At 43.8% G+C, this 57,671-nt stretch carries 52 protein-coding genes, 1 tRNA gene and 1 other RNA gene (1 of these 54 running past the window's edge); 16 read left to right on the top strand and 38 right to left on the bottom strand.

Annotated elements, in window-relative coordinates; genetic code table 11:
* Positions 1-107: 107 nt before the first annotated feature.
* The 11 genes from AAC854_RS00420 to xerD form a co-directional block, all read right to left on the bottom strand.
* Positions 108-263, bottom strand: coding sequence for a hypothetical protein (locus AAC854_RS00420; protein WP_340615399.1), 156 nt, complete (start codon positions 261-263; stop codon positions 108-110).
* A gap of 78 nt (positions 264-341) precedes the next feature.
* Positions 342-557 carry an AlpA family phage regulatory protein gene (locus AAC854_RS00425; protein ID WP_340615400.1) on the bottom strand — a complete coding sequence of 72 codons (216 nt, stop codon included), beginning with the start codon at positions 555-557 and terminating at the stop codon, positions 342-344.
* Positions 557-772 carry a helix-turn-helix transcriptional regulator gene (locus AAC854_RS00430; protein ID WP_340615401.1) on the bottom strand — a complete coding sequence of 72 codons (216 nt, stop codon included), beginning with the start codon at positions 770-772 and terminating at the stop codon, positions 557-559. The genes AAC854_RS00425 and AAC854_RS00430 overlap by 1 nt, the downstream gene beginning before the upstream one ends.
* A gap of 131 nt (positions 773-903) precedes the next feature.
* Positions 904-1,902 carry a DUF6387 family protein gene (locus AAC854_RS00435; protein WP_340615402.1) on the bottom strand — a complete coding sequence of 333 codons (999 nt, stop codon included), beginning with the start codon at positions 1,900-1,902 and terminating at the stop codon, positions 904-906.
* Positions 1,903-2,046: 144 nt separating this feature from the next.
* Complete coding sequence (locus AAC854_RS00440; RefSeq protein WP_340615403.1) at positions 2,047-3,261, bottom strand: tyrosine-type recombinase/integrase; 1,215 nt, start codon at positions 3,259-3,261, stop codon at positions 2,047-2,049.
* Between the two features lie 165 nt (positions 3,262-3,426).
* Positions 3,427-3,500: transfer RNA gene (locus tag AAC854_RS00445), tRNA-Gly, on the bottom strand.
* A 170-nt stretch (positions 3,501-3,670) separates the two neighbouring features.
* Positions 3,671-5,185, bottom strand: coding sequence for a lysine--tRNA ligase (gene lysS / locus AAC854_RS00450; RefSeq protein ID WP_340615404.1), 1,515 nt, complete (start codon positions 5,183-5,185; stop codon positions 3,671-3,673).
* Positions 5,186-5,194: 9 nt separating this feature from the next.
* Positions 5,195-6,293, bottom strand: a protein-coding gene (prfB, locus tag AAC854_RS00455; RefSeq protein ID WP_152671536.1) for a peptide chain release factor 2 whose coding sequence is annotated in 2 segments (ribosomal slippage) — positions 5,195-6,217 and positions 6,219-6,293 — 1,098 coding nt in all. Because the reading frame shifts where the segments join, the coding sequence is not laid out codon by codon here.
* A 135-nt stretch (positions 6,294-6,428) separates the two neighbouring features.
* Positions 6,429-8,162: a single-stranded-DNA-specific exonuclease RecJ gene (gene recJ, locus AAC854_RS00460; RefSeq protein ID WP_340615405.1), complete on the bottom strand. Its 1,734-nt coding sequence runs from the start codon at positions 8,160-8,162 to the stop codon at positions 6,429-6,431.
* A 6-nt stretch (positions 8,163-8,168) separates the two neighbouring features.
* Positions 8,169-8,885, bottom strand: a complete 717-nt coding sequence (gene dsbC / locus AAC854_RS00465; RefSeq protein ID WP_340615406.1) for a bifunctional protein-disulfide isomerase/oxidoreductase DsbC — start codon at positions 8,883-8,885, stop codon at positions 8,169-8,171.
* Positions 8,886-8,917: 32 nt separating this feature from the next.
* A complete protein-coding gene (gene xerD / locus AAC854_RS00470) occupies positions 8,918-9,796 on the bottom strand; it encodes a site-specific tyrosine recombinase XerD (protein ID WP_047963643.1) in 879 nt (292 codons plus the stop codon).
* Between the two features lie 214 nt (positions 9,797-10,010).
* On the opposite strand from xerD, the gene fldB reads away from it, so the two are divergent.
* Positions 10,011-10,529 carry a flavodoxin FldB gene (gene fldB, locus AAC854_RS00475; protein ID WP_047963642.1) on the top strand — a complete coding sequence of 173 codons (519 nt, stop codon included), beginning with the start codon at positions 10,011-10,013 and terminating at the stop codon, positions 10,527-10,529.
* Positions 10,530-10,540: 11 nt separating this feature from the next.
* Here fldB and AAC854_RS00480 read toward each other — a convergent pair whose 3' ends face one another.
* Positions 10,541-10,969 (bottom strand): protein YgfX, encoded by a 429-nt coding sequence (locus AAC854_RS00480; protein ID WP_340615407.1) that lies wholly within the window; start codon positions 10,967-10,969, stop codon positions 10,541-10,543.
* Positions 10,950-11,216 (bottom strand): FAD assembly factor SdhE, encoded by a 267-nt coding sequence (gene sdhE / locus AAC854_RS00485; protein ID WP_273548195.1) that lies wholly within the window; start codon positions 11,214-11,216, stop codon positions 10,950-10,952. Before sdhE ends, AAC854_RS00480 begins: the two co-directional genes overlap by 20 nt.
* Positions 11,217-11,451: 235 nt before the next feature.
* Between sdhE and ygfZ the strand changes: the two genes are divergently transcribed.
* Both ygfZ and AAC854_RS00495 read left to right on the top strand, forming a co-directional pair.
* Positions 11,452-12,453: a tRNA-modifying protein YgfZ gene (ygfZ, locus tag AAC854_RS00490; RefSeq protein ID WP_340615408.1), complete on the top strand. Its 1,002-nt coding sequence runs from the start codon at positions 11,452-11,454 to the stop codon at positions 12,451-12,453.
* A gap of 16 nt (positions 12,454-12,469) precedes the next feature.
* Positions 12,470-13,075, top strand: a complete 606-nt coding sequence (locus AAC854_RS00495; protein ID WP_340615409.1) for an HD domain-containing protein — start codon at positions 12,470-12,472, stop codon at positions 13,073-13,075.
* Positions 13,076-13,311: 236 nt separating this feature from the next.
* On the opposite strand, the gene gcvP is transcribed toward AAC854_RS00495, so the two are convergent.
* The 7 genes from gcvP to AAC854_RS00530 all read right to left on the bottom strand — a co-directional run bounded on the left by gcvP (position 13,312) and on the right by AAC854_RS00530 (position 22,728).
* Positions 13,312-16,188: an aminomethyl-transferring glycine dehydrogenase gene (gcvP, locus tag AAC854_RS00500; RefSeq protein WP_340615410.1), complete on the bottom strand. Its 2,877-nt coding sequence runs from the start codon at positions 16,186-16,188 to the stop codon at positions 13,312-13,314.
* Between the two features lie 85 nt (positions 16,189-16,273).
* Positions 16,274-16,666 (bottom strand): glycine cleavage system protein GcvH, encoded by a 393-nt coding sequence (gene gcvH, locus AAC854_RS00505; protein ID WP_340615411.1) that lies wholly within the window; start codon positions 16,664-16,666, stop codon positions 16,274-16,276.
* Positions 16,667-16,734: 68 nt separating this feature from the next.
* Positions 16,735-17,832, bottom strand: a complete 1,098-nt coding sequence (gene gcvT / locus AAC854_RS00510) for a glycine cleavage system aminomethyltransferase GcvT (RefSeq protein ID WP_340615412.1) — start codon at positions 17,830-17,832, stop codon at positions 16,735-16,737.
* A gap of 372 nt (positions 17,833-18,204) precedes the next feature.
* Complete coding sequence (gene ubiI / locus AAC854_RS00515; RefSeq protein ID WP_340615413.1) at positions 18,205-19,437, bottom strand: FAD-dependent 2-octaprenylphenol hydroxylase; 1,233 nt, start codon at positions 19,435-19,437, stop codon at positions 18,205-18,207.
* Between the two features lie 23 nt (positions 19,438-19,460).
* Entirely contained in the window at positions 19,461-20,642 is a 1,182-nt protein-coding gene (ubiH, locus tag AAC854_RS00520) for a 2-octaprenyl-6-methoxyphenyl hydroxylase (RefSeq protein WP_340615414.1), read from the bottom strand.
* A 24-nt stretch (positions 20,643-20,666) separates the two neighbouring features.
* Positions 20,667-21,983 carry a Xaa-Pro aminopeptidase gene (gene pepP, locus AAC854_RS00525; RefSeq protein WP_340615415.1) on the bottom strand — a complete coding sequence of 439 codons (1,317 nt, stop codon included), beginning with the start codon at positions 21,981-21,983 and terminating at the stop codon, positions 20,667-20,669.
* A gap of 169 nt (positions 21,984-22,152) precedes the next feature.
* The gene (locus AAC854_RS00530) at positions 22,153-22,728 is read right to left on the bottom strand and encodes a YecA/YgfB family protein (RefSeq protein ID WP_340615416.1); all 576 of its coding nucleotides are present in this window, start codon (positions 22,726-22,728) and stop codon (positions 22,153-22,155) included.
* 266 nt (positions 22,729-22,994) lie between these two features.
* Here AAC854_RS00530 and zapA point away from each other — a divergent pair, with 266 nt between their 5' ends.
* From zapA to AAC854_RS00545, 3 genes are all read left to right on the top strand, one after another.
* Entirely contained in the window at positions 22,995-23,300 is a 306-nt protein-coding gene (gene zapA, locus AAC854_RS00535; protein WP_047963623.1) for a cell division protein ZapA, read from the top strand.
* A gap of 150 nt (positions 23,301-23,450) precedes the next feature.
* Positions 23,451-23,635, top strand: a non-coding RNA gene (gene ssrS, locus AAC854_RS00540) — 6S RNA.
* Between the two features lie 49 nt (positions 23,636-23,684).
* Entirely contained in the window at positions 23,685-24,275 is a 591-nt protein-coding gene (locus AAC854_RS00545) for a 5-formyltetrahydrofolate cyclo-ligase (protein WP_340615417.1), read from the top strand.
* Positions 24,276-24,343: 68 nt separating this feature from the next.
* On the opposite strand, the gene serA is transcribed toward AAC854_RS00545, so the two are convergent.
* Positions 24,344-25,585: a phosphoglycerate dehydrogenase gene (gene serA / locus AAC854_RS00550; protein WP_340615418.1), complete on the bottom strand. Its 1,242-nt coding sequence runs from the start codon at positions 25,583-25,585 to the stop codon at positions 24,344-24,346.
* A gap of 268 nt (positions 25,586-25,853) precedes the next feature.
* Complete coding sequence (gene rpiA / locus AAC854_RS00555; RefSeq protein WP_340615419.1) at positions 25,854-26,513, bottom strand: ribose-5-phosphate isomerase RpiA; 660 nt, start codon at positions 26,511-26,513, stop codon at positions 25,854-25,856.
* Positions 26,514-26,688: 175 nt separating this feature from the next.
* On the opposite strand from rpiA, the gene AAC854_RS00560 reads away from it, so the two are divergent.
* Positions 26,689-27,594 carry a LysR family transcriptional regulator ArgP gene (locus AAC854_RS00560; RefSeq protein WP_340615420.1) on the top strand — a complete coding sequence of 302 codons (906 nt, stop codon included), beginning with the start codon at positions 26,689-26,691 and terminating at the stop codon, positions 27,592-27,594.
* On the opposite strand, the gene AAC854_RS00565 is transcribed toward AAC854_RS00560, so the two are convergent.
* The 5 genes from AAC854_RS00565 to acnB all read right to left on the bottom strand — a co-directional run bounded on the left by AAC854_RS00565 (position 27,591) and on the right by acnB (position 33,418).
* Positions 27,591-28,325: an oxidative stress defense protein gene (locus AAC854_RS00565; protein ID WP_340615421.1), complete on the bottom strand. Its 735-nt coding sequence runs from the start codon at positions 28,323-28,325 to the stop codon at positions 27,591-27,593. The two genes, AAC854_RS00560 and AAC854_RS00565, sit on opposite strands and share 4 nt — an antisense overlap.
* A gap of 101 nt (positions 28,326-28,426) precedes the next feature.
* A complete protein-coding gene (argO, locus tag AAC854_RS00570; RefSeq protein WP_340615422.1) occupies positions 28,427-29,050 on the bottom strand; it encodes an arginine exporter ArgO in 624 nt (207 codons plus the stop codon).
* A 167-nt stretch (positions 29,051-29,217) separates the two neighbouring features.
* Positions 29,218-30,090, bottom strand: coding sequence for a small-conductance mechanosensitive channel MscS (mscS, locus tag AAC854_RS00575; RefSeq protein WP_340615423.1), 873 nt, complete (start codon positions 30,088-30,090; stop codon positions 29,218-29,220).
* Between the two features lie 190 nt (positions 30,091-30,280).
* Complete coding sequence (locus AAC854_RS00580; RefSeq protein ID WP_340615424.1) at positions 30,281-30,652, bottom strand: YacL family protein; 372 nt, start codon at positions 30,650-30,652, stop codon at positions 30,281-30,283.
* Between the two features lie 168 nt (positions 30,653-30,820).
* Entirely contained in the window at positions 30,821-33,418 is a 2,598-nt protein-coding gene (gene acnB / locus AAC854_RS00585) for a bifunctional aconitate hydratase 2/2-methylisocitrate dehydratase (RefSeq protein ID WP_340615425.1), read from the bottom strand.
* 485 nt (positions 33,419-33,903) lie between these two features.
* Here acnB and AAC854_RS00590 point away from each other — a divergent pair, with 485 nt between their 5' ends.
* The gene (locus tag AAC854_RS00590) at positions 33,904-34,593 is read left to right on the top strand and encodes a GNAT family N-acetyltransferase (protein ID WP_340615426.1); all 690 of its coding nucleotides are present in this window, start codon (positions 33,904-33,906) and stop codon (positions 34,591-34,593) included.
* Between the two features lie 104 nt (positions 34,594-34,697).
* Here AAC854_RS00590 and lpdA read toward each other — a convergent pair whose 3' ends face one another.
* The 6 genes from lpdA to ampD all read right to left on the bottom strand — a co-directional run bounded on the left by lpdA (position 34,698) and on the right by ampD (position 44,071).
* Positions 34,698-36,125, bottom strand: a complete 1,428-nt coding sequence (gene lpdA / locus AAC854_RS00595) for a dihydrolipoyl dehydrogenase (protein ID WP_340615427.1) — start codon at positions 36,123-36,125, stop codon at positions 34,698-34,700.
* 203 nt (positions 36,126-36,328) lie between these two features.
* Positions 36,329-38,167 (bottom strand): pyruvate dehydrogenase complex dihydrolipoyllysine-residue acetyltransferase, encoded by a 1,839-nt coding sequence (gene aceF, locus AAC854_RS00600; protein ID WP_340615428.1) that lies wholly within the window; start codon positions 38,165-38,167, stop codon positions 36,329-36,331.
* A gap of 13 nt (positions 38,168-38,180) precedes the next feature.
* Complete coding sequence (gene aceE, locus AAC854_RS00605; RefSeq protein ID WP_340615429.1) at positions 38,181-40,844, bottom strand: pyruvate dehydrogenase (acetyl-transferring), homodimeric type; 2,664 nt, start codon at positions 40,842-40,844, stop codon at positions 38,181-38,183.
* Between the two features lie 240 nt (positions 40,845-41,084).
* The gene (gene pdhR, locus AAC854_RS00610; protein WP_340615479.1) at positions 41,085-41,849 is read right to left on the bottom strand and encodes a pyruvate dehydrogenase complex transcriptional repressor PdhR; all 765 of its coding nucleotides are present in this window, start codon (positions 41,847-41,849) and stop codon (positions 41,085-41,087) included.
* Positions 41,850-42,635: 786 nt separating this feature from the next.
* The gene (gene ampE, locus AAC854_RS00615) at positions 42,636-43,523 is read right to left on the bottom strand and encodes a beta-lactamase regulator AmpE (RefSeq protein ID WP_340615430.1); all 888 of its coding nucleotides are present in this window, start codon (positions 43,521-43,523) and stop codon (positions 42,636-42,638) included.
* A 5-nt stretch (positions 43,524-43,528) separates the two neighbouring features.
* On the bottom strand, positions 43,529-44,071 hold the full coding sequence (gene ampD, locus AAC854_RS00620; RefSeq protein WP_340615431.1) for a 1,6-anhydro-N-acetylmuramyl-L-alanine amidase AmpD: 543 nt from the start codon (positions 44,069-44,071) through the stop codon (positions 43,529-43,531).
* Between the two features lie 319 nt (positions 44,072-44,390).
* On the opposite strand from ampD, the gene ppdD reads away from it, so the two are divergent.
* From ppdD to yacG, 6 genes are all read left to right on the top strand, one after another.
* Positions 44,391-44,813 carry a prepilin peptidase-dependent pilin gene (gene ppdD / locus AAC854_RS00625; protein WP_340615432.1) on the top strand — a complete coding sequence of 141 codons (423 nt, stop codon included), beginning with the start codon at positions 44,391-44,393 and terminating at the stop codon, positions 44,811-44,813.
* A gap of 69 nt (positions 44,814-44,882) precedes the next feature.
* Positions 44,883-46,415 (top strand): type II secretion system protein GspE, encoded by a 1,533-nt coding sequence (gene gspE / locus AAC854_RS00630; RefSeq protein WP_340615433.1) that lies wholly within the window; start codon positions 44,883-44,885, stop codon positions 46,413-46,415.
* Positions 46,412-47,611 (top strand): protein transport protein HofC, encoded by a 1,200-nt coding sequence (hofC, locus tag AAC854_RS00635; RefSeq protein WP_340615434.1) that lies wholly within the window; start codon positions 46,412-46,414, stop codon positions 47,609-47,611. Before gspE ends, hofC begins: the two co-directional genes overlap by 4 nt.
* Positions 47,612-47,870: 259 nt before the next feature.
* Positions 47,871-48,494, top strand: coding sequence for a dephospho-CoA kinase (gene coaE, locus AAC854_RS00640; protein WP_340615435.1), 624 nt, complete (start codon positions 47,871-47,873; stop codon positions 48,492-48,494).
* Positions 48,487-49,245 carry a cell division protein ZapD gene (gene zapD, locus AAC854_RS00645; protein WP_340615436.1) on the top strand — a complete coding sequence of 253 codons (759 nt, stop codon included), beginning with the start codon at positions 48,487-48,489 and terminating at the stop codon, positions 49,243-49,245. The genes coaE and zapD overlap by 8 nt, the downstream gene beginning before the upstream one ends.
* A gap of 32 nt (positions 49,246-49,277) precedes the next feature.
* On the top strand, positions 49,278-49,481 hold the full coding sequence (gene yacG, locus AAC854_RS00650) for a DNA gyrase inhibitor YacG (protein WP_047963090.1): 204 nt from the start codon (positions 49,278-49,280) through the stop codon (positions 49,479-49,481).
* Between the two features lie 150 nt (positions 49,482-49,631).
* Here yacG and mutT read toward each other — a convergent pair whose 3' ends face one another.
* Positions 49,632-50,024 (bottom strand): 8-oxo-dGTP diphosphatase MutT, encoded by a 393-nt coding sequence (mutT, locus tag AAC854_RS00655; protein WP_340615437.1) that lies wholly within the window; start codon positions 50,022-50,024, stop codon positions 49,632-49,634.
* A gap of 240 nt (positions 50,025-50,264) precedes the next feature.
* On the opposite strand from mutT, the gene AAC854_RS00660 reads away from it, so the two are divergent.
* Complete coding sequence (locus AAC854_RS00660) at positions 50,265-51,872, top strand: ATP-binding cassette domain-containing protein (protein WP_340615438.1); 1,608 nt, start codon at positions 50,265-50,267, stop codon at positions 51,870-51,872.
* 92 nt (positions 51,873-51,964) lie between these two features.
* On the opposite strand, the gene secA is transcribed toward AAC854_RS00660, so the two are convergent.
* Together secA and secM are read right to left on the bottom strand one after the other, a co-directional pair.
* Complete coding sequence (gene secA / locus AAC854_RS00665) at positions 51,965-54,673, bottom strand: preprotein translocase subunit SecA (RefSeq protein ID WP_340615439.1); 2,709 nt, start codon at positions 54,671-54,673, stop codon at positions 51,965-51,967.
* An 89-nt stretch (positions 54,674-54,762) separates the two neighbouring features.
* Complete coding sequence (gene secM, locus AAC854_RS00670) at positions 54,763-55,317, bottom strand: secA translation cis-regulator SecM (protein WP_340615440.1); 555 nt, start codon at positions 55,315-55,317, stop codon at positions 54,763-54,765.
* 37 nt (positions 55,318-55,354) lie between these two features.
* Here secM and AAC854_RS00675 point away from each other — a divergent pair, with 37 nt between their 5' ends.
* On the top strand, positions 55,355-55,891 hold the full coding sequence (locus tag AAC854_RS00675; RefSeq protein WP_340615441.1) for a DUF721 domain-containing protein: 537 nt from the start codon (positions 55,355-55,357) through the stop codon (positions 55,889-55,891).
* Positions 55,892-55,995: 104 nt separating this feature from the next.
* On the opposite strand, the gene lpxC is transcribed toward AAC854_RS00675, so the two are convergent.
* Together lpxC and ftsZ are read right to left on the bottom strand one after the other, a co-directional pair.
* Positions 55,996-56,913 carry a UDP-3-O-acyl-N-acetylglucosamine deacetylase gene (lpxC, locus tag AAC854_RS00680; protein WP_340615442.1) on the bottom strand — a complete coding sequence of 306 codons (918 nt, stop codon included), beginning with the start codon at positions 56,911-56,913 and terminating at the stop codon, positions 55,996-55,998.
* 99 nt (positions 56,914-57,012) lie between these two features.
* Positions 57,013-57,671 carry the 3' portion of a cell division protein FtsZ gene (gene ftsZ / locus AAC854_RS00685; protein ID WP_340615443.1) on the bottom strand. 505 nt of this gene lie beyond the right edge of the window, so only the last 659 of its 1,164 coding nucleotides appear in the window; its start codon lies off the right edge, out of view; the stop codon is at positions 57,013-57,015.

Raw genomic sequence — 57,671 nt, forward strand, 5'->3', positions numbered from 1 at the left:
TTTTTACGGAGCTCCCCAAACGCCATCCCAACGATCCTCTGCACGATCTGCTCCCGTGGAACGTGAATATGGGCGACATCATGTAAATACACTGCTTAATTGGCCGCTTACTTTGATACTGAGGCAGCGAAACTTTGTTTAGTCCATATCTCTATCCATTGACTCACTAATTCAATTGGCAACCCATTGACTAATATCCCGCTAGTCTGATTTTGGGCGTGAGCGAGTCCCTGACCATTTAAGGCCGCCTTTTTAGATGTCATATTTTTACCCTGTCTTAATTAATTTGATTTTCGGCTATAGGAGTTATTTACGTTCTCTACTGTGGGCGGGTTGCGTACCTACCATAAAACATCACTTAATAGCCACGCACATGAATTACGCCCAAAATGACAACGGGGCGGAAATAAACCTAGTGTTTCTAATTTATGGCAATGGCTGCGAGAAATTCCAGATATTCTTTCGCGTTCTTTTTCTCTTATTCGTCTTTCAATTTCACCATAAACGGAAAGAATATATTTTCGCTGTTCATCGGTAGGTAATATGAATTTTGACATTACATCACCTCGCTGCGAGATTCAGCGATGCGTTGTGATATCCAGTCATCTATTTCTGACTCAATAAAAGCAACTGAGCGAGTGCCTATTTTGACTTGCTTAGGGAATTGGCCTGCTTGAATGAGTTTGTAGATCCACGCTTTACCATAGCCGGTTCTGCGTTGAACTTCGGGTAAGCGGATAAGGTTTACTTTCGATGCTGTGATTGTTGGCATGTAGCCCCCTGTTAACTTTCCCTTAATATTCCATAGCGGACTTTGTTAGATTACAGGGGTATTGTCATTTCATTATCTTGTTTTAGATAGACATAATCACAAAAATGTTTTATCTACCAAAACCATCGGACTTAAACTTCGGTGAGTTCCATGACATCTGAAAATCTCATATCTTTGAGGTACTCATTTTTCTTTACATAGAACGATAAATATCGTAAAAAATCACCGAAAACTATTCTTTCAACGAATGGTTTAACGGTGTCTTTAATTTGAACCCCTCCCATTATATTTCCTTCACTTAGAGGGAATAATAATCTGGCGTATAATTCATTGCTGATTTTCTTTTGGTTTATTTTCTCCCATAACATTAAATCAATGAAAGGAAATACTTTATAATTGAATATTTTCTTTAATGAAGATAATCCAATTCTATTATTGTTTTTTTCAGGTTCATCTATTCCTGCCCCAAGCCTCCATATCTTTAAAAGCCCTTTAAATTCTGTAAGTAGTTCATCATCAGAATAATTCTCTATATTAAATTTAACTACCAACTCATCATTAAACCAATCTCCTAAATAACCAACTTTGTTTATGCTCGAAAATATGTTTCCATCAATTACTTTGACAGGTTTATTAACCTCTTCTATTATTTCCCCCTGTCTTAACAAGGCCTTATAGTAGGATATTAAATCGCCAACATTAAACAAGTTGCAAGACTCTCCCTCAATAGAATACTCATCATATTCTTTATTAAAATAATCAACACATCTTATAGGGTGTCCATTTACAATGAATTCAATATCTTGATTTTTATCAAAGGATTCATCTGTTGTAACCGAAATATTTTCTTCATCAGAACCATTATGTAAATCAGAAATTATATCATGGGTAATTAAACTGCTGTAATTAACCAACCCTTTTTCCAAACCTCTAAATATTGACTTTCTTATTTCATCAATATTAAATGTTGGAGAATCATCATCTGCGTCGTCTTCATCTTCGTAATCATATAAAGAAAATACTCTATTCTTCAAATCATCAATAACCTCTAACACTGTTAAATCTAATAATTGCTCATATCTATTTATATCAAACCATGAAGTTATTTCTTTAGGTTTTGCTCTTGCCATTCCATCACCCCGCACCCTCTATTGGTAGGAGCTATGCCAGCCCGTAGAGGTGTACGGGTTTTCGGTGATCAGCCTAGGCATAGCTTTATTTTTTAACGTCTTGGATAGTCTACTAAAGACAATTACCACTGTCTATTCATCCAATTAAACACGTTTCCCAAATTTTCTAGGCTCCACATTTTCGCCCCGTTCGAGTGCATCCATGTAGTCGGCATACCATTGAAGCATCTCCCTACGACCATCCAGATATTGAGCATGATTGTATGTCCCCTTAATTCTGTTCTTATCAACATGAGCAAGCTGCGTTTCAATCCAATCAGTGTTATAACCTTTCTCATATAAAATCGTACTCATGGTATGACGAAAGCCATGTCCAGTTACACGCCCCGCATAACCAATGCGCCTAATTAATGCAGTTGATGCCATTTCACTCATTGGATTTGATTGATTTATTCTGCCGGGGAAAATATATTTCCCATGGCCTGTAATAGGTTTTATCTGTTCCAAAATATCAATGGCCTGATTTGATAACGGAATAATATGAGGACGTCTTTTCTTCATTTTTTCAGCAGGTATTTCCCACAGTTTTTTATTAACGTCAACTTCACTCCATTCTGCTTTACGTAATTCCCCAGGGCGAACTCCTGTTATCATTTGTAATCTTACCCCCATTTTTACTATAAAACTGCCCGTATAAGAGTTTAAAGCTTTATAAAACTCGGGTATTTCATCAAAAACCAAAAATGCATAATGTGTTTTTTTATGTGGAATAAATGCAGATGCTAAATCAGGAGCTGGATTATATTCCGCTCTACCTGTTACTACCGCATATCGCCATACCTCACCACAACGCTGACGGACTTTTCTTAATTTCTCTGTTGCACCACGATCATTTATCCGAGATAAAACAGCCATAAGTTCCATTGGCTTGATTTCGGCGATAGGTTTGTCCCCTATATACGGAAAAACATCTTTTTCAAACGTTTCTATCATTTCTTCGGCATAAGAAGCTGACCAACGGTCAACACGTTTTCCATACCACTCTAGGGCGATATTTTTAAAGGTATTGGCTCTGTCATTCTCTGCTGCTTTCTTCTGCTCTTTCCGTTTCTGATTAGGGTCTATCCCATCCACCAGCAAGCGCTTTGCCTCCTCTCGTTTTTTTCTGGCATCAGCTAGCGTTACCGTAGGATATACCCCAATGGCTAATAGCTTTTCTTTGCCGTCTGTACGGTATTTAAGTCGCCAGTATTTACTACCATTAGATTTAATCAACAGATACAACCCACCGCCATCCGACAACTTGTAGTCTTTCTCTTTGGGCTTACTGGCTTCGATTTGCTTGGCTGTTAGTTTCATATTGGGGGTACTCGAAATCAGGAGGTATAAAGTACCCCCATATGTACCACCAAAAGTGGGTGGATTTCAATAGACTCAAAGAGACTTAGAGAGATAAGGACTTAGAAGTAGTTGTTGATTTATCTGGGTTTAATGGACTTTTGTAGACGGTGGAAGAGGTTTATTTGGAGCGAGTGAAGGGAATCGAACCCTCGTATAGAGCTTGGGAAGCTCTCGTTCTACCATTGAACTACACTCGCATCAGTGAAGTAGCGCTGACAAATATATACCTGTTACCGGATCTCAGCAAGTGATTATCGTTAATATTTATCTATATTTCAGCCAGTTGTTTCATTCTTTCTTATATATAAAAAAAACGCCCGGCCAGAGTAACTGGCAGGGCGTTTAGCGGATTTTAATCAAAAAATGATTATTTATTCGGCCGCATTGCCGGGAACAGGATAACGTCACGGATAGTATGGCTGTTAGTGAACAACATCACCATACGGTCGATACCAATCCCCAAGCCCGCTGTTGGTGGCAGGCCATGTTCCAGTGCAGTGATGTAGTCTTCATCGTAGAACATCGCTTCGTCATCACCTTCGTCTTTCTGGCGAACTTGCTCTGCGAAACGCTCTGCCTGATCTTCCGCGTCATTCAGCTCCGAGAAGCCGTTACCGATTTCACGACCACCGATGAAGAACTCAAAACGGTCAGTAATGAATGGGTTTTCGTCGTTACGACGTGCCAACGGAGAAACTTCTGCCGGATACTCTGTAATGAAAGTCGGCTGAATCAAGTGGCTTTCTGCGGTTTCTTCAAAGATTTCACACTGAACTCGACCCAAGCCCCAACCTTTTTCAACGTCAATGCCCAAGGATTTCGCGATAACAACGGCTTTATCCATATCATCCAAGTCTGCCATATTGGTTTCTGGACGATATTTGCAGATCGCTTCTTTCATGGTCATTTTGATGAAAGGTTTGCCGAAATCGAATTCTTGCTCACCATATTGCACCAGCGTTGTCCCCAACACTTCTTGAGTCAGAGTACGGAACAGTTCTTCGGTCAGCACGATCAAATCTTGGTAATCCGCGTAAGCCATGTAGAGTTCCATCATGGTGAACTCAGGGTTGTGACGCGGAGAAACGCCTTCGTTACGGAAGTTACGGTTGATTTCGAAAACGCGCTCAAAACCACCGACAACCAGACGTTTCAGATACAGTTCTGGCGCAATACGCAGGTACATGTCAATATCCAGCGCATTGTGGTGCGTAATGAATGGACGCGCACTTGCACCACCCGGAATCGCCTGCATCATTGGCGTTTCAACTTCCATGAAGTCTTTCTGGGTCATGAAGTTACGCAATGCAGACATCACGCGAGAACGAATCTGGAATGCCTTACGGGATTCATCGTTCGCGATCAAATCCAAATAACGCTGGCGATAGCGGGTTTCCTGATCCGCCAAACCGTGGAATTTATCCGGCAGTGGACGCAATGCTTTAGTCAGCAGACGCAGTTCGGTACAGTGAATGGAAAGTTCACCCGTTTGAGTTTTGAACAACTTACCGCGTGCACCTAAAATGTCACCCAAATCCCATTTTTTGAACTGAGTATTGTAAATACCTTCCGGCAAGTCATCACGGGAAACGTAGATCTGAATGCGGCCGCCCTTGTCCTGCAAGGTTGCAAAAGATGCCTTGCCCATGATACGACGTGTCATCATGCGACCAGCAACGGTCACTTCGATATCCAGCTCTTCCAACTCTTCCTTCGTCTTGCCATCGTATTTTGCGTGCAGATCTTCGGAAATGTTTTCGCGACGAAAATCATTTGGGAAAGCAATGCCGTTGCTGCGCAGTACAGCCAGTTTCTCACGGCGTGTTTTCAGTTCATTATTTAAGTCAGGAGCTTGTTCAGCTCCCTGCTGTTGTTGTGACATTTTAGTTCCTCATAGGCCAGCTTTTAAGCTTGCTTCAATGAATTTGTCCAAATCACCATCCAGCACAGATTGCGTGTTACGGGTTTCTACACCGGTACGCAAGTCTTTAATGCGGGAATCATCCAAAACGTAAGAGCGGATCTGACTGCCCCAACCAATATCCGATTTGTTTTCTTCCATTGCTTGTTTATCAGCATTCTTCTTCTGCATTTCCAGTTCGTACAGTTTCGCTTTCAACTGTTTCATCGCCTGGTCTTTGTTTTTATGCTGAGAACGGTCTGTCTGACATTGAGTGACGGTGCCAGTCGGTACGTGGGTGATACGTACAGCCGATTCAGTTTTGTTGACGTGCTGACCACCAGCACCAGAGGCGCGGTATACATCAATACGTAAATCAGCCGGATTGATTTCAATATCAATATCATCATCTACTTCTGGATAGATGAAGGCAGAACTGAATGATGTATGACGGCGGCCACCTGAGTCAAACGGGCTCTTACGTACCAAGCGATGAACGCCCGTTTCTGTACGCAGCCAGCCATAAGCATATTCACCTACAATCTTGATAGTGGCGGATTTCAGACCTGCAACGTCACCATCAGATTCTTCAATGATTTCTGTCTTAAAGCCCTTCGATTCAGCCCAACGCAGATACATGCGCATCAACATGCTGGCCCAGTCCTGTGCTTCTGTACCGCCAGAACCTGCCTGAAGATCCAGATAACAGTTTGCGTTGTCATATTCGCCGGAGAACATACGACGGAATTCAAGCAGGCCCAGTTTTTCTTCTAACTGTTCCAATTCAGCGACTGCTTCATTGAAGGTCTCTTCGTCATCAGCCTCAACAGCCAATTCCAACAAACCATTCACATCTTCCAATCCCTGATCAAGTTGATCGATGGTTTCTACGATGCTTTCCAGTGATGAACGCTCTTTACCCAACGCCTGTGCCCGTTCCGGTTCATTCCAGACATCAGGCTGTTCCAGTTCAGCATTAACTTCTTCTAAGCGTTCTTTCTTGGCATCATAGTCAAAGATACCCCCTCAGAACTGCTGTCCGTTCAGACAGGTCCTGAATGTGGTTTTTTACCGGATTAATTTCAAACATATTTTGTGTCTTATACGTTGTGTATTATGAATAAATGATGGTCGCATGGATATTTTCGAACCGCGTATTCTAACGGATCTATCACTGGGTTTATAGCATTTCCGCAGATTTACCACATCATCAGATGATGGCAATTCAGTAAGGCCAAATATGCTGGATCAAAAGCTGTACATCCCGATTACCACGAAATTCGTTAATATCCAATTTATAAGCCAGTTCTACCGTTTTGACGCTGTTATCCGGCCAGCGATTAACATCAATATTAAATGCGATGCCATCCAGCATTGGTCCGCCATTTAATGGTTCAAGCATCACTTTCAGATGGTTTTCACCAACAATTCGCTGTTGTAGCAACTTGAATTTACCGTCAAATACTGGCTCTGCAAACGCCTGTCCCCACGGGCCACCGTCACGCAGGATTTCTGCAACTTCCAGCGACAACTCATCCAATGCCAGTTCCCCATCACTCCAGACCACACCTTCAAGTTGGGAGATGTCCAGTAAATCTGCCACTAATGCAGAAAAATGGCGCTGAAATAGGTCAAATTTGTCTTGTTCAATCGACAATCCCGCTGCCATCGCATGACCACCAAATTTCAACATTAATCCCGGATGCAGGGTATCAAGGCGTTCAAGCGCATCACGCATATGCAAGCCATGTACAGAGCGGCCCGATCCTTTTAGCGTACCATCCCCAGCAGGGGCAAAAGCGATAACCGGACGATGAAAGCGTTCTTTAATACGCGAGGCCAAAATACCCACTACGCCCTGATGCCATTCAGGATGGTAAATCGCCAGGCCATAGGGTAATTGGGTATGGGTGCGTTCGATTTTATCGCATATCTGCAAGGCTTCTTGCTGCATGCCTTGTTCAATTTCCCGACGAGTCTGGTTCAAGCCATCCAACTCACAAGCGATCTGACGCGCTTGCATCATGTCATCTGTAAGCAATAACGCCACCCCAACAGACATATCATCCAGACGACCAGCAGCATTTAATCGTGGCCCTAATGAAAAGCCCAAATCACTGGCAGCCAGTTTTGTGGATTCTCGTTTGGAAACTTCAAGCAATGCCCGTATTCCCGCACAGCATCGCCCTGCCCGAATGCGATTTAGTCCCTGATATACCAAAATACGATTATTGGTATCAAGGGGAACCACATCTGCCACCGTGCCTAATGCCACTAAATCCAGTAATTCCGCCAGATTAGGTAATGATATGCCTTGCTGCTCAAACCATGACAATTGGCGTAATTCCGCCCTGAGTGCGGACATCAGATAAAATGCGACGCCAACACCCGCCAATGCCTTGGAAGGAAAGGCACAATCCACCAAATTGGGATTGATAATGGCATTGGCGGCGGGCAATGTTTCACCCGGCAAATGGTGATCGGTGACAATAACTTTAATGCCGTGTTGATGTGCCGCAGTGACACCGTCATGGGATGAGATCCCATTATCCACTGTGATAATCAGCTCTGCGCCTTTTTTGACGACTTCATCAACAACCTGAACGCTCAGGCCATAACCGTCTTCAAAACGGTTGGGAACAAGATAATCAAGACGACGATATCCCATTGCACGCAATGCACGAATACACAATGCGGTACTGGTCGCCCCATCCGCATCGAAATCTCCGACGATCACAATACGCCAATGTTCATGCAATGCTGTGATAAGCAAAGCAATTGCCTGTTCAATGCCGTTAAGGGATTGGTAATTAAGCAATCCCTTTGCACCGCGCTCCAGTTCATCTGCCTGACGTATACCACGCATGGCGTATAAACGGCGCAATAACGGATGAATATTGTTGGGAAGCTGGCTGAAATCCGCCTCCGGTCGGCGGCGGAGTTGTGTTTCTTGATGCATTATCAGTTATTCACCACGTTGATCCAACATAGCTAATAAATCTTTCGGCGACAAATAACCACCAATCACACTACCATCTTCAAGAATAATCGCTGGTGTACCCTGAACGCCAAATTGCAAGCCTAGCTGATATTGTTTCTCGATATCAGTTTTACATTCTTTAATTGGAGAAACCTTGTCACCTTTGAAAACCGCATTGAGAGATTTGTTCGGTGTCGCGCTGCACCAAATAGACTGCATCTCTTTGGCTGATTCGTGTTGCAGGCCATGACGAGGAAATGCCAGATAACGAACAGTAATCCCCAGATCGTTATATTCTTGCATACTTTCATGCAGCTTGCGGCAATAACCACAAGTAATATCAGTAAAGACAGTAACAACGTGTTTTTCTTTCGGTGCTTTATAAATAATCATTTGATTTTTCAAAGCTTCCAGCTTTTTAACCAAAACCTGATTACTGACATTCTTGGGTATTTTGCCACTCATTTCATACAGTGGTCCCTGTAACAAATATTTACCATCATTAGACATATAAATAATGCCGTGATCAGTTAAAATTGCACTCACGCCAGAAATCTGTGATGGGGTAATATTTTCTGCCTTGATTCCCATTTTAGCCAGTGACTTATTGATAGGGCTTTCATCAGCGAAGGCATTATTGGCAAAAGCATTGTTGGCAAAAGCAGTCAGTATTAAAGAAAGGCAAAACGCAATTTTCTTCATTGTTTGTTCCTTATTTGCATCTTTCTCCGCAGTTACCCACGAGGATGATGTTGTTGATGCAGCACCTTAAGGCGTTCGGTTGCTACATGAGTGTAAATCTGAGTTGTAGAGAGATCACTATGGCCCAGTAACATCTGCACAACGCGTAAGTCAGCGCCATGATTAAGTAAATGTGTTGCAAAAGCATGGCGTAAAACATGGGGTGACAAGCGTTCGGCATCAATTTCGGCCAATACGGCATAGTGTTTGATCCGATGCCAAAAAGTTTGGCGTGTCATCTGCGTTCCCCGCTTACTGGGGAAAAATACATCAGATACCGCGCCATTCAATAACCAAGGGCGCCCATGCTCAAGATAATTTTCCAGCCAGTAAACTGCTTCTTCCCCTAAAGGGACTAATCTTTCCTTATTTCCCTTACCGACTACCCTGACCACACCTTGACGTAAACTCACATCCGATAACGTCAGTCCAACCAATTCCGAGACGCGTAATCCACACGCATAAAGCACTTCAAGCATAGCTTTATCCCGCAGTTCAATCGGCTGTTCAGTCACAGGCGCGTTGAGCAAATTCTCAACTTGTTTTTCGCTTAAATCTTTGGGCAGACGTTTAGGCAATTTAGGCGCAGATAATAACGCAGTTGGATCATCTTCCCGCATTCTTTCACGATAAAGATACTGAAACAACCGCCTCATTGCACTTAGCAAGCGGGCTGAACTACTCGCTTTATAACCGCCGTCTACCCGTTCAGCCAAAAATGATTGTAGCTCTATAGACTGTACAGTAAGTAAATCATGGTCATAATGCACCAGCCAATTGTTCAGAGCTTGTAAATCAAGCCGATAAGAAGCCAGCGTATTCTCAGCCAAATCTTTTTCCAGCCAGATGGTATCGAGAAATTGTTCTATCAGGGGATTAGCCGTTGGATATTGTTTCGGAGAGCTGTTTTCTGATAAATCTTTTTCTGATGCCTTATTTCCTGATAAATGGCTTTCTGATAGGTTGTGTTTTCTTGGCACAAGCCCTCCTTTCTATATGCGCCTTCCAATCGGCTATTATGCCTGAAAAAGCGATTATTCTGTTACAATGCCACCCCTGATATTCGAAACTTCCTGATAAATAATGATGAAAATTGGTCTCTTTTACGGCTCCAGTACATGCTATACAGAAATGGTAGCAGAAAAAATACGCGATATACTCGGTGAAGATCTCATCGATCTGCATAATGTCAAGGATTGTGATCCGCAATTGATGGAAGAGTATTCTGTCTTGATCCTCGGTATGCCAACGTGGGATTTCGGAGAACTGCAAGAAGATTGGCTGGCTATTTGGGATCAGCTTCCGTCACTGGATCTGGCAGGAACAATCGTTGCCATGTATGGCATGGGAGATCAGATCGATTACAGTGAATGGTTTTTGGATGCATTAGGCATGCTGTATCATCATCTGCGACCAACAGGTGTACAGTTTATTGGTTTCTGGCCAACAGAAGGTTATGAGTTTACCAGCCCCAAACCGCTATCTGATGATGGTAAGCAGTTCGTCGGGCTAGCTCTGGATGATGTAAACCAGTTCGAACAAACCGATGAGCGTTTAAGTGAATGGTGTATGCAGATATTGGCTGAAATGGAAGCCTTATTCTGACGGTTTTTTAGCTATTTTTTAACAGAATATTGGCGCATAAGCTGGTTTAGATGGCGCCATGCTTCTGGTGACAGACTATCGGATGCCACCCACAATCTGACTGGTGACTGATGGCGTGCATTTTCTGCCTGCACAAGAGCATGAAGTATAACGACCATTCCATAGCGGCTAAACCACGGTGGTTGAGCGATGATCCACGCTGCTTTTTGCCAGTGCACTTTATTGCCCTTAAATAGCACCAATCGCCCCTGACACTGGCGAATATTTTTCTGACTCCATATCCAACTAATTATGATAATCGCAAGCAATGGGAGCCAGAAAAAAATACCGTTTGTCGGCCACGGCGCCAATAAAGCCGCCACAGCGATGCCGCCATGTGCACCGATAGAAAACAGGCAAGTCTGGCGGGAGATGCTTAATTTATTGTTCCACAGGACCACGGGCTTGGTTTCTGCTCTGGATCAATTGCACCATATGAAAAAGCTCATCATCTTCAGGACGCCCATGATTCATCAGCCAGTTGAAAAGATCAGGGTCCGGACACTCCAGCAAACGAACGAAAATCCGCTTGTCGTCATCATTCAAGGAATCATATTCATACTCAAAAAATGGCATGATAGAAATATCCAATTCACGCATTCCACGACGACATGCCCAGTGAATACGCGCTTTATTACCAATATCCATGTTTAAAAAGCCTCTTTATCATTTTTCATCAAGCGGGATTATCAACGATTCTAACCTGTTTTTCATCATCTGCTACGGCTGAATGTCTGGATATATCGACAACTTGAGAAGCGTATCGCAACAACACAACAACGAATGTTTGAAAGGTAAATAACGGGAATAACCCCTTTGCATGAAGCAACTTCTCTTTTACCATTAGCGTTATTTCTCAGATAGTTTACTGGCAGGAGTTGTTATGGCTTACCAAATTCCGTTTTCTGCACAATCTCCCCTCCCTTCAGCAACACTCCCACTGACTTTAATTTCCCTTGAGGATTGGGGAATGGTGACCACCATTGGCGCTGACGCGGAGAAATATCTGCAAGGTCAAGTAACAACAGACATAGCTTCCCTGGATAAAAACCAACATGTGTTAACTGCGCATTGTGATGCCAAAGGAAAAATGTGGAGTAATCTACGGCTGTTTCGACGTGGAGAAGGTTTTGCCTATATTGAACGTCATTCCGTATTGGACACGCAATTAACTGAATTGAAAAAGTATGCTGTTTTTTCCAAAGTGACTTTTGCCAAAGATGACGAAAGTGTCCTGCTCGGTGTTGCGGGAACAGGAAGCCGGAAAGCATTGGCAACCTTCTTCCCTGCTCTGCCCGACGCCGAATCTCCTGTTATCCAACATGAAGCGACAACACTTCTCCATTTATCACTTCCTACTGAACGTTTTCTTTTAGTCACGGACAGCACAACCGCAGCTCAATTAACCGAAATGTTCGTCGAGAAGTTGCAATCACAATTGAATAACAGTCAACAGTGGCTGGCGCTGGAAATTGAAGCGGGATTTCCTGTGATTGATGCAGCCAGCAGCGCACAGCTTATTCCTCAAGCGACAAATCTTCAGGCAATCGAAAATAGTATCAATTTTAAGAAAGGTTGTTATACCGGTCAGGAGATGGTGGCACGTGCCAAGTACCGCGGTGCAAATAAGCGAGCTATGTACTGGTTGGCCGGTAGTGCCTCTTCTTTGCCTGCCGCTGGCGATGATTTGGAATGGCAGTTGGGTGATAAATGGCGCCGGACAGGTTCAGTGTTGGCTGCGGTTAAACTGGCTGACGGTTTAATCTGGGTGCAAGTTGTCATGAACAATGATATGGAAACAGAGAGTGTTTTCCGTGTCCGTGAAGATGAAGGCCATGCCCTCACGATCCAAGCATTACCCTACTCATTAGACGAAGAAAAATAATTGTTGAGGTTTCCATATGTCATTAGCTGTACCTCCTGTTAATTTCGGCCCTTTTACTGATGTCATCGCGTTTATCATGGAACTGGATAAATTGAAGTATGTTCATCGCAAAACGAAATTACTGAACAATACCCGACATGAAAACTCCGCTGAACATAGCTGGCATTTCGCTATTGCCGTTCTCGGCTTTGCTCCTTATGCTGGCGATGTGGATATCAGTCGTGTCATGCAGATGGCCCTCATTCATGACATTGTTGAAATCGATGCCGGTGATGTGATTGCATTCGATCTGGCTGCCCGTGAAGCCATTCAAGAACAGGAAGTTAAAGCAGCTAACCGTATTTTCGGTTTACTGCCGGAAGCACAGAGAGAATATTTTCTGGAACTGTGGCACGAATATGAAGATGCCCTTACCCCCGAAGCGCGTTTTGCCAAAACACTCGACAGGATCATGCCTGTATTTATGAACCTGCATAATCAAGGCCAGAGTTGGGTCGAAAATAACATTCGCTTTGAACAAGTTTACAACCTGCTCCATTTTATTGCCGAAAGTTATCCGGAACTGTGGCAATACCTTCTACCACAATTAGAAGCAGCGAAGGAAAAAGGCTGGCTGAAATAATTTCCATCTTTATCCAGTAAAAGCTGTCAGCTTTAGCCAATACGGTATCTGACAGCTTTAATATACATTTTCAATTGATTACCGCTTCAATCAGACGCTGCCCTTGATGGCGCATGGCAGATAAAAAAGCTAAAAATAACAACGAATTTTGATTTATATGAAATTTATATTCATTAACAATTAAATTCCCCCATCTTATCAGACGGGGGTTGACAATAAATCAATCTAAATCGTCATTAACGATAATCGTCAATCGGCGCACAAGAGCAATGTAAGTTGCGGTCACCGTAAACATCGTCCAGACGTTTAACCGTCGGCCAATATTTGTTGGCTTTTGTTTCCACTGTTGGGAAAACAGCAACTTCACGGCTGTAGGCATGGTTCCATTCAGAAACAAGTTCAGCCTGAATATGTGGCGCGTTAACCAGTGGGTTATCTTCCAAACACCATTCCCCTTTTGCCACTTTGCTGATTTCTTCACGGATTGCCAGCATTGCGTCAATAAAGCGATCAATTTCAACTTTGCTTTCTGATTCCGTTGGCTCAACCATCAAAGTACCCGCAACAGGGAATGACATGGTTGGTGCATGGAAACCATAGTCAATCAGACGCTTGGCGATATCCATTTCGCTGATACCGAACTCTTCTTTCAATGGGCGAATGTCCAGAATACATTCATGGGCAACGTAACCACCACGTCCGGTATAAAGGATTTCATAAGCCCCTTTCAGGCGAGCAGCGATGTAGTTTGCATTCAGGATAGCAACCTGACTGGCTTGCTTCAGTCCCTTGGCACCCATCATGCGAATATACATCCAGCTAATTGGCAAAATGGAAGCACTTCCAAATGGTGCTGCGGATACCGCCCCCAGCGTCGTAACGCCATCCATTTCTACCACTGAGTGACCGGGTACAAATGGTGCAAGGTGTTTTTTCACACCAATCGGCCCCATACCCGGGCCACCACCGCCATGTGGAATACAGAAGGTTTTATGCAGATTCAGGTGCGAAACATCTGCGCCAATAAAGCCCGGCGTAGTGATCCCAACCTGGGCGTTCATGTTCGCGCCATCAAGGTAAACCTGGCCGCCATTTTGATGGATAATGTCGCAAATCTCACGAATGGTTTCTTCATACACACCGTGAGTTGATGGGTAAGTCACCATGATACAAGCCAGATCGTCACGATGATTTTCTGCTTTTTCACGCAGATCGGTCAGATCAATGTTGCCTTCTTTATCACAGTTCACAACCACAACTGTCATGCCCGCCATATGTGCCGAGGCAGGGTTTGTCCCATGCGCTGAGCTTGGTATTAAGCAAATATGACGATGCTGTTCACCACGGCTGGCGTAATAGCGACGAATCGCCAACAGACCAGCATACTCCCCTTGTGCCCCCGAATTTGGCTGCATACAAAATGCATCATATCCAGTCAATAGCACCAACCAATGGGAAAGCTGACCGATTAACTGATGATAACCCTGTGCCTGCTCTGTCGGGCAGAAAGGATGCATGTCGGTAAATTCAGGCCATGTTATCGGCGTGATTTCTGCAACCGCATTCAGTTTCATGGTGCACGATCCCAGCGGGATCATTGCCTGATTCAGCGCCAAATCTTTACGCTCCAGACTGTGCATATAACGCATCATGTCCGTTTCGCTATGATAACGGCGGAAGTTATCGTGCGTCAGAATCTCATCATTACGCAGCATGCTGGCAGGAATAGATTGGCTGCCATTCGCTATTGTGCTATCGAACGTTTCGATATCCAATACAGCGTCAGCTCCCGTCAGCACCCGGAATAAGGTTATCAGGTCATCGCGGCTGGTTTTTTCACTCAATGACACACCAACAGCCCCGAAAATATCGGTACGCAGGTTAATCTGCGCTTTATCCGCTCTTGCCAAGACCTGAGCTTTATCTGCCACTTCAACCGTCAACGTATCAAACCATGTTTTATGACGCAGTGTGATACCCGCTTGTTGCAAGCCAGCAGCCAGAATATCAGTCAGTCGATGAATGCGGCTAGCGATGCGCTTTAAGCCTTCCTCGCCGTGGTAAACCGCATACATGCCTGCAATATTCGCCAGTAAGACTTGAGAAGTACAGATATTAGAGTTCGCTTTTTCACGGCGGATATGTTGCTCACGTGTTTGCATTGCCATACGCAATGCCCTGTTACCCGCTGCATCACGGGAAACACCAATAATACGCCCCGGCATGGAACGTTTGAATTCATCACGGCAGGCAAAGAAGGCCGCATGAGGGCCACCGTATCCCATCGGCACACCAAAGCGCTGCGCAGAACCAAATACAATGTCAGCCCCTTGTTTACCCGGTGCCGTCAACATGACTAGAGCCATGAAGTCTGCCGCGACGCTGACAATGATTTTACGTTCTTTCAGTTTCACGATGAGATCGCTGTAATCGTGAACTTCGCCCGTTGTGCCAATTTGTTGCAACAGAACACCAAAAACACCTTCTAGCTCCAGTGCTTTTTCTGCTTTATCAACAATGACTTCAAATCCAAATGTTTCAGCACGGGTACGCACAACATCCAATGTCTGTGGATGAATGTCATCTGCCACAAAAAAACGCTCAGCATTCTTCAACTTGCTGATCCGTTTTGCCATTGCCATGGCTTCTGCCGCTGCGGTTGCTTCATCCAACAGAGAAGCAGACGCAAGATCCAAGCCCGTCAGGTCAATCGTAACTTGCTGGAAATTGAGCAGAGCTTCCAGCCGGCCTTGGGAAACTTCTGGTTGGTAAGGAGTATAAGCCGTATACCAGCCCGGGTTTTCCAACAAATTACGCAAGATAACAGGCGGAAGTATCGATGGCGCGTATCCCATGCCAATATAAGATTGATAGCGCTGGTTCTGGCTCGCCATTGCCTTTAATTCAGCCAGTGCCTGCTGTTCTGTTGCACTTTCAACGATTGCTGGCGGTTCTGACAATGCGATATTGCGGGGAACGATTTTATTTGTCAGATCGTCAAGAGAGTTTGCACCAACCATCGCCAACATTTCTATTTGCTGTTCAGCAGAAGAACCAATGTGGCGACGAATGAATTCACCTTGATTTTCAAGTTGGATTAATGTCTGAGTCATTGATGATAATTTCCTGAAACTAGCTAAAAACGGTACACATAAAAAAAAGCCCCATTCACAACGTGATATGGGGCAGTCAATACAATTACTCGTCTTCTTCTAAAAGTGACTGATAACCTTCAGCATCAAGCAGGTTAGTCAGTTCACTCTCATCCGTAATTTTGATGCGGAATAGCCAACCTTCGTTATATGGCTCACTATTCACTAATTCGGGTGTGCCTTCCAACTCAGGGTTAACAGCAATGACTTTACCACTCAATGGCGCGTAGATATCAGAAGCAGCTTTAACTGATTCTACAACTGCGCAATCATCACCACTGTTTACCTCTGTGTCGACGTCAGGCAAATCAACGAATACCATATCGCCCAATAGTTGTTGAGCATGTTCGGTAATACCTACTGTGTATTCACCATTTCCTTCCGAACGAACCCATTCGTGTGATTCTGTATATTTCAATTCTGCTGGTACATGACTCATCGTTGCCATCTCCTTGTTTCTTATTGATTAATAAAAAATTACAACAATCAAAACATTACAACCAAAAATCAGTCTACGAGTGGTTTACCCATCCGCACAAAACCCGGCTTCACAACCTGAACAGGCATTTCACGATTACGGATCTGAACAATCGCTTGTTCACCAATACCGCGTGGTACACGTGCAAGGGCGATACTAAATCCCAGAGTTGGGGAGAATGTTCCGCTGGTAATCACACCGGAACGAATTTCGCCTGAATTATCGGTGAAACTGACGGTTAAACCACCACGCAACACTCCTTTTTCACGCATGATTAACCCCACCAACTGCTCTGTACCGGCTTCACGCTGCCTTTCCAGCGCTTCACGGCCAATGAATTGACGATCTTCCGGTTTCCAGGCAATTGTCCATCCCATGTTGGCGGCCAGTGGCGAAATGGTTTCATCCATCTCCTGACTATAAAGATTCATGCCCGCTTCAAGACGTAATGTGTCACGCGCTCCCAATCCGGCAGGTTTTACACCTACGGTTAATAATTGCTGCCAAAAATCTGCTGCGTGTTCTTTTGGTAACGCAATTTCATAACCCGCTTCACCGGTGTAACCCGTCGTCGCAATGAAGAGATCGCCGGACTGGACGCCCCAAAAAGGCTTCATACCGATTACAGCCTGCTTTTGTTCATCGCTTAATAGTGATTGAACTTTGGCTTGTGCATTTGGTCCCTGAACGGCGATCAGAGCCAAATCATCACGCACTGTAATCTCGACGTCATATTTCTCCGCATGCTGGTTAATCCATGCTAAATCTTTCTCACGTGTTGCTGAATTAACAACCATACGATAGAAGTTATCAGTGAAGAAATAGACAATCAGGTCATCAATCACGCCACCAGAAGCATTCAGCATCCCGGTATAAAGCGCCTTGCCCCGCTCGGTCAGTTTGGCGATGTCATTTGCCAGAAGGTAACGGAGAAAATCACGGCAACCTAGGCCGTGCAGATCCACAATAGTCATGTGGGAAACGTCGAACATACCAGCATCAGTACGCACGATATGATGCTCGTCGATTTGTGAACCATAATGCAGGGGCATCATCCAGCCATGAAAATCTACCATGCGTGCTCCGCATGCCAGATGTTGATCATATAGTGGGGTGTGTTTTGACATTATTTCCCTCTTTCCATTCTTGACATGAAAACATTCGTGACCTGAAAAAACATACGGCGCATTAACCGGCAGATGTTGGATCATGAAGCAAAGAAGCGGTTAATCACGCAAACGATACCTTAGAATCAGAAGTTATCACTGAAACTGGAAATGAACCATAAAATAAATTAGTGGCATTGGTGTGATAATCTGAAAAAACGCTTACTATCATGCAGAATTTTTGTCTAATTTATTGCGTCAAAGCGCTCAAAATTTGCAATAAACGGCAGGAACCAATCTTTTTCGATTAGGAAATGACTAAAGTGTGAAGCAAATCAACTGAACACACCTTAGTCTAATATAAGAAAAACTAATCCTAAATGGGAGGATAAATTAGATTTTTTCAACCGAAGCGGTTGGGGAAATTAGCCAATCAGGGAGATCGTTGAGGCCCATTGCATGGCGAAGCAATTGCGGTTTTATTCCCGGTAAGTGATCAGCCAATGCTAATCCAACCCCTCGTAATAACTTTTTAGCCGGATTATTACCATCAAATAACTGACGGAATCCCTGCATGCCTGCCAACATAACCGCAGCACTGTGCTTACGACGACGTTCATAACGCCCTAAATAGAGATACTGCCCAATGTCTTTTCCCTCGCTATTCAGCCGGTTCAATTCACTAATCAGTTCTGCCACATCCATAAACCCCAGATTGACACCCTGACCAGCCAAAGGATGAATAGTATGTGCCGCATCCCCCAACAAGGCCAAACGGTGCGCGGCAAAGTTGCGGGCATAACGCCCCATCAACGGAATAGTTTGTCGATCACTGATTAATTCACATTGGCCCAGCCGCATGTCAGATGTCACGCCCAACTGCCGATTGAACAATTCAGGTTCCATGGTTTTGCGCTGTTGTGCCGATTCAGCCGGCAGTGACCAAACAATTGAACATAAATGAGGATCAGACAACGGCAAGAAAGCTAATATTCCATCACCATGAAAAACCTGACGTGCAACGCCCTGATGAGGTTCTTCAGTGCGAATAGTCGCTACCAGCGCATGATGCTCATAATCCCAAAAAGTCAGTGGAATATCGGCATGTTGACGCAACCAAGAGTGTGCGCCATCTGCGCCAACCACTAAGCGCGAAGTTAGCATGCTCCCATCAGATAAAGTGATAAAGGCTTCATTTTCTCCCCAGGCAACGTTCCGGAAGGTGGATGGGGTAAGAACCGTCACATCGGCCAAATTTTCCGCACGTTGCCAAAGTGCTTGTCGGATGACATGATTCTCAATGATATGACCAAGATGTGTCAGGCCATTTTCGGACGCATTAAACTGAATGCGGCCGAAACTATCCTGATCCCAAACTTCCATGCCCTGATAAGGACTCACTCTCATCGCAAGAATATTCTGCCAAACACCAAGATGAGTGAGTAAACGTTCACTTGCTGCATTGATGGCTGATACACGCAAAGCATGTTCTTCATTGGCATCAAATTGCTTTGTCAGTGGATGTTCTTCTACAATCGCGATGCGCAAACCGCTACCTTGCAAACCACAGGCCAGCGCAAGGCCAACCATACCGCCCCCTGCGATCACCACATCAAATGATTGCATGTTTTTCTTTCCTCTTAATCTGCCTAAGCTGACCGGGTAACCCAACCCAATGTCTGGCGGGCAAATAGATCCCGTATCGGTGGTAATGCTTCCATCGTCATCAGGCCCAAATTTCGCCCGATTCTTAACGGCAAGTAGTCATTGGCGAATAATCTGACCAACCCATCCGTGATCCCAATTGTCGTTTCACGATCTGCCTCACGCTGCTGCTGATATTCAGCCAGTATTTTATAGGCTCCGATATCTTGCCCTGCAATAGCCGCTTCTGAAATGATCTGCGCCAATGCCATAACATCACGCATACCTAAGTTAAAACCTTGCCCGGCAATTGGGTGCAAAGTTTGGGAGGCATTGCCTACCAGTGCCAGACGATGGCTAATTTGCCGGCTTGCTGTCGATAAAGCCAATGGATAACTGGACCGTTGGCCGGTTTCCAACATTTTCCCTAAACGCCAGCCAAATGCTTGTTGCAGATGTTGGGTGAATTCGGCCTGACTCCAACCATTGATTTCTGACTGTTTTTCCAGTGGGTGACACCACACCAAAGAGCTGCGCCACCCAGACATAGGCAAGAGAGCTAACGGGCCGTGTTCAGTAAAGCGTTCAAACGCTCTTCCTTGGGGGTGCTCAGAAGTCAGGACATTGGCGATAATCGCTACCTGATCGTAAGATTGTCGCTGGTATGGAATATTGCACGCCTGAGCTATCGCAGAATGGCTACCGTCCGCAGCCACCAGCAATTCCCCTGTCAGTTTTTCACCATTATTCAGCGTAACAGTGACAGAATTTTCCAGACGCTCGACGGAATTCACTGTAGCCGGACAGTAAAGTTTGATATTCGGTGACTGTTTCAGTAAATCAAACAGATGGATACCGGCATCATGCAATTCAACCACATTACCCAATGCCGGAATATCATGATCATCAGCACTGATGTTGACGAAACCGTTATGGCCACGGTCGCTGACATGAACGTGAGTGATTGGTGTCACACAATGTTTCAGTGCAGACCAAATACCGATCTGATCCAAGCGCTGGCATGTACCATAAGCCAAGGCAATCGCTCTCGCATCAAAACCCGGATGCTCCTGAGTGGGTTTTGCAGCTTCAATTAAGGAGACTTGCAACTGCCCCCGGCTCAGCGAAGAAATAGCCAGTGCCAGTGTCGCTCCTGCCATTCCTCCACCCACGATAATCACGTTCATTATCACTTCCTGATTATTTTAACCTTAACCCTGTTTCGCCTGTGCCATCAGCGCTTCTATCTCATCGGGATCTTTTACGACATACTCAGTCAGGTTTTCATTTCCGGTTTCCGTTATCACGATGTCATCTTCAATGCGGATACCAATGCCACGATATTCCAACGGAACATCTGCATCCGGCGCAATGTAAAGCCCCGGCTCCACTGTTAGTACCATGCCGGGTTCCAGTATGCGATCACGCTCAACACCGTAATTGCCCACATCGTGTACATCCAGCCCCAACCAGTGACTTAAACCATGCATGAAAAATTGGCGATAAGCATTGGTCTCGATCAATTGTTCGACTTCACCGTGCATAATTCCCAGTTTTACCAATCCATTGACCATAATACGCACAACCTGCTCAGTGACTTCACGGATGCTGGTGCCGGGTTTATATAACTCCAGAGAAACATTGATGGCTTCCAGCACAATGTCATAAATTTCACGTTGTGGACGAGTAAATTTGCCATTGACCGGGAATGTCCGCGTAATATCGCCCGCATACCCTTCATACTCACATCCTGCATCGATCAAGACTAAATCACTATCTTTCATTCGACGTTCATTTTCTGTGTAATGCAGAATGCAAGCGTTTTCTCCTGCACCAATGATGGTGTTATAGGCTGGATAACGTGCACCTTGATAGGTAAATTCATGATGGATCTCAGCCTCAAGCTGATATTCAAGCATGTCAGGACGACAAACCTGCATGGCTCGGGTATGCGCCTGCGCACTGATTTTCCCAGCCTTGCGCATGATTTCCAATTCAGCTTCCGACTTGAACAGGCGCATTTCATGCAGCCACGGACGCCAATCCACCATAGCAGACGGAGCACAGAGATTACGGCGACTATTTTTGCGCAATTTATCCAAGGCACTAAATACGATGTTATCAGCGTATTCAAACTCTCCCTGCGCGTGATAAATCACTTCCAAGCCATTCAGCAGTAAATAGAGCTGTTCGTTGAGATCATCATATGGCAGAGCACGATCCACGCCCAGTTTTTCCAACGCGGCCTCTTGTCCAAGACGACGGCCAAACCAAATTTCCGCATTCAAATCACGGACACGGTTAAACAGTACGCTATGATTGTGAGTTTCATCACTTTTGATCAGTATCAAAACCGCTTCCGGCTCATTGAAACCTGTCAGATAAAGAAAATCACTGTGCTGGCGATAAGGATACTCGCTATCTGAATTACGTGTCGCAGGCGGGGCAGAAAAAATAATGGCCGCACTGGCCGGTGCCATGTTTGACAATAGTGCCTGACGACGGGATAAATATTCTTGTTTAGTCATACCCTCTCCTGCGATTTCATTATTATTAGTTAGGATACCCTTTATCTTTCAAGTTGCTGCTTTGTCAGCCGCGTTTACCCGCTCCCAATCGCACAGTCAGTTATGCTTTCAGGATCCGTTCATTTGCCATTGTGCTACAACTTGAAATTTATTAGGTATATATCACCAATCAGTGCAACGTTGGTTTTTCATTTTTTGCACGACCTGAAGCTTTCGGCGTTGCTAAAGCGATATAACAGAGCTGAACTGCAACACGAACATATTCCAGGACTTCTTCAAGAGCCTGAGACAGCTCTTCTTGATCTTCGCTCTCGTCATACCCCAGCATGCCGATATTACGTAAATCGGTGACAATTTCTTTAATTTCTGGTTTTTCTGTCAATTTTGGATTTGCGACACCCAATCCCAATAGAAAATGGTTCACCCATCCCGCCAACGCATCGGCACATTCAAAAACACCGGCTTCTTCTTCAGGAAGCAGTAGCTTAAATGCAAAATTACTGTCATCAAGCAATTCAAAGGTCGTTTCGTGCAATTCCCGGAGGGGTACGGATAAAACCTGAGAAAATGCCAGACCATCATTAGCGAGATCATGCACCAATGTCTGCCAACTACTATCATGATTTCCACCACATAGTAATCCACTGATTAAGCCGTGCATTTCTGCTGCTGTCAGCGCAACGGACTGTTGATGCAAAATTTCATCAAATGACTGATAATTAGGTAATGAGTTTTGTATAGACATGTATATTGATCATCGTTGGCGATATAAGTTCATGCTATGCTACCATCAAGGGGAGTCGCTATACCAGACAGCATACACCGATATAAGGAGGGGGAGCTTTTGGTATTGTACGGTAATGATTGGTGTCAACCTTGTTTTTATACCAAAATTCACTTTATGCCCAATAGATTTCAAGTTGTAACTCTGCCAATAAAGCTACAATTTGAAAGATGAGGGCTATATGTCAAAATCAAGGTATCGGCACAGTAATAAATCAGGAAGGTGTCATGTCTGCACAACCAGTAGATATTCAGATTTTTGGGCGGTCATTACGTGTCAATTGTCCACCAGAGCAGATAGAAGCATTGCAAGCTGCTGCTGAGGAGCTTGATCAACGTTTGCAAAACCTCAAAGAACGCACCAGAGTAACTAACACTGAGCAGCTGGTTTTTATTGTGGCGCTGAATGTTTGTCACGAGTTAGCACAAGAAAAAATGAAAACCCGTGATTATGCCTACAATATGGAACAAAAAATAAAAATGCTCCAGCAGACTATTGAAAACGCATTGTTAGAACAAGGTAAAATTACCTGATGTTCCACCTGTCAATAAACTCATTCTTGTTGATAAATCAGGCAGTAGTCACTATAGATGAATATAAGCAGTTGCTTTCTTCGTTTAGTTCCATACAATAGGCTCTATAGCGTTGTTTAGAGCCTATTTAGAGTTTTAAGCAGCAAAAAAATTTCTCTGAGGTGTGCGTGAGCGGGGAAGTCCCCTGAGCCGATATTTCATACCTTATAGAATGTAGTGCTCTGTTTCTTGTGAGCATGCTTGGCCAGACCAAGAAGCCTAATAGAAACGACTCTACGTTCACCTTGAACCAAGGGTTCAAGGGTTACCACCTGCAACGGCATCTTGGAGAACCCTAATTTTTATCTGTTTTGTATCCTTTTCTGCATTAAACAGGCAGGTATCATGCAATCAGATTCTTTTTTTTCTCTCCGAAAATCCATTCGAAAAAAAATCCGACAACTACGTCAAAGTTTATCCCCCGAGCAACAAGCGCAATTTGCCCTGCAAGCAGCCAAACAAGTCATGGCTCATCCGAAGGTTCTGCAAGCTAACAAAATTGCCCTGTATCTCTCTTTCGATGGGGAATTGGATACACGCCCATTAATTCAACAACTCTGGCAACAAAACAAGCAAGTCTATTTACCAGTATTGCATCCTTTCAGCCGGAACCACTTACTTTTCCTGCGATACTGTGCCGATACGCCCCTGATTCGGAATCAATTCAATATAGAAGAACCTTCGCTGGATATCCGGCAGGTTTTGCCTGTTTCTGAACTTGATGTCATGTTCATTCCACTCGTTGCTTTTGATTGTACAGGGCAACGTTTGGGTATGGGAGGCGGATTCTACGATAGGACTCTCGCAAAATGGCAACAACAGCACTTTTATCCGATAGGATTAGCACACAATTTCCAGCTAGTGGAAACATTACCCAGTGCAAGTTGGGATATTCCTTTGCCGGAAATTATTACACCAGAAAAAGTATGGAAATGAGCGTGAATCTTTAACTGGTTAATAAGGGCTGTTGAATATTCAACAGCCCTTCTTTCACTCTTGGTGAATTAGTAAAGCAACCGGGAACGGATTGTGCCAGGCAAAGCTTTCAATTGTTGCAATACCAATTCAGCTTCAGCAGTGCTCTGCACCGTAATATCAATAACCACATAACCAATATCGCCTTCAGTTCGCAGATATTGTGCTTCAATATTGATTTCTTGAGCAGTGAACACTTGGTTGATGCTGGTTAAGATACCGGGGCGGTTTTCATGGATATGCAGCAAACGGTTAGTATCTTTGGCATGAACAGGCAGTGAAACTTCAGGGAAATTAACCGCAGACAGCGTAGAACCGTTGTCAGAGTATTTCACTAGCTTACCTCCGACTTCAGCACCAATATTTTCTTGGGCTTCCTGAGTCGATCCACCAATATGCGGTGTCAGTAATACGTTATCAAACTTTGTTAATAATGAGATGAAAGGATCGCTGTTTGTTGCCGGCTCTTCTGGGAATACATCAATCGCCGCACCAGAAATATGCCCGATTTCCAACGCGTCACTTAATGCGGGAATGTCTATCACGGTGCCGCGTGAAGCATTTATCAAAATTGAACCTGGTTTCATCAGTTCCAGCTCTGTTGCACCAATCATATTTTTGGTTGAGGCTGTTTCAGGTACGTGCAGGCTCACAACATCACTCATATTCAATAGTTCAGATAGATGATGAACTTGCTGTGCATTACCTAATGGCAATTTATTTTCAATATCATAGAAATAAACATTCAGACCAATATTTTCAGCCAAAATACCAAGCTGTGTACCGATATGGCCGTAACCAATAATGCCTAGTTTTTTTCCGCGAGCCTCATAACAACCCCTTGCCTGCTTATCCCATACGCCTTTATGTGCTTTTGCATTCGCCTCAGGAATACGGCGCAATAACAACAGCAACTCACCCAACACCATTTCAGCGACTGATCGGGTATTGGAGAATGGTGCATTAAATACAGGAATACCGCGTTTTGCTGCGGCTTTCAAATCGACTTGGTTGGTACCAATACAGAAACATCCTACAGCCACCAACTTTTCCGCTGCGGAAAAAACTTCTTCAGTCAACTGGGTACGAGAACGGATCCCCACAAACCGGGCATCACGAATTGCCTCTTTCAGTTCTTCTGGTTCCAATGCCCCTTTATGATATTCAATATTGCTGTACCCAGCCGCTTTCAGTTTGTCTACTGTGCTTTGATGAACGCCTTCCAGTAGCAGAAATTTAATCTTATCCTTTTCTAAAGATACCTTAACCATTTGCCCGCCCTAGTTGTACTAACTTCATAACGCCTATAGATATCACCAAAATAACAAAAAAAACGACAACAGCAATACAATCGATTGCTTATATAACAGGATAAGAAACAGTAAATAAGTTGTTACACGAAGTAAAATAATTCGTTATAAGTCAAAGGCAGGATTTTGAGTTTTTTTTAGTCGGTAATGTGATAGATATCACCAAATTTTCTTTTTTTAATAAATATAAAAATATTTTGGGGACGAATATTCTGTCCCCAATAAACGATTATTCTTTAATCGTCCTGACACCGTCCGCAGCACCCACCAGCACTACGTTGGCACCTCTGTTGGCAAAAAGACCAACAGTTACCACACCGGCGATGCCATTGATTTTGTCTTCCAATTCAGCTGGCTCAACAATGGAAAGGTTGTGAACATCCAGAATGTCATTACCATTATCAGTTACCACATTTTCACGATAAACCGGGGTTCCTCCTAACTTCTCCAGTTCACGGGTAACATAAGCGCGTGCCATTGGGATAACTTCAACCGGCAGTGGAAATTGGCCCAGTACATCCACTTGCTTAGAGGAATCAATGATACAGATAAATTTCTTTGCAACAGCAGCGATGATTTTTTCCCGGGTTAATGCCGCACCACCCCCTTTGATCATTTGCATCTGATCGTTAATTTCATCAGCGCCATCAACATAAATATCCAAACTGTCAACATCATTGCAGTCAAATACGGGAATACCGAGACTTTTCAGCTTTGCCGTTGATGCTTCTGAGCTAGACACCGCACCTTCAATTTTGTCTTTGATAGTTCCTAGCGCATCAATAAAATGCGCTGCCGTTGAACCCGTACCAACACCAACGATTGTGCCTGGTTTAACATATTCCAATGCCGCCCAACCTACTGCTTTTTTCAGTTCATCCTGAGTCATATCAATCACAGCCTATAAACAGTTACAAGGAAAAATCTGACGGCTAGTATAAACAATATTACCTCGCGCCATGAAAAAATATGGCATAGTGCTACCTAGGCCACATAATGCTGTTTAGATCGCAATGGTGTTTGGATCGCAAGAATAAGAGTAAAAACGGAGAACTTTATTTTCAATGAAACGTCCTGATTACAGGTCACTGCAAGCATTGGATGCAGTGATCCGAGAACGTGGTTTCGAGCGGGCGGCACAAAAACTTTGTATCACCCAATCCGCGGTATCCCAGAGAATCAAACAATTAGAAAATCTGTTTGGTCAGCCATTATTGGTGCGCACCGTTCCACCCCGACCTACAGAGCAAGGACAAAAGCTGCTCGCGCTATTACATCAGGTAGAATTACTGGAAGCACAATGGCTCGGTGACGAAAATGGCAATGAGATACCACTGTTGCTTTCCCTCGCGGTTAACGCGGATAGTCTGGCAACCTGGCTTTTACCCGCTCTCCATCCTGTTTTATCCGATTTACCCATTCGTCTAAATATTCAGGTGGAAGATGAAACCCGGACTCAGGAACGTTTGCGGCGTGGCGAAGTTGTTGGAGCGATTAGTATTCAAGCTCAGCCCCTGCCAAGCTGTCTGGTTGATAAGTTAGGTGCTCTTGATTATCTGTTTGTTGCCTCCCCAGAGTTCGCAGAGCGCTTTTTTCCTAATGGCGTTACTCGTTCAGCATTACTGAAAGCCCCTGCCGTGGCATTCGACCATCTGGATGATATGCATCAGGCATTCTTACAACAGTACTTTGATTTATCACCGGGTAGTGTCCCCTGCCATATCGTGAATTCTTCTGAAGCATTTGTACAATTGGCAAAACAAGGTTCAACTTGCTGTATGATCCCACACTTGCAAATCGACAAGGAGCTGCTGGCAGGTAAATTAGTTGATTTAACGCCCGGACTATGCCAACGCCGTATGCTTTATTGGCACCGTTTTACCCCAGAAAGCGGGGCAATGAGAAAAGTCACTGACGCCCTACTCAAACTAGGACGTCAGATGTTACGTCAGGAAGATGAAATTAATTAACGCTGTAATTCAAAAACCGCATCAACGTGATCAGAGAATTCAATGCTCTGTGGTTCATAAGTTTCACCGGCTGAATCTGCTGCTGGTGCTGCCATCAGGGCTGTCTGGTATTTTAGGCGGCTCATTGGCGCTGGCACGGCTTCAGGAGCGCGGTAATTGATGCTATATACCGGGCCTAGCTTACCGTTGAACCCTTTTGCCAATGCAGTCGCTTGCGCAATAGCATTCTCAATGGCTTTTTGTCTGACCTCATCACGATAACGTTGTGGATTTTCAACACTGAACTGCACCGAGTTAATTTCATTCAACCCAGCTTTCAGAGCACCATCCAGTAATGTATTCAGTTGATCCAGCTTATGAACTTTTACTTCAACCGAACGCGAAGCTCTATAACCTGTGATTGTTGATTTACCGGTCTTTTGTTCATATTGATATTCTGGTTGCGTACGCAAATTGGCAGCATCAATATCTTTCTTTTCAATGCTATTATTTTTCAGAAAATCAAAATATTTCGCGACACGATCGTCCACTTTTTTCTTTGCATCTGCCGCACTTTTTTGAATTTCACTTACATGGATTACCAGCGTGGCCACATCTGGCGTCGCTTTGATTACCGCATTACCAGAAGTAGAAATATGTGGGACAGATGGCAATTCAGAGGCAGAAGCAGCCATGCCAGAGAGGCTTCCCAGAGCCATCATTGCAGCCAGTACCAATGATTTACGTTTCACAAAACCTCCTTCAAATACAACAAATTTACATGAGTAAGGTGCTTTTTAGAAACATTAGCACACTATCTATGAACACACTATCCATGAAAGAAGTATTGAAATCAGTAAAAAATCTGTAATCCCTGCTTAATTAAGCCCCAAGCGATATACCACATCACACAACCAACAAAAACATTGATGATGCGTTGTGATCGCGGTTGATTCAGTACAGGTGAAAACCACGCAGCCAAAAATGACAATGCAAAAAACCAACTGATTGATGCCATGACCGCACCGAGGGTAAACCACGGCCTAAGCTCAATTGATAGTTGCCCGCCTATGCTTCCCAACACGACGAATGTGTCCAGATAAACATGAGGATTCAACCAGGTCACCGCAAAGAGAGCTACTATAACCCGCCAACGGCTTTGGATGATATTTTCAGCAGCGGAGAGTTTAACTTCCGCCGATAGTGCCGTCCGAAAAGCCCCCCAGCCATACCATAGTAAAAAGACGATGCCACCCCATGTCACGGCTTGCAGCAAAAATGTTGATTGCCCAAGTAAAGCACTTCCGCCAAATATTCCCGCCGCAATGAGGATCGCATCACTGATGGAACATAACGCTGCACTCATTAAATGAAACTGTTTTTTGCTCCCTTGCTGCATCACAAACACATTTTGTGGCCCAAGGGGAAGGATCATCGCAGCACTGAGAAAAAAGCCCTGTATAAATATCGGAAACATGCAAAAATTCCTAATAATTATTCAATTAGTTATGGTATCAATGCATATTAGCCAATAATAGTATATTAGGGAAAATGAATAATTCTTATCCATCATTAGAAAAAATAATGGGAATTGTATTCGAATTTGGTGTGAGGCATGGAAATGCTCACACCAAGATCGTTTAATTATTCTTCCGTCTTTTTCTGTGAGGCGGTTTGTTGCTGATGCATGTAAACATCCATTTGTGGGAATGGAATACCAATATTGTGTTTATCTAAAGTACGCTTAAAGTTTTCCATCAAATCCCAGTACACGCTCCACGCGTCACCGTTGGTCGTCCATACTCGCACAACAAAATTCAATGACGAAGGAGCCATTTCGTGCAGGCGTATAGTAACGCCCCTTTCATGTTGAATACGTTCATCCGCTTGAATCACATCACCCAACACTTTTTTCACTTCATCAATATCTGCATTATATGCAACCCCCACCATAATCTGGGTGCGGCGGTTAGGTTCACGGCTGGTATTGATAATATTGTCCGCAATAATCTTACCATTGGGGATCACGATGATACGATCATCTGCCGTACGCAATGTCGTAGAGAAAATCTGCACTTGTACAACGGTTCCTTCCACAGCACCGATCATGACATATTCACCAGTACGGAGTGGACGGAACAGCACCAGCAAAACACCGGCAGCAAAATTAGACAACGATCCTTGTAATGCCAGACCGACTGCCAAACCTGCCGCACCGATTACTGCAATCACAGAAGCGGTCTGAATACCTAACTTGCCAAGAACTGCAATAATCGTAAATGCAATGACAGCGTAACGAATAATTGCGGATAAAAAGTCAGAAATAGTGGTATCAACACCACGCAATGACATAACACGCCTGACTGCTTTACTGACTACCTTAGCGATAAATAAGCCAATGATAAGAATCAAGATGGCAGATACAACATTCACCGCATACTGGATCAAAAGATCCTGATTGTTAGTAAACCAGCCCGCTGCTTTATCAATCTCCTTTGACAGATTGATCTCTTCCATACAAAGCCCACCGTTATTGTTGGAACCTATCTCCATTCGGCATTGTTAATATTCGGCATTGTTAATGACCATAAGCATCACCGAAATTCATAGGTTCCTGTTCAAAAAATAGAAAAGCCACTCTCGCAATACACATATGTGATGGAATATCGATTATGGCAGAAAGTCATCATAGGTTGAACACTAATACTTATGTATGGTTTCTTTGCAAAATAAACTCTCTGTAATCGGCTAACATAACGATAAAATCGTCTGTGCCACAAAAAGCCAGACTTTCGTTATCATAGTAACTCATTCCTTCTTCTATCATCTCAGTGTCAAACTGGAGTTGATTAGCCCGGATCATGATTTCATCCTCGCTCATCAATAAAGTATACTCATGGCCTGCCAACTGCCACTGACGCTCGCTGCCTTTAATATCCTTCAAGGCTACCGTGATTTTATCCAGTATGCTCAAATCATCTTTTACTTCTTCATTTAGCCAATGGCCTATAGCTTCATGATCCATTGAAAAAGATGTTGTCACTTGACCAGTAATATCCTGCATAAATTCATATTCCATTACACACCTCCACTATCTTTTACTTATGACTAACTCGTTGCCTATGGCTAATACGATTGGATTTTAAACATTTCTGATTAGCCCACCTCTGAAGTAGTCCACAAACTGACACAAAAACTGACATAAAAAAAGGGAGGCCTTTGCCTCCCATTCATGCAATATACTTTTTTACACAGCAGTTTGGAAGATCACACCATCCGCTTTTTCTGTGTACTGACTCAATTGATCAAAATTGAGGTAACGATAAGTATCTGCTGCTGTTTCATCGACTTTATCCATGAACTGCAAATACTCTGCTGATGTTGGCAAACGTCCCAACAATGACGCCACCGCCGCCAGCTCCGCAGAAGCCAGATAAACATTTGCACCAGTACCGAGACGGTTCGGGAAGTTACGGGTAGAAGTTGATACCACAGTTGCGCCATCTGCCACTCGCGCCTGATTTCCCATACACAATGAACAACCGGGGATCTCAATACGTGCCCCACTCTTACCAAAGACGCTGTAATAGCCTTCTTCCGTTAATTGAGCGGCATCCATCTTGGTTGGCGGTGCAATCCATAAACGAGTCGGTAATTGGCCTTTATGCTGATCCAGCAATTTGCCTGCTGCACGGAAATGACCGATATTGGTCATGCAGGAGCCGATAAAGACTTCATCAATTTTGCTGTTAGCAACGTCTGATAATAACCGTGCGTCATCTGGATCATTCGGCGCGCATAAAATAGGTTCTTTAATCTCAGCCAGATCGATTTCAATCACCGCAGCATATTCAGCATCTGCATCCGCTTCCAGCAATTGAGGATCTTTCAGCCAGTTTTCCATACCTATAATACGGCGTTCCAGTGTCCGGCGATCGCCATAACCTTCCGCAATCATCCATTTCAGCAATATGATATTTGATTGCAGATATTCAATGATTGGCGCTTGATCCAGCTTAATGGTGCAGCCAGCCGCAGAGCGTTCCGCTGATGCGTCAGCCAATTCGAATGCCTGTTCAACTTTAAGTTCTGGCAAACCTTCAATCTCAAGAATGCGGCCAGAGAAGATATTTTTCTTACCCTTCTTCTCAACAGTCAGCAAACCTTGTTGAATCGCATAGTAAGGAATTGCATGCACCAGATCACGCAGCGTAATGCCGGGTTGCATTTTTCCTTTAAAACGAACCAGTACTGATTCAGGCATATCCAACGGCATAACGCCTGTTGCAGCAGCGAATGCCACCAGACCAGAACCAGCCGGAAAAGAAATACCAATTGGGAAACGAGTATGAGAATCTCCCCCTGTACCCACTGTATCCGGCAGCAGCATACGGTTCAGCCATGAGTGGATAATGCCGTCTCCCGGACGCAGCGATACCCCGCCACGGTTCATAATGAAATCAGGCAGAGTATGATGTGTAGTCACATCAACAGGTTTTGGATAAGCGGCGGTATGGCAGAATGACTGCATGACCAAATCCGCAGAGAAGCCCAGACACGCCAGATCTTTCAATTCGTCCCGCGTCATTGGCCCTGTGGTGTCCTGAGAACCCACAGATGTCATCTTAGGCTCACAATATTCTCCCGGACGGATACCCACTGTACCACATGCACGACCGACCATTTTCTGTGCCAATGAGAAGCCGCGAGCGCTTTTCTCTACCTCTTTTGCCTGACGGAATACATCACTGTGTGACAAGCCTAATGATTCACGCGCTTTTCCGGTCAAACCACGACCGATAATCAATGGAATACGACCACCGGCACGCACTTCATCGATCAATACATCCGTTTTCAGTTCAAAAGTAGACAATAACTCATTGGTTTCGTGCTGACGGATTTCGCCTTTATATGGATAGATATCAATCAAATCACCCATATTGAGTTTAGAAACATCAACTTCGATTGGTAACGCCCCCGCATCTTCCATAGTATTGAAGAAGATGGGGGCAATTTTTCCGCCCAATACCACACCTGCACCACGTTTATTTGGTACAAATGGAATATCTTCTCCCATAAACCACAATACGGAGTTAGTTGCTGATTTACGGGAAGAGCCTGTACCGACAACATCACCAACGTAAGCCAGCGGGTAACCTTTTTTAACCAGTGTTTCGATTTGCTTAATCGGGCCCACGACTCCGGCTTGATCGGGTTCAATACCTTCACGGGCATTCTTAAGCATTGCCAGAGCATGCAGAGGAATATCAGGGCGTGACCACGCATCAGGCGCAGGAGAGAGATCATCGGTGTTCGTTTCACCTGTGACCTTAAATACAGTCACTGTGATTTTTTCCGCCAATTCGGGGCGTCCAAGGAACCAGTCAGCATCAGCCCATGACTGAATAATCTGTTTGGCATGAACATTACCCGCTTTTGCTTTTTCTTCCACATCATAGAAGCTGTCAAACATCAGCAAAGTATGAGAAAGCGCTTTCGCCGCAATAGGTGCCAGCTTTTCTTCATCAAGGGCATCAATCAAAGCGTGGATATTATACCCACCTTGCATGGTTCCCAGTAATTCGATGGCTTTTTCCGGTGTAATGAGTGGTGAAGTTGTTTCACCCTTTGCAATTGCAGTAAGGAAACCCGCTTTAACATAAGCAGCCTCGTCTACACCAGGGGGAACACGGTTGGTCAGTAGATCTAACAGGAAATCTTCTTCACCTTCGGGTGGGTTCTTCAGTAATTCGACCAGCGCTGCTGCTTGAGCTGCGTCTAACGGCTTAGGGACGATGCCTTGAGCTTCACGCTCGGCTACGTGCTTACGGTATTCTTCTAGCACGACTTTCTCCTCGCTCTCATTGTCATTTTATATACCCGGCTGTCTGCACCCGGTAACAATCATCTAAAATAACCTTCTAAAACAATCATCAAGGGTGCCAGGTCAGAGGATTTTGCTCGCATAACATCATAATTATGCTCAGCTTCGGGCATTTAGCATACCAAAATTTGAATGACATGTTAATTCATTCACATAAAATCAACATTACACAGTGATAAAACTCTAGATAAATATCATTAAAAGGAGTATTTATAGACGGATATGCTATTTTTTTCTATTGAGACTCGAAAATACTTTAACTTCCATCTGAATTTTTACTGAACGCACTGGCTTTCCATACTCATCTTTTTCTTAACAGCATTTCTGATCACTGTACACAGTTCAACAAACTTTCAATATCAACAAATAAGTAATAATTCACATTTATCCCAAAAACCAGAAGCCATTCCAAAACCAATACCAGCACCGTTCGAAAGGATATTATTATGCTTAATAGAGAAGAAAATAACGCTACAGTAGGCTCAGGCCATCATTCTGCAATTATTATGGAGGAGAAATTTTACTCTAAATATCAGGCTAAAATTAAGGAAGTTAATCAAAACGATATGCTATCTGCACTTAACGAAATCCAGCGAAATGAATCCAGTTACTTGTATGAACCTATAAGGGAAACAATATTTGGAGGTGGACATCACACTACATTTATCAATACATGTGGATCCATAAAAAGAACCTTCAACCCTGCATATGTTACTGGGGGATTAAATAATTATCGCCATTTTATCTGTTCAGTTGCAAATAGGACGGTTGGAATTATCATATTAAAGCTTGCCAAACCTAATATATCTGATAATAACATTGACCTGATAGCATTCATATTAGCCTACCCTAACGGTTATGGTTATGGTGGCTTACTTGTTCAACATGTGGTTAATATATCTTCCGCCTTAGGCCATCAAGGAATATTAAAAGCTTATGTAGAGCATGATGCTGAGATTTTTTATCAAAAATTAGGCTTTGTACCTATTTATCCTTCTGATTCTACTTTTTTTAATTTAAAACATATGGAGTTAAACCCTGCCAATAACAATAAATGGCATAACGTCAATGGAGAATATCAACTCACAAGCCACCCTTACCAATCTAACTCAGGTTGGAGATGTCATATACTCTAGATGTCATCACCAGTTATTATTTCCTTATTATCCACTAAACTAAAACGGCTCCCAATATGGAAGCCGCTTATTATCACTGCAAAAATAATGCAAAACCTAATGCGTTATTTCTTTTTCTTTGCCTTAGGGTTTGGCAAGTCAGTAATGCTGCCTTCGTAAATTTCCGCAGCCATACCGATTGATTCATACAGTGTTGGGTGAGCGTGGATAGTCAGAGCGATATCTTCTGCATCACAACCCATTTCGATAGCCAGACCGATTTCACCCAGCAGTTCACCGCCGTTAGTACCAACAATAGCACCACCGATAATGCGGTTAGTTTCTTTATCGAAAATCAACTTGGTCATACCATCTGAACAGTCAGATGCGATTGCACGACCAGATGCTGCCCATGGGAAAGTCGCGGTTTCATAGCTGATGCCTTTTTCTTTCGCTTCTTTCTCAGTCAGGCCAACCCATGCCACTTCTGGCTCAGTATAAGCAATGGATGGAATAACTTTCGGATCGAAGTAATGTTTCTTACCAGAAATAACTTCAGCAGCAACGTGACCTTCGTGAACACCTTTGTGTGCCAGCATTGGCTGACCAACGATATCGCCGATAGCGAAGATGTGAGGTACGTTAGTACGCATTTGTTTATCCACATGGATAAAGCCGCGATCATCAACTTCAACGCCCGCTTTGCCAGCATCCAGCATCTTACCGTTTGGTACACGGCCGATAGCAACCAGAACGGCATCATAACGTTGTGGTTCAGCAGGTGCTTTTTTGCCTTCCATTGTTACGTAGATGCCATCTTCTTTCGCTTCTACTGCGGTCACTTTAGTTTCCAGTATCAGGTTGAACTTCTTGCTGACACGCTTAGTGAACACTTTAACAATGTCTTTGTCCGCAGCAGGGATCACCTGATCGAACATTTCAACCACGTCGATCTGAGAACCCAGAGCGTGATAAACAGTACCCATTTCCAGACCGATAATACCGCCGCCCATGACCAGCAGGCGTTCCGGAACAGTTTTCAGTTCCAGAGCATCGGTAGAATCCCATACGCGAGGATCTTCATGTGGAATGAGTGGCAGCTGAATTGGGCGTGAACCCGCTGCGATAATGGCATTATCAAAATTAATCGTTGTTGCGCCGTTCTCGCCTTCTACTACCAGAGTGTTAGCGCCTGTAAATTTACCAACACCGTTAACAACGTTAACTTTACGGCCTTTAGCCATGCCGCCCAGACCACCTGTCAGCTGGGAAATAACTTTTTCTTTCCAGAGACGGATCTTATCGATATCAGTTTGTGGCTCACCAAACACGATACCGTGTTGTGACAGCGCTTTTGCTTCTTCAATCACTTTTGCTACATGAAGCAGCGCCTTGGATGGGATACAACCTACGTTAAGGCAAACACCACCCAGAGTGGAATAACGTTCAACCAGAACAGTTTCCAAACCTAAGTCTGCACAACGGAAAGCAGCAGAATACCCAGCAGGGCCTGCCCCAAGCACCACTACCTGGGCTTTAATTTCAGTACTCATCATGACCTCTTAATTGTTTGTCCGGCGGGTCAGACGAAAAAAAAACCATATTCCACCGGGACGTACACACCGCGAGCAGTTTACAGAATTGTAAATAACCTGAAAAGCGCGTTAACGTGACAGAAATCTCAACCTGCCAGATGCAAGGAGAAAATATCTGTCACGCTAGTCATTATTAGGCCGGTTATTCACCGGCCTTTGCATTACATCACCAAACGGCGGATGTCGCTCATCAATTGATTAATATAAGTGATGAAGCGCGCACCATCTGCCCCGTCGATCACACGATGGTCGAAAGACAGAGACATAGGCAGAATCAGACGAGGAACGAATTCCTTGCCATTCCAGACAGGTTTCATGGAAGAACGAGACAGACCCATGATTGCCACTTCTGGTGCATTCACAATTGGTGCGAAACCGGTAGTACCGATACCACCCAGGCTGGAGATGGTGAAACAGCCACCTTGCATGTCAGAAGCAGTCAGCTTACCAGCACGTGCTTTCTTGGAGACTTCAGCCAGCTCTCTTGACAGTTCCATGATGCCTTTCTTATTGACATCTTTGAATACTGGCACAACCAGACCATTAGGTGTATCAACCGCAATACCGATGTTGACATATTTTTTCAGGATCAGCTTTTGGCCATCTTCAGAAATGGAGCTGTTAAAGCGAGGCATTGCTTCCAGTGCTTTCGCAGCTGCTTTCATAACGAATACCAGCGGAGTGATCTTCACGCCCAGCTGTTTCTTCTCAGCTTCTTTGTTCTGCTGTTTACGGAATTCTTCAACTTCAGTGATATCCGCTTCATCGAACAGGTTAACGTGAGGGATCATGACCCAGTTACGGCTCAGGTTAGCACCGGAGATTTTCTGGATACGGCTCATTTCTACTTCTTCGATTTCACCAAACTTGCTGAAATCAACTTTCGGCCAAGGCAACATGCCTGGCAGGCCACCACCCGTAGCAGCAGGTGCAGTTTCTGCGCGTTTAATCGCATCTTTCACATAAGCCTGAACGTCTTCGCGCAGGATGCGACCTTTACGGCCTGTACCTTTTACTTTAGCCAGATTTACGCCAAATTCACGCGCCAGACGACGGATCACTGGAGTTGCATGAACGTAAGCGTCATTTTCTGCAAATTCGTTTTTGCCTTCTGCTGGCTTGCTTGCTGCTGGTGCTGCTTGCGCAGGTTCAGCTGCTGGCGCTGCCGCAGGTGCTGCACCTGCAACTTCGAATACCATGATCAGAGAACCAGTTTTGACTTTATCGCCAGTCGCAATCTTGATCTCTTTCACTGTACCCGCGAATGGTGCAGGAACTTCCATAGAAGCCTTGTCACCTTCAACAGTGATCAGTGACTGTTCTTCAGCGATGGTGTCACCGACTTTTACCATGATTTCGGTAACTTCAACTTCATCACCACCGATATCTGGTACGTTAACTTCTTTTGCCGCAGATGCCGCAGGAGCTGCTACCGGAGCCGCCGCTGCCACAGGTGCTGCACCAGAACCCGCAACTTCGAATACCATGATCAGAGAGCCGGTTTTGACTTTATCGCCAGCGGCAATTTTGATCTCTTTCACCGTACCCGCGAATGGCGCAGGAACTTCCATAGACGCTTTGTCACCTTCAACGGTGATCAGAGACTGTTCTTCAGTGATGGTATCACCGACTTTTACCATGATTTCGGTAACTTCAACTTCGTCACCACCGATATCTGGTACATTCACTTCTTTGCTTTCAACCGCTGCTGGTGCCGCAGCCGGAGCTGCTGCTTCCTGTTGCGCAGGTGCAGCAACTGCTGCACCATTTGCGGATTCAAAAATCATGATCAGTTTGCCGGTTTCGACTTTATCGCCAACCACAATTTTGATTTCTTTAACTACACCCGCCTGTGGTGATGGGACTTCCATGGAAGCCTTGTCACCTTCAACAGTGATCAGTGACTGCTCTGCTTCTACCGTGTCACCTACGTTTACCAGAATCTCGGTAACTTCAACTTCATCTGCACCAATATCAGGTACGTTAATTTCAATAGACATTAATCTTGACCTCTTATGCCAGACGTGGGTTAGCTTTTTCTGGGTTGATGTTGTATTTCTTGATGGCTTCTTCAACCACTTTCACATCAACTTCGCCACGTTTAGCCAATTCACCCAGAGCCGCAACAACCACGTAAGAAGCATCAACTTCAAAGTGATGACGCAGGTTTTCACGGCTGTCAGAACGACCGAAACCATCAGTACCCAATACACGGAATTCGCTTGCAGGAACAAAGTTACGTACTTGTTCTGCGAACAGTTTCATGTAGTCAGTAGAAGCAATAGCCGGTGCTTCGTTCATGATCTGAGCAATGTAAGGAACGCGAGGTTCTTCTGATGGGTGCAGCATGTTCCAGCGTTCACAATCCTGACCATCACGAGCCAGTTCAGTGAAGGAAGTTACGCTGTATACATCAGAACCGATACCGTATTCATCAGACAGGAGCTTCGCTGCTTCACGTACATGACGCAGGATAGAACCAGAACCTAACAACTGAACTGTACCTTTCGCGCCTTCCAGGCTTTCCAGTTTGTAGATACCTTTGCGGATACCTTCTTCAACACCTGCTGGCATTGCCGGCATCTGGTAGTTTTCGTTCAGAGTAGTGATGTAGTAATAGATGTTCTCTTGCTTCTCACCATACATACGCTCCAAGCCATCATGCATGATAACAGCCACTTCATAAGCGAACGATGGATCGTAAGAGATACAGTTAGGAATAGTCAGAGACTGAATATGGCTGTGACCATCTTCATGCTGCAAACCTTCGCCGTTCAGAGTTGTACGGCCAGAAGTACCACCAACCAAGAAGCCGCGAGCCTGCTGGTCACCCGCCGCCCAGCACAGATCACCGATACGCTGGAATCCGAACATGGAGTAGTAGATGTAGAACGGGATCATTGGCAGGTTGTTGGTGCTGTAAGAAGTTGCAGCAGCCAGCCAGGATGAAGCAGCGCCCAGTTCGTTGATACCTTCTTGCAGGATCTGACCTTTAGCGTCTTCTTTATAGTATGCAACCTGCTCACGGTCTTGCGGAGTATACTGCTGACCATTCGGGCTGTAGATACCGATTTGACGGAACAGACCTTCCATACCGAAAGTACGTGCTTCATCAGCAATGATTGGAACCAGACGATCTTTGATAGACTTGTTCTTCAGCATGATGTTCAGTGCACGAACAAAAGCGATGGTGGTAGAAATTTCTTTGGATTGTTCTTCCAGCAGAGAGCTGAAATCTTCCAGAGCTGGGATTTCCAGTTTTTCGTCGAAGTTAACACGACGGCTTGGCAGGTAACCACCCAGTGAATTACGACGCTCATGCAGATATTTGGATTCTTCTGAGTCTTTGTCGAAAGTCACATATGGCAGGCTTTCAACTTGCTCGTCAGATACAGAAATATTGAAACGATCACGGAACTGACGCACGCCGTCCATGTTCATTTTCTTAACCTGGTGAGCAATGTTTTTACCTTCAGCGGTATCGCCCATACCGTAACCTTTGACGGTCTGAGCCAGGATTACAGTTGGTTTGCCTGTAGTTTCCTGCGCTTTTTTCAGTGCAGCGTAAACTTTCTTAGGATCGTGACCACCACGGTTCAGAGCCCAGATTTCGTCATCAGTCATATCTTTGACCAATGCCGCAGTTTCTGGGTAACGACCGAAGAAGTACTCACGAACATAAGCGCCATCTTTAGACTTGAATGTCTGATAGTCGCCGTCCAGAGTTTCGTTCATCAATTGAACCAGTTTACCGCTGGTATCTTTACGCAGCAGTGCATCCCAACGCTCGCCCCACAGGACTTTCAGTACCTGCCAGCCAGCGCCGTCGAAGATGCCTTCCAGTTCATTAACGATTTTGCCGTTACCTGTTACCGGGCCATCCAGACGCTGCAAGTTACAGTTGATGATGAACACCAGGTTATCCAGTTTTTCACGAGTTGCGATAGTGATCGCACCTTTGGATTCTGGTTCATCCATTTCACCGTCGCCCAAGAAAGCGTAAACGGTTTGTTTAGAAGTATCTTTCAGACCACGGTGTTCCAGATATTTCAGGAACTTCGCTTGATAAATAGCGGAGATTGGCCCCAGACCCATTGAAACAGTCGGGAACTGCCAGAAATCAGGCATCAGTTTAGGATGCGGGTAAGAAGACAGACCATTACCGCCGATTTCCTGACGGAAGTTATTCATCTGCTCTTCAGTCAGACGACCTTCAAGGAAAGCACGTGCGTAAACGCCCGGAGAAATGTGGCCCTGGAAGTAAACCAGATCACCGCCATCATTTTCGTTACGAGCGCGGAAAAAGTGGTTGAAACACACGTCATAAACAGTAGCAGAAGACTGGAATGAAGCCATGTGACCACCCAGTTCCAGATCTTTTTTGGATGCACGCAGAACGGTCATCACGGCATTCCAACGAATAGCAGAGCGGATACGGCGCTCCAAATCCAGGTTGCCAGGGTAAGCAGGCTCATCCTCAACAGGAATAGTGTTGATGTAATCACGGCTTGCAGCACCTGCAGCAACGTTAACGCCACCTTTACGAGCTCCATTCAAAACCTGATCAATCAGGAACTGAGCACGCTCAACACCTTCTTCACGGATGACCGATTCGATCGCCTGTAACCAATCGCGAGTTTCGATCGGATCCACGTCATTTTTCAAAATATCTGACATGGTGTATTCCTTATCTGTTATCTATTTCTAATGGTTGTTGGAGCCTATCTTCTGGTCATACCTTTTGACTAACTGCCTGTTACGACCGGAAGATAGGCCCTGCTATATGTTGCCGCTAAAACTCTTGGATAAAGAGTTGACGAACTGTACAAACGCAGCAGTCAGGATCTGTACAGTCAAGTTTAGAACCTACCCCATTCGGGAATTTGATTTGTCAATGACGCCCCAAGGGACAGGCTCTTATTCCTGATGTTGCTGGAGCCGCCTCAATGAACGCTCACGACGAGTATGTTCACGATTCAGATCCAATAAAACTTCTTCAATAAAGGCCAAATGGCGATGAGAAGCCTCTCGGGCTTTCTCCGGCTCTCTTGCCATAATAGAGCGAAAAATCTCAGCTCTGTGGCCACTAACGGCTGCCAACATTTCCTTGCGGGTGTAGATGAATTCAAAATTGCGTCTGATATTTTGTTGTAACATTGGGATCATACAGCGCAATAAATGCAGCAATACCACGTTATGGGCAGCTTCCGTGACAACAAGCTGATATTGCAGGACAGCATCAGATTCCGCATTCACATCCCCACTTTGTTGGGCTTCTTGAATAGCAAGGTGGCTCTGCTCAATGCGTTTGAAATCTTCATCGGTTCCCCTAAGGGCTGCATAGTAAGCTGCAATGCCCTCTAACGCATGACGCGCTTCCAGGAGATCGAACTGGGATTCTTGATTCTCTGCAATAAGTTGGACAAGCGGGTCGCTGAAACTTTGCCACAGGTTATTCTGTACGAAAGTTCCTCCCCCTTGACGACGGAAAAGAAAGCCTTTGGCTTCCAGTTTTTGAATGGCTTCGCGCAAAGAAGGACGTGATACTTCAAACTGCTTAGCCAGTTCACGTTCAGGCAGCAGCTTTTCTCCCGGGCGTAGCGAGCCTTCAAGAATGAGCTGTTCAAGACGTTGCTCAATCACATCTGATAACTTTGGTTGGCGAATCTTGCTATAGGCCATATCTGCTGTCAGCCATTCAATGAGTAAATGTTGCTTCGGACTGTGTTGCTTTAAAACCATGTCGCTTTAAAACCATGCCCTAGCTAACTCAATCTTAGTCACTAAACCTCAGTAACTGAGCCCTGACTAATGAGGACAAAGTCAATTGGTAATACCAATTTTAAATACAGGGTCTTAAAGTAACAAAGTATTCACTAGCTGTCTATAAAGACCTTGAGCTAAATCATAAAAATCTGCAAATTTTAACAAATTATTTTAAATTTTATTAGAAAATTATAACCAAAAGGGATTTTAAGGCGGGAAATCTTAGGACAATTTAACGTTTTTTAAACGTAATAAATAGGCAAACTGAAGCGTTATAGCACCAAAATAATCTGATAAAAACTTAATAAAAATGAATTAAAATTCAATTTGAAAATAGATAAAGGGCACTAACCCATGTAAATGTACATAAATCAATCAGCCTATCCAAAATAGAATAGGTAACTTTAAAACCAATGAATCATTGGTCTCCACAGCATTTTTATCTACAACGCGTTTTCCTATAACATGTTTCCCTACAGCATTTCTCCTGCAATATTTCTTACAACAATATTTCTTACAACAATATTTCTTACAACAACCGCCTTCACATAACTGTTATAAGCTATCGGAACTTATCAGTAAGTTATTAAGAAATATACCCTATAGATTTCAGGTTATAGCGATTTGGTAAGCAAACTTAACCAACGAATTAACAGATTGAAAAATAAAGGGTATATAGCCATTCAATTAAATCATTTATGATTAAATTAACGCGCCATAAATCGTTAACAATGCCACAATAATCACAATCGTGAATGTCGCTTTTTTAGCTAACGTGACAGCAGCAACTGGCGTTCCTACAGGGTTAAGATGAGGTTCTTTACTGAGCGCAAATTGAGCCAGTTGGCTGACTACCTTATATTGTGATGTCCTAAAATCACTGAGCGATGCGATCCAAGCTGGCAAGGCTTTCTCGCCATGCCCCAACAAAGCATAAGCAATACCTGCCAAACGTGCAGGAAACCAATCCAACCAGTGCAGTATGCCATCAACCCCAGATTGCGCACGCTGTACCACCGTTGCATGTTGTGCCAACCATCTTTGGTAAGCTCTAAGACAACCGTAACCCATCAAAATGGCAGGGCCAAATTTTCCCCACACGATCAACCAAAAAATCGGTGCGAGATAATAACGGAAATTTATCCAGATTAAGGCATTCTGTATTTCACGCAATCGTTCATCCTTTGTGGTATCGGACACGGTTGCAGTGTTAGATGATGTTGTATCTGGCGGCATTCTCTGAATTATCATCAAACGAGTAAGATGGATATTCTGCTGTTCGAAATCATCATGACGTACTGCCTGAAGATATCCACGATAGTCATGACGTAATCCTCCTGCACCAATACATAACAAGCTTATGATAATACTCAATAAAATCGCTGGAATGCCAAAAGCAACAGAACTCGAAATATCAATAAGCTTCCAGGTTAATAAGGCAACCAGTAAGGTTATGACCAAACTGCCCCACAATGAATGTGATTTTATTCTGGCAAAAAGCGGGGATAAATAACGTTCTAACTGCCAGTGGTCTCCCATTTTAAAAACACGTTCCCATGCCAGTATTAACAGTAGAATAAAGAGAGTCATCCAACTCACTCCTTCAATAGTTGTCGATAGTAATCCCAATAAAAATATGGCCCTGGATCAGTCTTTCTACCCGGAGCAATATCACTGTGTCCTACAATATTATTGTGAATATCAGGATATCGGCTGATAAGTAGCCTGGTGATTTCCGCCAGTTTAATATACTGAATTTCAGTAAATTCCTCGTAGTCCGTACCCTCCAACTCAATGCCTATCGAAAAATCATTGCATTTCTCACGGTCACAGTAGCAGGAAACACCTGCATGCCAAGCTCTTTTATTGAAAGGCACATATTGAACAACTTCCCCATCGCGTCGGATTAGGCAATGGGCAGAAACACGCAGGTGTTTGATCTCATCAAAAAAAGGATCATCATTTGGATTCAGTGTCCCCATAAATAATTGATCAATATAAGGGCCGCCAAATTTTCCGGGAGGTAAGCTAATGTTATGAATAACCAGTAATGATGGAACTTCACCTTCTGGGCGCAGATCACAATGTGGAGAAATAACTTTTCTTGCAATATCAATCCACCCTTCATGCAGTTTCATTTTTTTACTTCTCCTTTAATAATTCAATATCACGCCGTTCCAGCCAATTATTTTAATTCACAGCTCATGTGACTACTTAAAGTGTAACAGCTTAACATGTCAACACCTTCAATTGACCAAGATTGGTGACGTTTTTTATTTACGATCAAGCTCGAAAATTTTTTTGCAAAAAATGTAACACATTATTATTTTTTCAAATCAATTCCATAAATATAGCTAAAGCCATTTTATTTTCCTCTGTTTACTTCATGCTTACTCATATCTGCATTTATCCATAACCAACTTTGATAGCTAACTCAAATAAGCATAAGGAAGAAAAATGAATCAACATGGATTTACATTAATAGAATTGATGGTTGTTATGGCAATTATATCTATCCTCGGCGCAATTGGTATTCCCAGTTATCAGGGATATATCCAGAAAGCAGCATTGACCGACATGCTACAAGCTGTCGTACCTTATAAATCCGGCGTGGAGCTTTGTCGCTTTGAAACTGAAAATTATAGGGACTGCCATTCTGGACAAGCGTCCATCCCATCAGGCCACAATAGTCGCTATGTCAGTACCATCACAGTAAAAGAGGGTGAAATAACGGTCGTAGGGCAACAAAATCTCAGCGGACTTAACGCCACTTTAAAACCCACTCAAGATATGAAAACAGGTATCACACAATGGAATACTATTTGTGAATCTAAAAATGAATCATTAAAACTAAAATGTCAGGAAACCTTAAAATTCTAAAAACATACTTTTAAATAACCTTTTCAAAAAATCGTGTTAAATAATTAACCGTTCAAAGGAATGTAATTAATGACAAATAAAGAAAATCTCTTAATGGAAAGAGAAGTAAAGGAATTATGTCAACGGCACCAATCGATTATTATAAAAAAAGATCTCCAAACTATTACTATTGCCTGTAGTAAATCACCCAATGAGGATTTCGTCGCTGCATTGCGTTTTATTTCCGGCTTAATGGTTAATATAGACATCTGGCCAGAAGCAAAAATAGAATCACTGCTGATGCAGGAAAAACCCGTCGTATCAGAAGAACATCACTGCGCAGAAAATAATGGAGATAAATCTTATCGCATTGATAGTCTGGATAATCACCATTCCAATCTTCATATGGTGCAAGTAAACGGTTTTCAGGATGAGGATATAGATACACCTGTTATTCAATTAATCAACCAAACAATATTAACCTCAATCCAGAAAAGAGCTTCAGACATTCATTTTGAACCTTCCCAACATTGTTATCAAATACGTATCCGAGTTGATGGGATATTACATGCCATGCACACTCCACCAGCTCAAATGAATACCAGTATTCCCGCTCGGTTAAAGATTATGGCAAAACTCAATATTGCTGAAAAACGCCAACCTCAGGATGGGCAATTTGATTGGAGCGATAATACAAATAACTATGCAATACGCATATCAACACTACCAACCTTACATGGGGAAAAAATAGTTCTGCGTATTTTAAATACCATACACCAATTGTCCCTGGAACAACTGGGTATGCCTGAACCACAGTTACAATTATTAAAACAGAAGATCCATTTACCACAAGGAATGATTTTGGTAACCGGCCCAACGGGGAGTGGAAAAACTGTCACGCTCTATAGCTGTCTGCAATATTTAAACCAAGCCAAAAAGAATATCTGTAGTGTCGAAGATCCTGTTGAAATTCCATTGAATGGCATCAACCAGACACCTGTAAATAATAAGATTGGGCTGGATTTTGCCAAAGTTCTCAGGGCATTATTACGCCAGGATCCCGATATCATCATGGTTGGTGAGATTCGTGATAATGAAACCGCCGAGATATCAATGAAAGCAGCGCAAACGGGGCACTTGGTTTTATCAACACTGCATACCAACTCCACCATTGATACTCTATCCCGCCTGCAAAATTTGGGAATTTCTGGCTACACGACAGCGTCATGCGTGAAGTTGATTATTGCACAGCGACTGGTTCGTAAACTCTGCCCCCATTGCCGCCAGCAAGACATAACGCCCACCATCATACCTAACCTTATCAGTGAGACAAAAACTCTCCCCTTATCTGCAAAGCAACTTGTCTCTATCAGAAAGTGGAATGCCGTTGGTTGTGATTACTGTTTTTCTGGTTATTACGGCAGGACAGCTATTTACGAATTTCTCGAAATAAAACCAGAACTCCAGCAGTCAATGATGTCTGAACATGCAAGTAAAAACATTTCACATTTATTTGCCTCACAACAGGATGCAACGCTTTTTTCAGCAGGGTTGGCATTAGTGGAAAAAGGAATAACTACCCTCGAAGAGATTTATCAGATTACAGGCCATGAGACAGTATGAAAATAGAATATATTTACCAATGGCAAGCGGTTAATAATAAAGGAAAATCCATCAAGGGAGAAAGCATCGGCCACAGCAAAAAAAGCGTATTTCAACACTTAAATTATCTCGATTTGCAACCCTATTCGATTAAATGCAAAAAAGTCATTCATTATAGTGAAAAGGAGGTTGCTTATCGCCTGCATTTTATTCATCAGTTAAGCTCGTTACTGACTTCAGGAATTCCCCTGCTTCGGGGATTAGCTATCTTATTACAAGAATGCAAACATGCACTTTGGCGATGTGTATTAACAGACATGATTCAGAAAATTAGCCAAGGTGAACCATTCTCCACAACATTGGAATATTATCCAAAATTATTTCCTCCCTTATTCAGCCAGATTATTGCTGTAGGAGAACAAACAGGCCAACTTGAAAATTGCTGTCAATTAATCCTTCATCGGCTGGAGCAGCAAGATACGTTAAGGAAGAAAATTCAAAAGGCTTATCGTTACCCTTTGATTGTCGCTTTTGTGAGTATTCTCGTTGTCATCCTGATGTTGGTTTTTGTCTTGCCGGAATTCCGGCACGTTTATTCTTCATTTAATGCTACTTTGCCTTTGTTAACCCAATGGGTTTTATCGGGTTCTGATTTCTTAATTCAGCATGGAGTACTATTGCTGATAGTAATATTGATATCACTGATTAGTTATCTGTGGTTACGCCATCACTTTTCCATCGTGCAAAAAAAGGAAAAAATGTTCCTGCTGAAACTTCCCCTGTTTAAGCAACTCACGATTTACCAGCAAACCAATCAAGTATTCCATATTCTATTTATGACACAGAAAGCAGGGTTAACACTTACAACCGGGCTGGAATGCGCACTTAATGCCACTCACCACCCTGTTTTTATCACTGGCATAAAATATTTACATCGGCAAATCCAACAAGGGGTTCCAATGAGTGATGCTTTAAAAAAAGCAAAATATTTTCCTTCTTTATGTCAACAGTTTGTCACTATAGGTGAAGAATCTGGGCAATTAGAGTTATTTTTATTTAATCTTGCAAAATGGTATCAGGAAAAATCCATCAACCTTGCTGATAGTTTAGTTCAATTACTTGAACCTCTATTGATGCTAATAATGGCACTGGTTGTTGGTTTATTATTGCTGGCCATGTACCTGCCCATTTTTCAATTAGGCACAATATTATCTTAACAATATATTTACATATCGGGTTGTTTTTTCTCAGGAGCAAAAAGCAGAAGTATTAGACAATGGGTTTCAGGTTACAGCGTGGTGTTAGAGAACGTATCCCAAGGAACACAGTTAATATAGTGAATCATGTGGCTTGTAAAAAAGCGTATTTAACAATTCAACTTGGAAGGCAGGAGGGATATACGCGTTTGTTTATAGCTCATCAGCCTCCCTTGGGTTACAATTTAATTATGCTATCAGAAATATTTTAAGGGATAGAATGGCTTATATTGTTGCACTCACAGGTGGAATTGGTAGCGGTAAAACGACTATCTCTAATGTATTTTCATCCCTTGGTGTTCCTCTTATTGATGCTGATATTATTGCCAGAGAAGTTGTTGCTCCTGGCACTCCCGCATTGCAGGCAATCACAGAACACTTTGGTCCCGACATATTATTAGCCGATAGCAGCCTTAACCGCGCATTGCTGCGCCAAAAAATTTTTGCTGCCCCGGAAGAAAAGCAGTGGATCAATGCGCTCTTGCATCCGCTGATACAAAAAGAAACACACAAACAACTGAACCAAGTTACTGCATCCTATGTTATTTGGGTAGTTCCCCTACTTATTGAAAATAATTTAACGCATTTAGCAGACCGTATTTTAGTTGTTGATGTCCCAGAAGAAACACAGATAGCCCGAACTATGGCTCGTGATGGCGTGAGCCGTGAGCAGGTCGAAAATATTCTGGCTGCACAAGCCAGCCGTCAGGCCAGACTGGAAAAAGCAGATGATGTCATTATTAACCGCAACGACGAGCAAAATATTGCTTCCCGTGTGGTCGAACTACATCAACAGTATTTAAAACTAGCAAAATCAGTCAGACAGGAAAACCATAATGAGTGATGCAACCTCCACTATTATTTTTGAACATCCACTCAATGAAAAAATGCGTTCATGGTTGAGAATTGAATCTTCACTACAACAGTTGGAAAAACAACGCCATCTGGATTCTCAGGCGAGTAGCCTCGCGTTTTTCCGTACAATTGCCGAATTAATTGAGATTTTAGAACGTGGTGAAGTTCGCTCTGAATTATTGAAAGAACTCGACCGTCAACAGGCAAAATTGAAACAGTGGCTCTGTGCTCCCAATGCTGATACTGCAATGATCCAAAATCTGGCAGAACAACTTAAGGGACGCAGTATTGCTTTGAATAAAGCCCCAAGACTGAGCCAATATATCAAAGAAGATCGCATTATCAGTATGGTGCGCCAACGACTCAGTATCCCCGGAGGATGTTGTAGCTTTGATTTGCCAACATTGCATCTGTGGCTGCATTTACCCCAATCTGTCAGGGACGAATCCGTAAAAAACTGGTTAGATAGCCTTCGCCCATTACAACAAGCACTGGAAAGCATTTTAGGACTCATACGCCATTCAGCGGCATTCACTCCTAAAACCAGTCATAATGGGTTCTATCAGGGAAACGCTGATGAGGCAGACTTATTGAGATTAAAGCTAGACGTTGTGTTGGGTGCATTAGTTTATCCACAAGTCTCTGGCTACAAGACGCGCTTTGCCATCCGTTTCTTGCCTATGGATAGTGAACATGGCGTTGTGCCTGCTCATTTGTCATTTGAATTAGCCTGCTGTTAACATAGGATTCAAATTTAGCAGGAGAAAGTAAGATGTCTGAAGTATTGACTGTCGAATGCCCTACATGCGGCAACACAGTAATATGGGGGGAAATTAGCCCGTACCGCCCATTTTGCAGTAAACGTTGCCAACTAATCGACTTAGGCGAATGGGCCAGCGAAGAAAAGAAAATACCGAGCCAGAGCGACAGTTCAGAGAATGATAACTGGAGCGAAGATCCAAATCTGGATAAGTAATATCGCCTAACTTCTGGTTATAACTGCTATTTCAGTTGTGACCGCTAATACAGCAGCGCCAGTGATATTCGGCGCTGCTGTATAATGCCTGATTTCAAAACCAGACTATCCAACAAATAGCCAATTAATGAACCTCTAACCAATAAAAAGCTAATTCGTCAGTAAATCCACAATACTGCGGTTTGCCGGGGGGAATTCATCAGCAATTAATTCTGATTGCAAAACCCAGCGAGAAGGTTGCCCTTCTTTACCAAATGGCTCATCTTTCCATTCATCGACCAGAAAAAAGTAGAGCGTGATTCTTCTGTCAGGAAAATCATGTGTGATGGTATCCATCATTTCACTATGAGTTACCGTGATACCAACTTCTTCCTTTAGCTCTCTGATTAACGCCTGTTCAGGCGTTTCTCCCTGTTCAAGTTTTCCTCCGGGAAACTCCCAAAATCCGCCCATATGTGAATCAGCATTGCGTTGTGTGATAAAAATCTCATCATTGCTATTTTTAATGATACCTGCTGCAATATGCAGATGTTTTTTTTCCATAATTGCTTTTCTTGCTGTTGATTATTTAACTTAGGTGATTATCTCTTGCAGACTACATTAAAATTAGCTTGAATCGCAAACTTGTATTTCATTCAATGTCTAGCCGATTTCCACCGATTTTTATTACCCATAACCTCACGACATAAAACCTATCATGTAAAAACAGATTGCAAACAGTGTAAGAAATTAGCCTACAAATAGATTCAAACGACTATTTTAAAGATTAAGGAAACACAGTTTATGCAAAATGATGTTCAATCATTAATCGAAGCAAGACACATCGCCTATCAGTTTTCTGGCGAAACAAAGCCTCTCTTTTCTGGCATTGATATGTTTTTGAATGCAGAGCAACATGCGTTAGTAGGGCGTAATGGCATTGGTAAATCCTGGCTGGCATCAATATTGGCAAAACAGACCTCTCCCACAGAAGGTAATGTGAAACACTTCTGTGATGTGGGCTATTTGTCACAGGGATTAGCATCTTTTTCTGGTAACGCTGCCGATATGTTGGGATTAACCAATATAATGAATGCTAATAGACGTGTTCTGGCAGGTGTTGGTGATGCCGCAGATTTTGATGTTATGGAAGGTAATTGGGACTGGCAATTTCAGACTGAATCTTTGCTTGCGGAAGGTGAACTCAATCCAGATATATTAAATCAGCCTTTTGATTCCCTCAGCGGTGGTGAGCAAACACGGATCAGGCTATTAGCGCTAAAGCGGCAAGGTGCGGGTTTTATGATTCTGGATGAACCAAGTAACCACCTTGATCGGCCAGGGCGTCTTTGGTTATCTCAATGGCTGGGAACTTTCAGCGGTGGTATTTTGCTGATAACCCATGATACCCAACTTTTACAACATGTATCGATTGTTTATGAACTTGGTGGATTGGGGCTATCTCGTAGTATCGGTGGATGGGAAACTTGGCAGGAAAGTAAGGAACAACTAAGGCTCGGTATTCAACGCGAAGTGGATCAAACTCAAAAAAGTCTGAAACAAGTTTTGCGTGATAAGCAAAAAGACCGTGAAAAAACCAGTAAAAGGCAAAGTCAAGGCAAGCAAAAACGAGAAAATGCCAATCAAGCCAAAATCCTCCTTGATCGTCAACTTGGGCGCTCAGAAGCCACGCTGGCACGGCAAGCAATACAACACACAGAACGAACTCAAAGGAGTTCATCACTCGCTACAGATGCCAGAGCGAAACTGGAAATTATCGATCCATTATCAATTGTCGTTGCGGCCCCACAAACGGCTACTGCTCCTCTACTTTACTTACAGGATGTCATCTTACCTTTTGGTTCAGGATCTCCTATCAGTCTGACTATCAATAATGATGAGCGTCTTGCTGTCGTTGGCAAAAACGGCAGTGGAAAATCAACCTTATTAAAGGTGATGGCGGGGAATTACTTGCCTAAACAGGGAACTTGCCGAATAACCCCCTCGTATCGCTTAATGGATCAACATTTTTCGTTTCTCGATAAAACTCAATCTGCGCTGTATAACTTTCAACGGCAGTCACCGGGTTGGACTGAAGATCGCTACCGCACTCGATTGGCACAATTACGTATTCGTGGCGAAGAAGCTCTGAAGCCTGTCGGCTATCTGAGTGGAGGAGAACAACTTAAGGTCGCGCTGGCTTGCCTGTTCTGTGGGCCATATGCACCTGCCCTACTGTTATTAGATGAACCAGATAATCATCTGGATATTGAATCACGTGAATTACTTCAAAAAGCATTGCATGATTATACCGGAGCAATGGTACTTATTTCCCATGACGATAAATTCATTGAAAATGTAGGCAATATGCAAGTATTGGTATTGGAGAGTGACGAAAAGGCTAAGATTTAATCGTCAATATAATCAAACCCCCGTCACGATTGAACGAGGGTTTGAGCTGTTTTTTGCTAATGGTTACGCACCATTAGCAAAATTAGTTTTAATTATAAGCGGCCGTGACAATGCTTATATTTTTTGCCAGAACCACATGGGCATGGATCGTTGCGGCCAACTTTACGCTCTCCTGTTGCCATCTGAGCTTCTGCTTCTGACATCAACGCTCCCTGCTCGATTTCATGGCTCAGGTGTTGCTGTCTTGCCAGACGTTCAGCCTCTTCACGACGCTGCTGCTCCAACGCTTCAACTTCTTCTGGCATTCTGACCTGAACTTTGCCCAACGTGCTGATCACTTCATATTTCAGTGATTCCAGCATATTGGAAAACATGGCAAAAGATTCACGCTTGTATTCCTGCTTCGGATCTTTCTGAGCATAGCCGCGCAGGTGAATGCCCTGGCGCAGGTAATCCATCGCTGCCAGATGTTCTTTCCACAATGTATCCAAGGTTTGCAACATGATGCCTTTTTCGAAGTTACGCATCATTTCTGCACTGACAACTTCTTCTTTCTGTTTATAAACCTCAATCGCTTTCTCCAGAATGCGCTCACGTAGCGTCTCTTCATGCAGCTCAGGTTCTTTATCCAGCCATTCTTTAATTGGCAGCGCCAGATCGAAGTCGTTGACTAAACGTTCCTGCAATCCTTCAACATCCCACATTTCTTCCAGTGATTGTGGTGGAATATAAGCATCAATCGTGGTCTTGAAAACATCTTCACGAATGCTGGCAATAGTTTCACTAACATCACTCACATCAAGCAAGTCGTTACGTTGGGCATAAATCGCCCGACGCTGATCATTGGCAACATCATCATATTCCAGTAATTGCTTACGGATATCGAAGTTACGGCTCTCAACTTTACGCTGGGCATTAGCAATTGCTTTAGTCACCCATGGATGTTCAATCGCTTCCCCTGGCTGCATACCAAGTTTACGCATCATGCCGGTAACGCGGTCAGAAGCAAAAATGCGCATCAAGGAGTCTTCCATTGACAGATAGAAGCGCGAAGAACCAGCGTCTCCCTGACGTCCCGCACGACCACGTAACTGGTTATCAATACGGCGGGATTCATGACGCTCTGTACCAACAATATGCAAACCACCCGCAGCCAATACCGCATCATGGCGCTCTTGCCACGCAGCTTTGATTTTTTCGATTTCTGCTTCAGTTGGATTTTCCAGTTTGGAAATTTCTGTCTGCCAGCTTCCGCCCAACATGATATCGGTACCACGCCCCGCCATGTTAGTCGCAATGGTCACCGTGCTGGCCTGACCTGCCTGAGCAATAATGTCAGCTTCCATTGCATGGAATTTTGCGTTCAAGACGTTATGTACAATACCGGCGTTAGTTAATGCGTTAGAAACAACCTCTGATTTCTCAATTGAAATGGTTCCCACCAAAACGGGCTGACCACGGCTTGTACGCTCTCTGATATCTTCGATGATCGCCTCAATTTTTTCTGCTTCTGTCATGTAAACCAGATCAGGTAAATCCTGACGGATCATTGGGCGGTTTGTTGGAATGACGATGGTATCTAATTTATAAATAGAGCTAAATTCAAAGGCTTCTGTATCGGCAGTACCCGTCATCCCTGCCAGTTTCTCATATATACGGAAATAGTTCTGGAATGTGATAGACGCCAGTGTCTGGTTTTCATTCTGAATTTCAACATGTTCTTTGGCTTCCACCGCCTGATGAAGGCCATCAGACCAACGACGACCCTGCATGGTTCGCCCGGTGTGCTCATCAACAATGATGACCTCACCATCTTTGACAATATAGTCTACATCACGGGTAAACAACGCATGGGCGCGCAGGGCAGCCGTCACATGGTGCATCAGCATAATATTGGTCGGAGAATACAAGGATTCACCTTCCTCCATTAATTTGGCTTCCACCAATAACTCTTCAACCAATACCAGACCACGTTCTGTCAAATTGACTTGGCGTGTTTTTTCATCAACAGAAAAGTGTCCTTCACCCTGGAATGTATCTGAATCCTCTTTTTCTTGACGGATCAGTTTCGGGATCAGCTTATCCACTTTGATATAAAGTTCAGAGCTATCCTCCGCAGGCCCAGAAATAATCAATGGGGTGCGAGCTTCATCGATCAGAATGGAGTCCACTTCATCCACCAATGCGTAATGCAATTTACGCTGGACTCGTTCTTCTGGGCTGAACGCCATGTTGTCACGCAAATAGTCGAAACCATACTCATTGTTGGTGCCGTAAGTAATGTCAGCGGCATAGGCTTCACGTTTTGCTGGCGCTGCCATACCAGGCAAGTTAATGCCCACTGTCAGGCCAAGAAATTCAAACAATGGACGATTGTTTTCAGCATCACGTTGTGCCAGATAGTCGTTCACGGTTACAACATGGACACCGCGCCCGCTTAAGGCGTTAAGATAAGCCGGTAATGTTGCGGTCAGTGTCTTACCTTCACCAGTACGCATCTCTGCTATGCAGCGTTCATTCAATACCATCCCGCCCAGCAACTGCACATCAAAGTGACGCATACCAAATACACGTTTACTGGCTTCACGCACCGTCGCAAACGCTTCCGGCAGAATTTTATCCAGCGACTCTCCTTCTTTCAAACGAGCACGAAATTGCTCTGTTTTCGCTTTCAGTTCTTCATCAGAGAGTTTTTCAAAATCCGGCTCCAGACGGTTGATTACATCAACCACTTTGCGTAAGCGACGCAAAGTACGATCATTACGGCTACCAAAAATTTTCGTTAGTAATTTAATCAGCATAATTAGTACATCTCGGATAAGGCTACTTCTTCTGTAACCAATCATTTCCTAAAAACTGTCTTAATTAAAAGAAAAACAAGACAGAAACATTAAAGCAAAGATAATTGATTGGATACCGGCCCTGCCCTGATGCCTTGAGTTTTGGCGACCCAGAATGCTGGAGTATGGGTATCAGGATGCACAACTTTCAACATTGCAACATCTGAGATAGACTCATCATATGGCATTGGAGCCTGAGTCAGCATGGCATGCAACGTATCCAGCATAAGTTGCTGCATGGTTGGAGAAGAAATCCGGGTGCTTTCTTTTGCTGCTTCGTACTTAACAGGTTCCGTAATCGAAAAAGCAAAAGAAAGTTGACGGATAACATTACGAACAGCGTGTTGCTGCCAGTAATTTAAATAATTCGAGGGTTGACGCTGAACACTTTTTAGTTGAAATAAATGTAATTGGAACAAATGCTCAAACGAGGAAAAGGCTTGATTCTGGTTTCCCTGGGTAGAGGAAGTGTTTGTATGGGAAGGACTTTCTGTCACTCCGGCAAAAACAGCAGGGACACCAATTCCTGTAGCAACCATGCCCAGTAAAAGGTGAGACCAAAAATAACGCCTACCAAATTGTCGCCAAAGATTTAAAATACTCATTAACCCTTCATTAATAAATACTGGAACTGCCTTTATTATGCGAGATAGCCGCCCACAATCACTAGATACGCTATTTGAAGACGCGGCGACTGTCGGGAAAAGCCCGCTTCAGGTTATTCAAAGACATGCCATCGCATTATTGAAACTCAACCGTGCCGTTCTCAGTTTGCTTCCTGCCCAATTACACCCATGGTGCAGGGTCGCCAATTATCGCAAACAAATTCTGGTACTGGAAGCAGGAAATGCCAGTTGGATGACCCGGCTTCGTTATGAAATCCCCGTTTTGCTATCTACTCTAAGGAGCGAAATTCTACCATCTTTATCCTCAATCGACATCAGGATTAATCCATCATTAATGATTAAGTGTGATAATAATGCTCAGAGTCTTTCAGGATCGTCAACAAAGGCATTCAATAATGATAATAAGGAATTACCAAAGCGCCAGCTCACTCATGAAAGCGCAAAAACATTAATGATGTTGGCTGAACATAGCCCTGAGAAATTGAAAAGAAGATTGGAACGATTGGCTGCGCTGGCCGGAGAGGGTACCAGTGCAGCCAAGAAGAAGCGCTAACGCTGAATAAAAAACATCAGCGAAAGGAGCGTAATAGATAACATAACCCACTGGTGCATCATCGGAATGTTCTCAACACTCTTTACCAATACACACGTTAGCCATTATGCCAACACCAGTGATGGAGCACGGAAAGCCAGTGGCATTTCAGCTTCATCTTCAAATGTGACAAACTCCCAAGCGCTTTCCTGCGCCAAAACTGTTTGTAACAGTTTGTTGTTCAATGCATGGCCTGACTTGAACGCAGTAAAGGCGCCAATGATGTTATAGCTACACATAAACAGATCGCCGATCGCATCCAGCATTTTATGGCGCACAAATTCATCTTCGAAGCGCAAACCATCTTCATTGAGCACGCGATAATCATCTACTACAATCGCACAATCGAAGCTGCCGCCAAGACACAGTCCTTTAGATTGCAGGTACTCAATATCGCGCATAAAGCCGAAAGTACGCGCACGACTGATCTGGCGAACAAATGAATCTGCTGAGAAATCCAGTGCATAACGCTGTGAGCTGGAATCGATCGCGGGGTGGTTAAAGTCAATGGTAAAATCGAGACTAAAACCGTGATAAGGCGACAATTCAGCCCATTTATCACCCTCTTCCACACGAACACTCTCTTTCATGCGCACGAATTTTTTCGCTACATTCAGTTCTTCAATACCCGCATCCAATAGCAGGAAAACGAACGGGCTAGCGCTACCATCCATAATCGGGATTTCTGGCGCATCGACTTCAACAACAATGTTATCGATACCCAGCCCTGCCAACGCTGCATTCAAATGCTCAACGGTTGAAATCCGTACATCATGCTCATTCACCAGACAAGTGCAGAGCATGGTATCACGTACAGATTTAGCATCTGCCGGAAAATCTACCGGAGGATTCAGGTCAGTACGACGATAGATGACCCCGGTATTAGCCGGTGCTGGACGCATTGTCAGCGTGACTTTTTTACCGGTGTGCAAACCGACGCCCGTCGCTTGAACAATACGTTTTAATGTCCTTTGTTTGATCATCGTTTATATCTCGCAATGTTACTTATCCCGCCAATCACTATAAAGCATGATTGGCAGGATAGTTTAGCACAAAAAGCGGAGAAACCAATTTTTTAGCAATCAATCGGCCTGCTTACGTAAAAATGCAGGAATGTCCAGATAATCAGGTTCCTTGCTTGTATGCGTACTCTGGTCATTAACGACTTTGGCTGCTGTTTTGTTCTCATCAGACAACGCTGGAATGCCACCAGGCATCTGCGGGTAACGGCGATCCATCGTGTTTGCCTGAGGCGCTTTGTTGTTGGTCACCAGCGTAATTTCAGGACGTTTATCCATCCCAATGCCGGTAGCCACGACAGTCACGCGCAACTCATCGTTCATATCTGGATCCAGTGACGTACCGATAACTACCGTTGCATTATCAGAAGCAAATGCACGGATTGTGTTACCCACCGTTTCAAATTCATCCAGTCGCAGGTCGAAGCCCGCTGTAATGTTAACCAGAACGCCGCGTGCACCAGAAAGATCAATATCTTCCAGTAATGGGCTGGAGATAGCCATTTCTGCTGCCTCTTCCGCTCGATCTTCACCTTGTGCAATACCAGATCCCATCATGGCGTAACCCATTTCAGACATCACGGTACGAACGTCAGCGAAGTCAACGTTCATCAATCCCGGGCGGGTAATCAGTTCGGCAATACCCTGTACCGCTCCTTTCAGAACGTCATTAGCTGCACCGAATGCATCCAACAGGGAAATTCCGCGACCCAGAACTTTCA

Source organism: Xenorhabdus entomophaga, assembly GCF_037996725.1.
GTDB lineage: Bacteria > Pseudomonadota > Gammaproteobacteria > Enterobacterales > Enterobacteriaceae > Xenorhabdus > Xenorhabdus khoisanae.

What these genes read in the sequence shown, in the direction of transcription:
- AAC854_RS00430 (WP_340615401.1), bottom strand. Translation starts at nt 772, where the DNA reads ATGCCAACAATCACAGCATCGAAAGTAAACCTTATCCGCTTACCCGAA.
- zapD (WP_340615436.1), top strand. Translation starts at nt 48,487, where the DNA reads ATGAGTGATGCAACCTCCACTATTATTTTTGAACATCCACTCAATGAA.
- serA (WP_340615418.1), bottom strand. Translation starts at nt 25,585, where the DNA reads ATGGTTAAGGTATCTTTAGAAAAGGATAAGATTAAATTTCTGCTACTG.
- AAC854_RS00425 (WP_340615400.1), bottom strand. Translation starts at nt 557, where the DNA reads ATGTCAAAATTCATATTACCTACCGATGAACAGCGAAAATATATTCTT.
- mscS (WP_340615423.1), bottom strand. Translation starts at nt 30,090, where the DNA reads ATGGAAGAGATCAATCTGTCAAAGGAGATTGATAAAGCAGCGGGCTGG.
- lysS (WP_340615404.1), bottom strand. Translation starts at nt 5,185, where the DNA reads ATGTCACAACAACAGCAGGGAGCTGAACAAGCTCCTGACTTAAATAAT.
- aceF (WP_340615428.1), bottom strand. Translation starts at nt 38,167, where the DNA reads ATGTCTATTGAAATTAACGTACCTGATATTGGTGCAGATGAAGTTGAA.
- AAC854_RS00580 (WP_340615424.1), bottom strand. Translation starts at nt 30,652, where the DNA reads ATGGAATATGAATTTATGCAGGATATTACTGGTCAAGTGACAACATCT.
- aceE (WP_340615429.1), bottom strand. Translation starts at nt 40,844, where the DNA reads ATGTCAGATATTTTGAAAAATGACGTGGATCCGATCGAAACTCGCGAT.
- fldB (WP_047963642.1), top strand. Translation starts at nt 10,011, where the DNA reads ATGAAAATTGGTCTCTTTTACGGCTCCAGTACATGCTATACAGAAATG.
- AAC854_RS00435 (WP_340615402.1), bottom strand. Translation starts at nt 1,902, where the DNA reads ATGGCAAGAGCAAAACCTAAAGAAATAACTTCATGGTTTGATATAAAT.
- ubiH (WP_340615414.1), bottom strand. Translation starts at nt 20,642, where the DNA reads ATGAACGTGATTATCGTGGGTGGAGGAATGGCAGGAGCGACACTGGCA.
- coaE (WP_340615435.1), top strand. Translation starts at nt 47,871, where the DNA reads ATGGCTTATATTGTTGCACTCACAGGTGGAATTGGTAGCGGTAAAACG.
- gcvH (WP_340615411.1), bottom strand. Translation starts at nt 16,666, where the DNA reads ATGAGTCATGTACCAGCAGAATTGAAATATACAGAATCACACGAATGG.
- gcvT (WP_340615412.1), bottom strand. Translation starts at nt 17,832, where the DNA reads ATGTCAAAACACACCCCACTATATGATCAACATCTGGCATGCGGAGCA.
- AAC854_RS00530 (WP_340615416.1), bottom strand. Translation starts at nt 22,728, where the DNA reads ATGTCTATACAAAACTCATTACCTAATTATCAGTCATTTGATGAAATT.
- mutT (WP_340615437.1), bottom strand. Translation starts at nt 50,024, where the DNA reads ATGGAAAAAAAACATCTGCATATTGCAGCAGGTATCATTAAAAATAGC.
- hofC (WP_340615434.1), top strand. Translation starts at nt 46,412, where the DNA reads ATGAAAATAGAATATATTTACCAATGGCAAGCGGTTAATAATAAAGGA.
- ampD (WP_340615431.1), bottom strand. Translation starts at nt 44,071, where the DNA reads ATGAAACTGCATGAAGGGTGGATTGATATTGCAAGAAAAGTTATTTCT.
- lpxC (WP_340615442.1), bottom strand. Translation starts at nt 56,913, where the DNA reads ATGATCAAACAAAGGACATTAAAACGTATTGTTCAAGCGACGGGCGTC.
- gspE (WP_340615433.1), top strand. Translation starts at nt 44,883, where the DNA reads ATGACAAATAAAGAAAATCTCTTAATGGAAAGAGAAGTAAAGGAATTA.
- AAC854_RS00590 (WP_340615426.1), top strand. Translation starts at nt 33,904, where the DNA reads ATGCTTAATAGAGAAGAAAATAACGCTACAGTAGGCTCAGGCCATCAT.
- ppdD (WP_340615432.1), top strand. Translation starts at nt 44,391, where the DNA reads ATGAATCAACATGGATTTACATTAATAGAATTGATGGTTGTTATGGCA.
- AAC854_RS00660 (WP_340615438.1), top strand. Translation starts at nt 50,265, where the DNA reads ATGCAAAATGATGTTCAATCATTAATCGAAGCAAGACACATCGCCTAT.
- dsbC (WP_340615406.1), bottom strand. Translation starts at nt 8,885, where the DNA reads ATGAAGAAAATTGCGTTTTGCCTTTCTTTAATACTGACTGCTTTTGCC.
- gcvP (WP_340615410.1), bottom strand. Translation starts at nt 16,188, where the DNA reads ATGACTCAGACATTAATCCAACTTGAAAATCAAGGTGAATTCATTCGT.
- argO (WP_340615422.1), bottom strand. Translation starts at nt 29,050, where the DNA reads ATGTTTCCGATATTTATACAGGGCTTTTTTCTCAGTGCTGCGATGATC.
- ygfZ (WP_340615408.1), top strand. Translation starts at nt 11,452, where the DNA reads ATGGCTTACCAAATTCCGTTTTCTGCACAATCTCCCCTCCCTTCAGCA.
- AAC854_RS00560 (WP_340615420.1), top strand. Translation starts at nt 26,689, where the DNA reads ATGAAACGTCCTGATTACAGGTCACTGCAAGCATTGGATGCAGTGATC.
- pdhR (WP_340615479.1), bottom strand. Translation starts at nt 41,849, where the DNA reads ATGGCCTATAGCAAGATTCGCCAACCAAAGTTATCAGATGTGATTGAG.
- secA (WP_340615439.1), bottom strand. Translation starts at nt 54,673, where the DNA reads ATGCTGATTAAATTACTAACGAAAATTTTTGGTAGCCGTAATGATCGT.
- lpdA (WP_340615427.1), bottom strand. Translation starts at nt 36,125, where the DNA reads ATGAGTACTGAAATTAAAGCCCAGGTAGTGGTGCTTGGGGCAGGCCCT.
- ubiI (WP_340615413.1), bottom strand. Translation starts at nt 19,437, where the DNA reads ATGCAATCATTTGATGTGGTGATCGCAGGGGGCGGTATGGTTGGCCTT.
- recJ (WP_340615405.1), bottom strand. Translation starts at nt 8,162, where the DNA reads ATGCATCAAGAAACACAACTCCGCCGCCGACCGGAGGCGGATTTCAGC.
- AAC854_RS00440 (WP_340615403.1), bottom strand. Translation starts at nt 3,261, where the DNA reads ATGAAACTAACAGCCAAGCAAATCGAAGCCAGTAAGCCCAAAGAGAAA.
- ampE (WP_340615430.1), bottom strand. Translation starts at nt 43,523, where the DNA reads ATGACTCTCTTTATTCTACTGTTAATACTGGCATGGGAACGTGTTTTT.
- zapA (WP_047963623.1), top strand. Translation starts at nt 22,995, where the DNA reads ATGTCTGCACAACCAGTAGATATTCAGATTTTTGGGCGGTCATTACGT.
- sdhE (WP_273548195.1), bottom strand. Translation starts at nt 11,216, where the DNA reads ATGGATATTGGTAATAAAGCGCGTATTCACTGGGCATGTCGTCGTGGA.
- secM (WP_340615440.1), bottom strand. Translation starts at nt 55,317, where the DNA reads ATGAGTATTTTAAATCTTTGGCGACAATTTGGTAGGCGTTATTTTTGG.
- pepP (WP_340615415.1), bottom strand. Translation starts at nt 21,983, where the DNA reads ATGACTAAACAAGAATATTTATCCCGTCGTCAGGCACTATTGTCAAAC.
- yacG (WP_047963090.1), top strand. Translation starts at nt 49,278, where the DNA reads ATGTCTGAAGTATTGACTGTCGAATGCCCTACATGCGGCAACACAGTA.
- AAC854_RS00420 (WP_340615399.1), bottom strand. Translation starts at nt 263, where the DNA reads ATGACATCTAAAAAGGCGGCCTTAAATGGTCAGGGACTCGCTCACGCC.
- AAC854_RS00545 (WP_340615417.1), top strand. Translation starts at nt 23,685, where the DNA reads ATGCAATCAGATTCTTTTTTTTCTCTCCGAAAATCCATTCGAAAAAAA.
- AAC854_RS00495 (WP_340615409.1), top strand. Translation starts at nt 12,470, where the DNA reads ATGTCATTAGCTGTACCTCCTGTTAATTTCGGCCCTTTTACTGATGTC.
- rpiA (WP_340615419.1), bottom strand. Translation starts at nt 26,513, where the DNA reads ATGACTCAGGATGAACTGAAAAAAGCAGTAGGTTGGGCGGCATTGGAA.
- AAC854_RS00675 (WP_340615441.1), top strand. Translation starts at nt 55,355, where the DNA reads ATGCGAGATAGCCGCCCACAATCACTAGATACGCTATTTGAAGACGCG.